This is a genomic window from Flavobacterium sp. AK-345 (assembly GCF_058310175.1).
In genome coordinates, this window is sequence record NZ_JBZEER010000012.1 from 94,140 (window position 1) to 151,810 (window position 57,671).

General features: G+C 34.2%; 54 protein-coding genes (1 of these 54 only partly in view). 25 read left to right on the forward strand and 29 right to left on the reverse strand.

Annotated elements, in window-relative coordinates:
• Nucleotides 1-176: 176 nt before the first annotated feature.
• From tnpA to AC4FQ3_RS19055, 10 genes are all read right to left on the reverse strand, one after another.
• Nucleotides 177-611 carry an IS200/IS605 family transposase gene (gene tnpA, locus AC4FQ3_RS19010; RefSeq protein ID WP_491182888.1) on the reverse strand — a complete coding sequence of 145 codons (435 nt, stop codon included), beginning with the start codon at nucleotides 609-611 and terminating at the stop codon, nucleotides 177-179.
• Between the two features lie 24 nt (nucleotides 612-635).
• Nucleotides 636-1,994 (reverse strand): oxygen-dependent tRNA uridine(34) hydroxylase TrhO, encoded by a 1,359-nt coding sequence (trhO, locus tag AC4FQ3_RS19015; protein ID WP_491182889.1) that lies wholly within the window; start codon nucleotides 1,992-1,994, stop codon nucleotides 636-638.
• 244 nt (nucleotides 1,995-2,238) lie between these two features.
• A complete protein-coding gene (locus AC4FQ3_RS19020) occupies nucleotides 2,239-2,649 on the reverse strand; it encodes a BrxA/BrxB family bacilliredoxin (protein WP_029271207.1) in 411 nt (136 codons plus the stop codon).
• A gap of 165 nt (nucleotides 2,650-2,814) precedes the next feature.
• Nucleotides 2,815-3,240 carry an ArsR/SmtB family transcription factor gene (locus AC4FQ3_RS19025; protein WP_052483568.1) on the reverse strand — a complete coding sequence of 142 codons (426 nt, stop codon included), beginning with the start codon at nucleotides 3,238-3,240 and terminating at the stop codon, nucleotides 2,815-2,817.
• Nucleotides 3,241-3,496: 256 nt separating this feature from the next.
• Entirely contained in the window at nucleotides 3,497-4,657 is a 1,161-nt protein-coding gene (locus tag AC4FQ3_RS19030; protein ID WP_073394377.1) for a lycopene cyclase family protein, read from the reverse strand.
• Nucleotides 4,658-4,770: 113 nt separating this feature from the next.
• On the reverse strand, nucleotides 4,771-5,607 hold the full coding sequence (locus tag AC4FQ3_RS19035; RefSeq protein ID WP_491182890.1) for a hypothetical protein: 837 nt from the start codon (nucleotides 5,605-5,607) through the stop codon (nucleotides 4,771-4,773).
• A gap of 152 nt (nucleotides 5,608-5,759) precedes the next feature.
• On the reverse strand, nucleotides 5,760-6,224 hold the full coding sequence (locus AC4FQ3_RS19040) for a thioredoxin family protein (protein WP_491182891.1): 465 nt from the start codon (nucleotides 6,222-6,224) through the stop codon (nucleotides 5,760-5,762).
• A 173-nt stretch (nucleotides 6,225-6,397) separates the two neighbouring features.
• Nucleotides 6,398-8,656 carry a TonB-dependent receptor gene (locus tag AC4FQ3_RS19045; RefSeq protein ID WP_491182892.1) on the reverse strand — a complete coding sequence of 753 codons (2,259 nt, stop codon included), beginning with the start codon at nucleotides 8,654-8,656 and terminating at the stop codon, nucleotides 6,398-6,400.
• Between the two features lie 257 nt (nucleotides 8,657-8,913).
• Nucleotides 8,914-9,825 (reverse strand): NAD(P)/FAD-dependent oxidoreductase, encoded by a 912-nt coding sequence (locus AC4FQ3_RS19050; RefSeq protein WP_491182893.1) that lies wholly within the window; start codon nucleotides 9,823-9,825, stop codon nucleotides 8,914-8,916.
• 11 nt (nucleotides 9,826-9,836) lie between these two features.
• Nucleotides 9,837-10,190, reverse strand: a complete 354-nt coding sequence (locus tag AC4FQ3_RS19055; RefSeq protein ID WP_491182894.1) for a MerC domain-containing protein — start codon at nucleotides 10,188-10,190, stop codon at nucleotides 9,837-9,839.
• A 95-nt stretch (nucleotides 10,191-10,285) separates the two neighbouring features.
• Here AC4FQ3_RS19055 and AC4FQ3_RS19060 point away from each other — a divergent pair, with 95 nt between their 5' ends.
• The 3 genes from AC4FQ3_RS19060 to AC4FQ3_RS19070 all read left to right on the forward strand — a co-directional run bounded on the left by AC4FQ3_RS19060 (nucleotide 10,286) and on the right by AC4FQ3_RS19070 (nucleotide 13,368).
• Complete coding sequence (locus tag AC4FQ3_RS19060; protein ID WP_491182895.1) at nucleotides 10,286-10,678, forward strand: Fur family transcriptional regulator; 393 nt, start codon at nucleotides 10,286-10,288, stop codon at nucleotides 10,676-10,678.
• 75 nt (nucleotides 10,679-10,753) lie between these two features.
• Nucleotides 10,754-12,625, forward strand: coding sequence for an Nramp family divalent metal transporter (locus AC4FQ3_RS19065; RefSeq protein ID WP_463459365.1), 1,872 nt, complete (start codon nucleotides 10,754-10,756; stop codon nucleotides 12,623-12,625).
• Nucleotides 12,626-12,714: 89 nt separating this feature from the next.
• Entirely contained in the window at nucleotides 12,715-13,368 is a 654-nt protein-coding gene (locus AC4FQ3_RS19070) for a metal-dependent transcriptional regulator (protein ID WP_302094042.1), read from the forward strand.
• Here AC4FQ3_RS19070 and AC4FQ3_RS19075 read toward each other — a convergent pair.
• The 8 genes from AC4FQ3_RS19075 to AC4FQ3_RS19110 form a co-directional block, all read right to left on the reverse strand.
• Entirely contained in the window at nucleotides 13,365-13,844 is a 480-nt protein-coding gene (locus AC4FQ3_RS19075) for a hypothetical protein (RefSeq protein WP_131494897.1), read from the reverse strand. The genes AC4FQ3_RS19070 and AC4FQ3_RS19075 overlap by 4 nt on opposite strands.
• Before the next feature lie 104 nt (nucleotides 13,845-13,948).
• On the reverse strand, nucleotides 13,949-14,434 hold the full coding sequence (locus AC4FQ3_RS19080; RefSeq protein WP_491182896.1) for a DinB family protein: 486 nt from the start codon (nucleotides 14,432-14,434) through the stop codon (nucleotides 13,949-13,951).
• Between the two features lie 11 nt (nucleotides 14,435-14,445).
• Nucleotides 14,446-14,844, reverse strand: a complete 399-nt coding sequence (locus tag AC4FQ3_RS19085; protein ID WP_042563594.1) for a hypothetical protein — start codon at nucleotides 14,842-14,844, stop codon at nucleotides 14,446-14,448.
• A 172-nt stretch (nucleotides 14,845-15,016) separates the two neighbouring features.
• Nucleotides 15,017-15,799: an enoyl-CoA hydratase/isomerase family protein gene (locus AC4FQ3_RS19090; protein ID WP_073394386.1), complete on the reverse strand. Its 783-nt coding sequence runs from the start codon at nucleotides 15,797-15,799 to the stop codon at nucleotides 15,017-15,019.
• Nucleotides 15,800-15,809: 10 nt separating this feature from the next.
• Nucleotides 15,810-17,225 (reverse strand): ATP-binding protein, encoded by a 1,416-nt coding sequence (locus AC4FQ3_RS19095; RefSeq protein ID WP_082036914.1) that lies wholly within the window; start codon nucleotides 17,223-17,225, stop codon nucleotides 15,810-15,812.
• 169 nt (nucleotides 17,226-17,394) lie between these two features.
• Entirely contained in the window at nucleotides 17,395-17,943 is a 549-nt protein-coding gene (locus AC4FQ3_RS19100) for a CopD family protein (RefSeq protein WP_042563596.1), read from the reverse strand.
• Between the two features lie 100 nt (nucleotides 17,944-18,043).
• Entirely contained in the window at nucleotides 18,044-19,057 is a 1,014-nt protein-coding gene (hemH, locus tag AC4FQ3_RS19105) for a ferrochelatase (RefSeq protein WP_491182897.1), read from the reverse strand.
• 248 nt (nucleotides 19,058-19,305) lie between these two features.
• Nucleotides 19,306-20,178 (reverse strand): helix-turn-helix domain-containing protein, encoded by an 873-nt coding sequence (locus AC4FQ3_RS19110; RefSeq protein WP_042563598.1) that lies wholly within the window; start codon nucleotides 20,176-20,178, stop codon nucleotides 19,306-19,308.
• Between the two features lie 227 nt (nucleotides 20,179-20,405).
• Between AC4FQ3_RS19110 and hemA the strand changes: the two genes are divergently transcribed.
• The 11 genes from hemA to AC4FQ3_RS19165 all read left to right on the forward strand — a co-directional run bounded on the left by hemA (nucleotide 20,406) and on the right by AC4FQ3_RS19165 (nucleotide 29,647).
• Nucleotides 20,406-21,656, forward strand: a complete 1,251-nt coding sequence (gene hemA, locus AC4FQ3_RS19115) for a glutamyl-tRNA reductase (RefSeq protein WP_302094049.1) — start codon at nucleotides 20,406-20,408, stop codon at nucleotides 21,654-21,656.
• Between the two features lie 107 nt (nucleotides 21,657-21,763).
• Nucleotides 21,764-22,687: a hydroxymethylbilane synthase gene (gene hemC, locus AC4FQ3_RS19120; protein ID WP_491182898.1), complete on the forward strand. Its 924-nt coding sequence runs from the start codon at nucleotides 21,764-21,766 to the stop codon at nucleotides 22,685-22,687.
• Entirely contained in the window at nucleotides 22,688-23,353 is a 666-nt protein-coding gene (locus AC4FQ3_RS19125) for a uroporphyrinogen-III synthase (protein WP_491182899.1), read from the forward strand.
• Between the two features lie 104 nt (nucleotides 23,354-23,457).
• Nucleotides 23,458-24,483 carry a uroporphyrinogen decarboxylase gene (gene hemE, locus AC4FQ3_RS19130; RefSeq protein ID WP_491182900.1) on the forward strand — a complete coding sequence of 342 codons (1,026 nt, stop codon included), beginning with the start codon at nucleotides 23,458-23,460 and terminating at the stop codon, nucleotides 24,481-24,483.
• A gap of 131 nt (nucleotides 24,484-24,614) precedes the next feature.
• Nucleotides 24,615-25,166: a transposase gene (locus tag AC4FQ3_RS19135; RefSeq protein WP_491182901.1), complete on the forward strand. Its 552-nt coding sequence runs from the start codon at nucleotides 24,615-24,617 to the stop codon at nucleotides 25,164-25,166.
• A 140-nt stretch (nucleotides 25,167-25,306) separates the two neighbouring features.
• On the forward strand, nucleotides 25,307-25,684 hold the full coding sequence (locus AC4FQ3_RS19140; protein WP_491182902.1) for a hypothetical protein: 378 nt from the start codon (nucleotides 25,307-25,309) through the stop codon (nucleotides 25,682-25,684).
• Between the two features lies 1 nt (nucleotide 25,685).
• Nucleotides 25,686-26,237, forward strand: a complete 552-nt coding sequence (locus tag AC4FQ3_RS19145) for a GNAT family N-acetyltransferase (RefSeq protein WP_491182903.1) — start codon at nucleotides 25,686-25,688, stop codon at nucleotides 26,235-26,237.
• On the forward strand, nucleotides 26,227-27,144 hold the full coding sequence (gene hemF, locus AC4FQ3_RS19150; protein ID WP_491182904.1) for an oxygen-dependent coproporphyrinogen oxidase: 918 nt from the start codon (nucleotides 26,227-26,229) through the stop codon (nucleotides 27,142-27,144). The genes AC4FQ3_RS19145 and hemF overlap by 11 nt, the downstream gene beginning before the upstream one ends.
• Nucleotides 27,145-27,272: 128 nt before the next feature.
• Entirely contained in the window at nucleotides 27,273-28,160 is an 888-nt protein-coding gene (locus AC4FQ3_RS19155) for a fructose bisphosphate aldolase (RefSeq protein WP_491182924.1), read from the forward strand.
• Nucleotides 28,161-28,247: 87 nt separating this feature from the next.
• Entirely contained in the window at nucleotides 28,248-29,240 is a 993-nt protein-coding gene (gene hemB, locus AC4FQ3_RS19160; RefSeq protein WP_491182905.1) for a porphobilinogen synthase, read from the forward strand.
• 2 nt (nucleotides 29,241-29,242) lie between these two features.
• Nucleotides 29,243-29,647 carry a c-type cytochrome gene (locus tag AC4FQ3_RS19165; RefSeq protein ID WP_491182906.1) on the forward strand — a complete coding sequence of 135 codons (405 nt, stop codon included), beginning with the start codon at nucleotides 29,243-29,245 and terminating at the stop codon, nucleotides 29,645-29,647.
• Between the two features lie 60 nt (nucleotides 29,648-29,707).
• Here AC4FQ3_RS19165 and AC4FQ3_RS19170 read toward each other — a convergent pair whose 3' ends face one another.
• The gene (locus AC4FQ3_RS19170; protein ID WP_491182907.1) at nucleotides 29,708-31,768 is read right to left on the reverse strand and encodes a M13 family metallopeptidase; all 2,061 of its coding nucleotides are present in this window, start codon (nucleotides 31,766-31,768) and stop codon (nucleotides 29,708-29,710) included.
• A gap of 199 nt (nucleotides 31,769-31,967) precedes the next feature.
• On the opposite strand from AC4FQ3_RS19170, the gene AC4FQ3_RS19175 reads away from it, so the two are divergent.
• From AC4FQ3_RS19175 to AC4FQ3_RS19195, 5 genes are all read left to right on the forward strand, one after another.
• On the forward strand, nucleotides 31,968-32,894 hold the full coding sequence (locus AC4FQ3_RS19175; protein WP_491182908.1) for a DMT family transporter: 927 nt from the start codon (nucleotides 31,968-31,970) through the stop codon (nucleotides 32,892-32,894).
• Nucleotides 32,895-33,032: 138 nt separating this feature from the next.
• Nucleotides 33,033-33,698 (forward strand): SCO family protein, encoded by a 666-nt coding sequence (locus AC4FQ3_RS19180; RefSeq protein WP_491182909.1) that lies wholly within the window; start codon nucleotides 33,033-33,035, stop codon nucleotides 33,696-33,698.
• 103 nt (nucleotides 33,699-33,801) lie between these two features.
• Entirely contained in the window at nucleotides 33,802-34,041 is a 240-nt protein-coding gene (locus tag AC4FQ3_RS19185) for a FeoA family protein (protein WP_017495803.1), read from the forward strand.
• Nucleotides 34,041-36,140, forward strand: coding sequence for a ferrous iron transport protein B (feoB, locus tag AC4FQ3_RS19190; protein WP_491182910.1), 2,100 nt, complete (start codon nucleotides 34,041-34,043; stop codon nucleotides 36,138-36,140). The genes AC4FQ3_RS19185 and feoB overlap by 1 nt, the downstream gene beginning before the upstream one ends.
• A 6-nt stretch (nucleotides 36,141-36,146) precedes the next feature.
• Complete coding sequence (locus AC4FQ3_RS19195; RefSeq protein WP_073394401.1) at nucleotides 36,147-36,269, forward strand: FeoB-associated Cys-rich membrane protein; 123 nt, start codon at nucleotides 36,147-36,149, stop codon at nucleotides 36,267-36,269.
• Between the two features lie 324 nt (nucleotides 36,270-36,593).
• Here the strand turns inward: AC4FQ3_RS19195 and AC4FQ3_RS19200 are convergent, their stop codons facing one another.
• From AC4FQ3_RS19200 to AC4FQ3_RS19210, 3 genes are all read right to left on the reverse strand, one after another.
• Nucleotides 36,594-37,247, reverse strand: coding sequence for an HD domain-containing protein (locus tag AC4FQ3_RS19200; RefSeq protein WP_491182911.1), 654 nt, complete (start codon nucleotides 37,245-37,247; stop codon nucleotides 36,594-36,596).
• A gap of 195 nt (nucleotides 37,248-37,442) precedes the next feature.
• Nucleotides 37,443-38,435 carry an acyl-ACP desaturase gene (locus tag AC4FQ3_RS19205; protein WP_073394403.1) on the reverse strand — a complete coding sequence of 331 codons (993 nt, stop codon included), beginning with the start codon at nucleotides 38,433-38,435 and terminating at the stop codon, nucleotides 37,443-37,445.
• 49 nt (nucleotides 38,436-38,484) lie between these two features.
• The gene (locus AC4FQ3_RS19210; protein ID WP_491182912.1) at nucleotides 38,485-39,225 is read right to left on the reverse strand and encodes a lysophospholipid acyltransferase family protein; all 741 of its coding nucleotides are present in this window, start codon (nucleotides 39,223-39,225) and stop codon (nucleotides 38,485-38,487) included.
• A 154-nt stretch (nucleotides 39,226-39,379) separates the two neighbouring features.
• On the opposite strand from AC4FQ3_RS19210, the gene AC4FQ3_RS19215 reads away from it, so the two are divergent.
• From AC4FQ3_RS19215 to AC4FQ3_RS19240, 6 genes are all read left to right on the forward strand, one after another.
• Nucleotides 39,380-39,649 (forward strand): hypothetical protein, encoded by a 270-nt coding sequence (locus tag AC4FQ3_RS19215; RefSeq protein ID WP_491182913.1) that lies wholly within the window; start codon nucleotides 39,380-39,382, stop codon nucleotides 39,647-39,649.
• A complete protein-coding gene (locus AC4FQ3_RS19220; protein WP_491182914.1) occupies nucleotides 39,637-40,389 on the forward strand; it encodes an ATPase in 753 nt (250 codons plus the stop codon). Before AC4FQ3_RS19215 ends, AC4FQ3_RS19220 begins: the two co-directional genes overlap by 13 nt.
• 52 nt (nucleotides 40,390-40,441) lie before the next feature.
• Nucleotides 40,442-40,846, forward strand: a complete 405-nt coding sequence (gene rnpA, locus AC4FQ3_RS19225) for a ribonuclease P protein component (RefSeq protein WP_491182915.1) — start codon at nucleotides 40,442-40,444, stop codon at nucleotides 40,844-40,846.
• 80 nt (nucleotides 40,847-40,926) lie between these two features.
• Nucleotides 40,927-41,724: a DUF4349 domain-containing protein gene (locus AC4FQ3_RS19230; protein WP_491182916.1), complete on the forward strand. Its 798-nt coding sequence runs from the start codon at nucleotides 40,927-40,929 to the stop codon at nucleotides 41,722-41,724.
• Between the two features lie 3 nt (nucleotides 41,725-41,727).
• Nucleotides 41,728-43,365: a S41 family peptidase gene (locus tag AC4FQ3_RS19235; protein WP_042563619.1), complete on the forward strand. Its 1,638-nt coding sequence runs from the start codon at nucleotides 41,728-41,730 to the stop codon at nucleotides 43,363-43,365.
• A gap of 3 nt (nucleotides 43,366-43,368) precedes the next feature.
• On the forward strand, nucleotides 43,369-44,172 hold the full coding sequence (locus AC4FQ3_RS19240; protein WP_491182917.1) for an OmpA family protein: 804 nt from the start codon (nucleotides 43,369-43,371) through the stop codon (nucleotides 44,170-44,172).
• A 159-nt stretch (nucleotides 44,173-44,331) separates the two neighbouring features.
• Here the strand turns inward: AC4FQ3_RS19240 and AC4FQ3_RS19245 are convergent, their stop codons facing one another.
• From AC4FQ3_RS19245 to AC4FQ3_RS19275, 7 genes are all read right to left on the reverse strand, one after another.
• A complete protein-coding gene (locus AC4FQ3_RS19245) occupies nucleotides 44,332-44,778 on the reverse strand; it encodes a GNAT family N-acetyltransferase (protein ID WP_491182918.1) in 447 nt (148 codons plus the stop codon).
• 119 nt (nucleotides 44,779-44,897) lie between these two features.
• Nucleotides 44,898-45,539, reverse strand: a complete 642-nt coding sequence (locus tag AC4FQ3_RS19250) for a DUF1579 domain-containing protein (protein ID WP_491182919.1) — start codon at nucleotides 45,537-45,539, stop codon at nucleotides 44,898-44,900.
• Nucleotides 45,540-45,590: 51 nt separating this feature from the next.
• Nucleotides 45,591-46,559, reverse strand: coding sequence for a DUF4837 family protein (locus AC4FQ3_RS19255; RefSeq protein ID WP_491182920.1), 969 nt, complete (start codon nucleotides 46,557-46,559; stop codon nucleotides 45,591-45,593).
• Between the two features lie 49 nt (nucleotides 46,560-46,608).
• Nucleotides 46,609-48,444 (reverse strand): LysM peptidoglycan-binding domain-containing protein, encoded by a 1,836-nt coding sequence (locus AC4FQ3_RS19260; protein ID WP_491182921.1) that lies wholly within the window; start codon nucleotides 48,442-48,444, stop codon nucleotides 46,609-46,611.
• Nucleotides 48,445-48,555: 111 nt separating this feature from the next.
• On the reverse strand, nucleotides 48,556-49,743 hold the full coding sequence (locus AC4FQ3_RS19265; protein ID WP_491182922.1) for a phosphoglycerate kinase: 1,188 nt from the start codon (nucleotides 49,741-49,743) through the stop codon (nucleotides 48,556-48,558).
• A gap of 268 nt (nucleotides 49,744-50,011) precedes the next feature.
• Nucleotides 50,012-50,986: a PorP/SprF family type IX secretion system membrane protein gene (locus AC4FQ3_RS19270; protein WP_042563640.1), complete on the reverse strand. Its 975-nt coding sequence runs from the start codon at nucleotides 50,984-50,986 to the stop codon at nucleotides 50,012-50,014.
• Between the two features lie 43 nt (nucleotides 50,987-51,029).
• On the reverse strand, nucleotides 51,030-57,671 hold the 3' portion of the coding sequence (locus AC4FQ3_RS19275) for a T9SS type B sorting domain-containing protein (RefSeq protein ID WP_491182923.1). 4,815 nt of this gene lie beyond the right edge of the window; the window shows 6,642 of its 11,457 coding nt (coding positions 4,816-11,457); its start codon lies off the right edge, out of view — the gene reads right to left on this strand; its stop codon occupies nucleotides 51,030-51,032.

The window sequence follows — 57,671 nt, forward strand, 5'->3', positions numbered from 1 at the left end:
CCCGTGGTTTCAACCATTGGAAACGTATCGATGTCAATCAACCTTTCGGGATGTAATATCGTTTTAGATATACATTACTTCCCTGCGGTTGAAACCGCAGGCTATGTTTTGCCTTTTGTGTGTGGTATTTTAATATATTCCATTGTTTTAATCACGGGAGACGGATTGTTAAACATTCATTTATTCCCCAATCCATGTAATTTTACAAATTCATCAAATTCATCTTGTCCATTTTTCTTTAGATGATGTTTCTTTTGATTTTTTATGTAATGATAAACAGCGTCTAACTGAGATTCACTGACTGAAAAAGCCGCATAGCCAGTTTGCCAGGCAAATTTTTCAAGGATAAGTTCTTCTCTATTTATAAAATGAGAAGAACTTCCTTTTATTTGCTTTACAATGTCTGAGATTGTTTTTTGTGGATTTTGTAAAAATAAAACATGCACATGGTCTGGCATTCCATTTATGATTCTAACAGGGCAACCTAGATGAATTAACTCTTCATGAATGAAATCGTACAATTTTTTGTCAATTGAATAATCAATTAATTCCTGACGATGTTTAGTTGCCCAAATTGCATGAATCCATAATTTGGTAAAAGACTGTGACATAAATAAATTAGCATAAAATTTTTGCTAATTTACAATTTTATACAATTTATCTGACAAACGAATACGAAATGGTATCTCAAAAGTAACTTTATCTCCAATTTTAGCAGTCGTAGTTTCTGCTCCGTCAACGACCATTTTTTCTAAAACCAATTCCTGATTACCTGTAGTGGGTCCGGAAATTAAGATTTTATCGCCAATGTTTAGTTCCTGATTTTCGATAGTAAATTGTGCAACTTGCGCTTTTACATAATAATGTTCGGCTTTTCCAAGAAGTACTTTTTTTACTTTTATTTTTTGACGAATATCTGCTGGCTTTTCGGATGAAGCCAAGGCAGTATTTGGTAACTCGCCTGAATGTTTGAATTTTAGGTTTTCAGATTTTCCTTTTCTAAACACTTTGTTTCCAACCTGTTTTCCGGTTCTTAAACGAACCTGATCTACCAAAGGCATATGAATAATTTCCAGACATTCTGTAGAACAGCAGTTTTCCATTGCCGTTTTACATTCATCACATTGAATGAACAACAAATGGCATCCGTCATTTTCGCAATTGGTGTGATTATCACAAGGTTTTCCACATTGATGGCATTGGGAGATAATATCATCGGTGATTCTTTCGCCAAGACGATTGTCGAATACAAAGTTTTTCCCGATGAATTTGCTTTCTAAACCTTCGGCTTCAATTTGTTTGGCGTAATTGATAATTCCACCTTCTAATTGATAGACATTTTTAAAACCCTGATGTTTAAAATATGCACTTGCTTTTTCACAGCGAATTCCGCCTGTACAATACATTACAAGGTTTTTATCTTCTTTATGATTTTGAAGCTGTTCATTGATTATTGGTAAACTCTCTCTAAAAGTTTCAACATCGGGAGTAATCGCACCTTTAAAATGGCCCACTTCACTTTCATAGTGATTTCTAAAATCTACTACAATTGTGTTTGGATCATCAAGGATATCGTTGAATTCTTTGGCTTTCAGGTGAACGCCAATATCTGTAACATCAAAAGTTTCGTCGTTTAAACCGTCAGCAACGATTTTATCGCGAACTTTAATCGTAAGTTTTAAAAAGGAATGATCATCATGTTCTACGGCTTCATTCAATCGTATGCCTTTCATGAAATCATAAACTTCAAGAGTTGCTCTAAAAGCTTCCAAATTTTCTTCAGGAATACTCATTTGAGCATTTATTCCTTCATTGGCAACATAAATTCGGCCTAAAGCATCGAGCTTATTCCAGGCTAAAAATAAATCGTCGCGAAATTTTTTGGGATCTTGAATTTTGGCATACGCATAGAAAGACAACGTTAGTCGTTGTTTACCGGCATCATCGATCATGATGGCTCTTTCTTCTGCGCTCAAAGTGTTATACAGTTGCATGCTATAAACAGTTTTAAGTTTAGAAATTATTTTTTGAGGTGCAAAAGTAGGGAAAAAGGTTTGAAGAAACAAAGGTTCTTAGTTACTAAGTTGCTAAGGTTCTAAGGTTTTGAGCGAACTTAGTAAAAACAAAAAAGCACTAAATTAATAGTGCTTTTTTTAAATCTTTGTACCTGTGTACCTTTGCCTCTTTGAACCTAAAATCTTAGAACCTTAGCAACTCAGTACCTCAGCATCTTAAAAATTAGCAATACTCGTTAAACGCATCTTGTAAATTCTCAGCGATTAATTCTGCCGGGCGACCTTCGATGTGGTGACGCTCTAACATGTGAACTAATTCTCCGTTTTTGAACAAAGCCATTGATGGCGAAGATGGAGGAAAAGGAAACATATGTTGTCTTGCAGCATCAACAGCTTCTTTATCTACACCTGCAAATACAGTAATTAAGTGATCTGGTTTTTTAGCTCCTTCTAAACTCATTTTTGCTCCCGGACGTGCATTTCTTGCAGCACAACCGCAAACAGAGTTTACAACAACTAAAGTGGTACCTTCAGCTTTGATAGCATTATCTACAGCGTCAGCACTATGTAAATCTTGAAAACCTGCAGCAGTAAGTTCAGCTTGCATTGGTTTTACCATTTCTTCTGGATACATATTTTTATCTTTTAAATTTTACTTTTGATCTTGCAAAGTTACAAAGATTACTCGCAACTAGTAAATTTGAAGTATAAAGTTTTGTTATAGTTCGATATGAGATTTAAATCAAACAAAATGATATAAATACATGCAGTGTTTTTTCAATAATTCTACTAGTAAAATCTAAATTGCCTCTTTTATCTTTTTATGGGTAAATTGATAATTGTGTTCTTTCAAATGGCTGTTTCTGCTTATTCTGTGTCGTGTAGTTAAAACGGTTGCTTTATTTTGTTCTGCAATTTCAATAGTTGAAAGGTAACTGGTCAAATATTTTTTAAGTATTTCTATATTGTCAACGTCGATAGAATAGATTGTTTTCTTCCCTTCATTTTTTATACTTACCAGATTTGCTTTTTTTAATTCCAGTAAATGCTTGGAAATTGTTGATTGTGCTAATGGAATCAGTTCAACAATTTCACCACAAGTTCTATTGTTTCTTTTCCACAAAAGGGTCATAATTTGAATTCGCGTTGGATGTCCAAGTGCTTTGCAAATTTTTCCTATTGCCTTTGTTTCTATATCAAAATTTAAGTGTTTTGTAATTCCCATAAATTTGCCAATTAAATTCATTATCGTAAATGAGCGATTAAGCTAGATTTACATTGTTTTCATCGGCAAAATTAGATGTTAAATGAGTCTTTAGTCGCCTGTAGAAGTTCTTAAAATAAAAGAATAGGGCATTTTTACAGAGGCAAAGAAGTTGCACGCAGATTTGGAAGATTTAAGCAGATGCCCACAGATTCATTTAAAGTTATTCCATAAAAAATCAAAACAAATCTGCTTAAATCTGCGTGAAACAAAAATTCTAAGCAAATATTACCCGAAACAAAGCCTTAATAAATGGAATCTTAGGACATTTTAAAATAACCTTAAAATCTTCTGCTAAGTTTGTTTCTTCATCAAGAAATTTAAAAATCAAAGCAGGATTTCCTTTTCTGAATAAAGAAGAAAAAATAGCACTTCCCAATTCGTTATGACGATACAAAATATCCAAAAGCAATAAATCATAAAACCAAAAGCGGTTTTTTTTATGAAAGGAAGACATTTTGAGATTTTTATCTTGAAGAAATGCTACTAATTGGGTTGATTTTTTATCAGAGTTTTTAAAAGTATAACCCGTACTTGCTTTTGTCCAGCCTCCGGCCGTTCCAATATTCAGAACGCGTTTGGTGTTTTTCTCCCAAAAAGGATAACATGTCATTGGAATACTTCCCTGCTCCTTTTCTGAAATTTCATATTGTTGAGCCCCAAGTTTTTGTAGATAAAGCCGAATTTCTTTTTCATATTCTTCTTTTGAAAGCAGATTCTCTGAAAACAAAGTATATTCAACCAAAGCTTCTGTTTTAGAAGTTGGCAAAACGTACATAAAGCGTGTATTGCCTTTTTGCTCTACCGAAAAATCCATGAAAGTCGCTTGTTTTGGATTGAAGATTTCAGCTTCAGTTTTCACAAACCAACCCACAAAATGCTGTTGCAAAACCGGATATTTACTTTGAGTTAAAGCAAAAGCTTTAGTGTAAATGCTATTGAAGAGATAATTACAAGTGTATCTATTTTCTTCTGTTCCAATAAAAACGTGCGTTTCAAGTTCGTTGATATCGGTTACTTTCTCTTGCGAAAAAACAATATTGGATTGTTTCGAAAGTTTGTCAAAAACAAAATTATAAAAATCTAAACCTCGAATTTGATTGTATTGATAAGGCTTCAACGCCAAATCACGTTTAAAATTCTCATTGGCAAATAACGCCAAATCCCATTTTTTTGAGATGACAGAATTCCATACAGATTCTTCTTTTTCCCAAAAACACCAGGTCCTGTCATTGGTTTTCTTTTGATTTTCATCTAAAAGTAAAATAGACTTATCTGCAAAATTTCCGGACAAAACCATTTTATAAACGGTCATCAAAGCTGCTAAACCTGTTCCGGTAAAAATGTAATCGAAGTGTTTGATTTGAGAAGAATCCATTTTCAAAAATAAGGATTTTTATTCTTTCAATTTTTTTGAAAAACCAAAAATCCTTTGGATTAAGATAATACTTATGCTCCAAAGGATTTTGAATTTCGAATCACGTTATCGAATTATTTACTTGCTTTCAAATTATTAATATCTTCTTGCTGTTTTTTAAGTAGTTTTTGCTGCTCAATTAGTTGCTCTTTTTGTTCACCTAAAGCTTTATTCTGATCAATCAGATATAATGTTAACTCTTCCACCTTTTTCAACAAAGCCTTATTCATTTCACCTAATTCCAAACCATTAATCTCAACTTCTTTTGCAGTTGGAATCTCTGGAAGATGTTTATTTGCTTTTATATATTTTTCTAAATTTTCTAATGAAGTAATTTTATAATCTTCCTCAAAAACATAATCAGGCCAATTAACTGCTTCTACTTTTACTTCTTTCGAACGGATATTACCGTTTACTGAAAGTTTTTCCTGAGGAACAGAAGTACCTATCCCAACATTCCCACCATTAAAATAACTATTACCAACACTACTTATTACATTTTTAAACACACCATTATATTGCATTGCAAATTGTGATTCTGACCAATAATTAACATCAGAAGGGTAAGTGTAACCATACATCTTTATACCTCCATTACTATCATTAGTAGACATATTAACTGTTAATTTTGCATTTGGATTTCTGCCAATACCTACATTTCCATCGTCTGTTAAAATTAATTTAGCACCATACTGAGAAACATCTTTACTATAGTTCCAAAATTGAAGCGAATTACCGTACTGTCCTGTCATATTATATATAACCCAACGATAAGAAGAATCGTAAGACGTTTTCAAAGGATTCTCTAAAATTATTGATCCACCTTCATTTGTTTCTGAGCTAAAAATATTTGTTTGCGCAAATCCAACTGATGCACCAAACATAAGGAACATAAAAAAAGAATATCTCATGTTTTAGTCATTTTTATTTGTAAGTTTATTTTGTTTGTAAAGAAACAAAAAAATACTTTTCTCAGACACTAAAAAAGTCTTATTTAAAAAGAATCAATATTTTTATCGAAGTGTTTTATTTGAGAAGAATCCATTTTCAAAAATAAGGATTTTTATTCTTTCAATTTTTCTAAAAGCAGTTTAAAACTGGTAGAATTAAGATAATTATTGTATTGCAGAATGATTGCGTTTTTCTCATTCAAAACACATAAAACCGGATATACAATTTGTCCGTTGATGGTTCCTAATTGCAAAGCAAGTTCATGAACACCAACATTATTTCCTGTTGGCTGATATTTAAAAAGCTGGTTATTAAACGTAACTTCCTTTTTTTCTTCAGCATTAAAATCAATAAAGTAAAAATCTGAATTCAGTTTATCAATAATTTCCTGATTTTTGAAAGTCGTATTTTTCATTCTTTGGCAAAACTGGCACCAATCGGTATGAATAAAAACGACAATTTTTCTCTTTTGAAGTTGTTGTAAACTATCAATCGCTTCAAAAGTTCTGCTTTGCAATTGGCAGAATCCATTTGAAGTTATTCCAAGAAAGAAAATAATTAATGCTAGCTTTTTCATTTTGTTTTGCTTTTTGCCACTCCCGATTGCTATCGGGATTCGCAGATTAAAAGGATTTTGAAAGAAGGTTTGCCACGAATTTCACCAATTTTCACTAATTAAATTCGGGATAATTCGTGTAATTCGTGGCGAAAAAAAATCTTTTTAATCTGTAAAATCTGTGGCATATCATTTTACCTCAAAGTATATCGCAATCCAAAAAAACCACGGATTGTCTGGTTTTGACCATAAACATAAGTTGTGTCAAAAGTTAAACCGTACGGATTATCGGGTGTAACCAGAACTTTCCCTGCCGAATCATATTGCACGTTTTTATCAAAAGGATCATTGGTTCTTGAAATCAAAAACGGATTATTTTGTTTTGGAGTAAAATTCAACAGATTCTTGATTCCGCCGTAAATCTCAAAATTCTTCCAGCCGGAATATGTAAACTGAATATTCTGAATACTATACCACGGAGAGTCTGGACTTCTCGGATCATATTCACTCAATAATGGCAACTTCATCGGACTGTAAACATTCCCGGTATAATCCAACAATAAATTTAAGGATTCTATTTTATATGAAATGCTCCAGGTTCCGGTAAAATTTTCCGTTAAAAAAGGTCTTTCAGAAATTCCGTTTTCAACATTTTTATTATCCAAAACCGTTGCACCTAAAATCAGTTTTAATCCCATTGGAAAATTCACATCAACATTTGTGCTTATTCCCTGGCTTATGGCATAACCGTTGATGTTGTCGTAAATGATTTTGTTGGGGTCAGTTTCATAATCTGATATGATTTTATTACTAAATCGGGTATAGAAAGCTGTTGTTTCAATTCCGAGAAAAGTTCCGTTGGTAAAGTTTATCTTTTGAATATAATTCAAATTTGCATTGATGGATTGTTCCGGTTTCAAATCACTTTTTATCACAACATCTCTCGAACCCGTAAGTGCTGCATGATCTTCTGTAAATAAATTCACAACCCGAAATCCTGTTCCGGCATTGAATCTAAAAATGGTGTTGTCGCTTTTTTTCCATCGGTAAGCAAATCTCGGTGTAAAAATCGAACCGTGAATGGAGTTATAGTCGTAACGCATTCCCAGCAAAACCTGACTCTTTGGCGAAAGCGTAATTTCATCCTGAACGAAGATTCCAGGCAGCCATGTACTTTCTGCTTCCTTTGTTGCTGTAGTATTATCGTCATAATACGAATATCGATTGGCGATTCCGGCAAGTAAATCATTTCGACCTATTTTTTTATCCCAGGTCAACTGCAAAAATCCAATTTTCTGATTGGCTATATAAGATGTTGTTCCATAACGACTGTCCTGATAATGGACATTTCCGGAAAACGAAAGCATCAGTTTTTCTTCAAAAGGCAATTGATAACTTCCTATTAATTCTCCTCTTTTGGTATAAATGCTTTCACCGTAAACTTCATCCCCGCCTCTATACTTTTTCTCCCAACGAACATCTCCGCCCCAACGATCTTCATACATTCCGCGTGCAGCGATCGTAAAAAGACGATTGTTATTTCTTCGAAAATTCCATTTATTAAAAACCGAAATTCGTTCAGAAAGCGTTACATCGGTAAAATTATCTTTGTCTTTATCGATCACCTGATCGTAATTGAAATAATTGACGCCTATAAGAGAAGTTGCTTTTCCAACGTTAAACTTCGTTCCCAAATCAAGATTGCTTTCAAAATAAGTAGTGGTAAAATAATCCGCAGAAAACACCGGAGCAGTTGTTGGGTTTTTAGTAATAATATTAATCAAACCGCCAACAGCTTCGCTTCCGTACAATGACGAAGCGGGACCTTTTACAATTTCAATTCGTTCCACCAAAGAATTCGGAATTCCGGATAAACCATAAACCGTCGAAAGACTGCTTACAATAGGCATTCCATCAATCAAAACCAATGTATACGGACCTTCCAATCCGTTAATATGAATGTCGCCCGTATTACAAACACCACAATTAAGCTGTGGTCGAACGCCATTAATATTTTGAAGCGCTTCATAAATACTAGCTGTTGGATTTTTCTTGAAGAAAACCGGTGAATAAACCTCAACCGGAACGGCACTTTCTAATCGTTTCACCGCTTTTAAGGTTCCTGAAACTACAACTTCATTAAGTTGATTTTGATTATCTGTTAATTCAAAATTAAATGTATTTATAGAATCTTTTGTGACTTCAATTTTCTTTTTTAAAGTTTGAAAACCTAAATAAGAAATCTGAATGTTATGATTTCCTATAGCAACATCTTCTAACGAATAATATCCCAAACTATCCGTAACTGTTTTTTGGTTGGTTCCCTGTAAATATACACTTGCGGCTTGTATTTTTCTTCCTTCGCCAGATACAAAACCAGATACAGAAGTGGTTTCCTGAGCAAACGAGAATTGTAAAGTAAACAAAATCAATACTAATATTGAGTTTTTCATTATTATAAAATTAAATTTAGACAAAACTAAAAATTAAATTTGACAAATGACAACTCTAGAGCTAAAAACTTTCAAGTGATTTTAATTCAATGCATTGTGTGTGATTTTTGCCACAGATTAAAATGATTAACATTGATTTTTATTAAACATTGAATGTTTTTCACCATTAAGAGATTAAGAAAATTAAGCTTAGCTTCTTAATGAAACTTAATATCTTAATGGTTCAATTAAAAAAATCAATGTTAATATGTTTTAAGTTAAGCGAATGATTCTTCAATAAGTTCTTTATTGATAGAAGCGCCGGCGAAAGATCCAGAAGAAACCGCCATTGCAACTGATCGTGCCTGAATCACACAATCGCCACTTGCATATATGCCAGGAATATTGGTTTTCTGCATCATATCAACCTTTATTAAACCTTGTTCTGTTAATTCGCATCCTAAAGTTTCCGGTAAAGAACAATGCTGTTCAAAAGGTGGTCTGTGATAAATGGCTTTTACCTCAATTTTTGTTTGATTTTTGAAGACAACATTTTGAATATTCCCATTTTCATGTTCCAATGAATCAACTTCGTCTTCAATAATTTCAATTTGATGTTTCTTAAGAATCTTAGTTTGCCCGGCGGTTAAAGTTGATTTTCCGTTGGTTAATAATCTTAATTCTTTTGTCCAGTTTGAAATTAACTTCGCATATTCAAATCCCATTTCGCCATTGGCAATAATTGCGGTTTTCTCCTTTTTTACTTCATAACCGTGGCAATACGGACAATGCAGAACAGAAATTCCCCAGCAATCTGCAAAACCTTTTATTTCCGGAAGCAAATCTTTAACTCCGGTTGCAAATAATATTTTTTTTGAAGTGAATGTTTTTTCGTCTTCCGTTTTAATTTCAAAACCATTTTCGGTTTTAATTGCATCTACGGCAAGTCCGCTATAAAATTGAACTGTATCGTAAAAGTCTACTTGTATTTTGGCTTTCGCCGAAATAACAGCAGGCTTTTCACCGTCGTGCGTAATAAAATTATGGGAATGCGGCGTTTGTCTGTTGCAAGGCAAACCGCTGTCTATAACCAAGACTTGTCGCAGAGAACGACCTAAACTCATAGCTGCCGAAAGCCCACTATAACTTCCACCAACAATAATTATTTCAAAATCTTTTTGCTGTATCATACTTTCTTAATTTAATGATTGCTAATTTTATGTGATCTATAATTTAAAAGATGCCCCAGGATCATTCCGATACCTCCAATAAATATCAGGTCGAGATGAATGTCCAGAATTATTTCACTTAAAACACTAATCCAGATTAATACCATTGAAATAATAAGAATAGCCGCCACCAACAGATTAGATTTTTTGATAATTTTGAAAACTGCAATCGAACTAATTACAGCAAAAAACAAATCAATAAAAGGATTGTGACTTAACCCCAAAGGCAAAATTGTAAGGAGTGGAAAAACCAGGCAATGAACCAAACAAACAGTCGCGCTGGAAATTCCTAAAATATCGTAAAAGGATGATGATGTTTTCTTCATTTCTTGTATATTTGCTTAATGCAATTTTGTTGCAAATATACACATTAAAATCAATTGCAACAATGTTGCGTTAAATATTTATTAATTCATATCACATGAAAACAACACGTAACACCGCAGCAAAGACAGCCGTTTTAGAGGTTTTTAACAAATCTAAAACTGCACTGTCTCATACCGAAATTCAAAAACAACTGAACGATATTTGTGATCGGGTTACGATTTACAGAATTTTGGATCGCTTAATCAATGATGATATTATTCATAAAGTTTCTAATCTTGATGGTACGGTTAAATACGCAAAATGCAACCATTCTCATCAGCGTGTACACATACATAATCATGCACATTTTAGCTGCGAAAACTGTCATGAGATTACTTGCCTTGAAAATGTTAAGCCGAGTTATATTATGCCGCATAATTATAAAGTGAAAGAGATAAATTTCACCTTATCAGGATTATGCCCAAATTGTTTAAATTCTAACATTTAAGATTTAGACTTGCCTAAAAATATTGTTGTGCGAATATAATTTATCCCTATATTTGTTTAAACAACATTTTTTACAATGACCAAATCTTTAGAAGAAGTTCACCAATCAGTTGCTACAGAACATAAAAAAACAGGATTCAGAAAAATATTAGCGTTTTTAGGCCCCGCCTATTTAGTAAGTGTGGGTTATATGGATCCCGGAAACTGGGCAACGGATATCGCTGGCGGAAGTCAGTTTGGATATTCTTTACTTTGGGTTTTGCTAATGAGTAACCTAATGGCTTTACTTTTGCAAAGTTTGAGTGCCAGACTGGGAATCGTAACACAACGTGATTTGGCACAGGCTTCGAGAGAAACCTATTCTAAATTCATCAATTATATTTTATACTTTCTTGCCGAAATTGCCATAGCCGCCTGTGACTTAGCAGAAGTTTTAGGAATGGCAATTGGAATCAATTTATTATTTGGCATTCCGCTTATTGAAGGTGTACTGATTACCGTTTTAGATACTTTCATTTTATTATTCTTAATCAATAAAGGAATCCGAAAAATGGAAGCGTTTATTATCGCTTTAGTGGCCATTATTGGATTCTCTTTTATTTTTGAAATGATTTTTGCAGAACCGGAACTTGATAAGGTAATTATCGGATTGATCCCTTCGATTCCTAGTTCAGCTGCTTTATATATCGCTATCGGAATTATTGGTGCGACGGTTATGCCGCATAACTTATACCTGCACTCTTCATTGGTGCAAACCAGAAAATTCGACCGAACTCCGGCCGGAATCAAACAGGCTTTGAAATACAATTTTATCGATTCTACGATTGCTTTAAATCTGGCCTTTTTCGTAAATGCAGCTATTTTAATTTTGGCAGCAGCCACATTTTATAAAAACGGAATGTTTGAAGTGGCCGAAATTCAGGATGCGCACGAATTTCTCGAACCGTTATTGGGAACAAAATGGGCTCCCATTTTATTTGCCGTTGCCTTAATTGCCGCAGGACAAAGTTCGACCATAACCGGAACTTTAGCCGGACAAATCGTAATGGAAGGTTATTTAAATTTAAGAATTCAGCCTTGGGTACGCCGAATCATAACGCGTTTAATTGCCATTGTTCCTGCCGTAATCGTGATTTTAATTTATGGCGAAAGCGTAACCGGAAAACTTTTAATTCTAAGTCAGGTTATTTTGAGTTTACAATTAGGGTTTGCGATTATTCCGCTGATACATTTTGTGAGCGATAAAACCAAAATGAAAGGGTTTCATATTTCCAAAATAACCCAAATTGCAGCCTGGATTATTGCTTTGATTATCGTAACGCTAAACGCTAAGTTAGTTTATGATGAGATTTCTTCATGGCTTGAAAGTTCAAATCATCCCATATTTCTATGGTTTACGGTTGTTCCGCTTGCTTTTGGATTTTTGACTTTGTTGCTTTACATCGTATTCAAACCATTTATTGCCCGAATAAAATCGAATATCGAAAATCATTCACCTCATCATTTAAAACTGGAATATACGCCAAGAACCGTTTACAGCAAGAAAAACATCGCCATTTCAGTCGATTTCTCGAAAGCCGATGAAGCTGCACTAAACAATGCGTTTGAACTGGGCGGAATCGAAGCGCAATACACCTTAATTCACATTGTTGAAACTGTTGGTGCATTAATGTACGGAGGTCATGTCGACGATCACGAAACGACAGTTGATGAAAAGTTATTATTAGAATATAAAGATATGCTTTCGCAGAAAGGTTTCAGAATCGAAACTGAACTTGGCTTTGGAAAACCGAACACCGTGATCCCGAAGATTATCAATCAGGGAAATTTCGATATTCTGGTAATGGGAACCCACGGCCACACTGGCTTAAAAGATATTTTATTTGGCACAACGGTAGACAAATTGAGACATAAAATTTCTATACCTTTGTTGATTGTTAAAAAATAGGGACAAAGTACTAAAGTTGCAAAGGGACAAAGGTTTGAAAACTCTGAACCTTTGTCCCTTTGCAGCTTTGAACCTCAAAAATAAAAGAAATGACTTTTTCAGAAGAAAACTACCTTAAAGCGATATACCATCTTACTGCTTCATTAGAAACAGAAGTAAGCACAAATGCAATTGCTGAAATGATGGAGACGAAAGCTTCATCGGTTACGGATATGCTTAAAAAACTGTCTGAGAAAGATTTAGTGAATTATAAAAAATATCAGGGCGTTTCTTTAACGGAGAACGGAAAGTTAGCCGCCAAAATGATTGTTAGAAAACATCGTTTATGGGAAGTGTTTTTAGTCGAAAAACTCAACTTTTCCTGGGATGAGGTTCATGATATTGCTGAACAATTGGAACACATCAAATCTGAGCAATTGATTAACCGTCTGGATGACTTTTTAGGTAATCCAACGGAAGATCCGCATGGCGACCCTATTCCGGACGCAAATGGCAGAATTGTTAAGATTGAAAAACAACTGCTTTCTGAATTAACCGAAAATCAGGTTGGTGTTTGCGTAGGCGTGAAAGATACTTCATCTGAATTCCTGAAATATCTGGACAAACAAGAAATTGCATTAGGTTCTAAAATTGAATTCTTGTCCAAAGAATCTTTCGATTTATCGGTCAAAATAAAAGTTGACAGCAGAGAATTATCAATTTCGAATAAGATTGCTTCGAATTTGTTTGTGAAGCTGGTTTAGGCTTTTTCAGTTACAAGAAAATCCAGATTAACGAATTTGCTTTCTAAATTTTGCATCAAATTATCTACTTTGTTCAAACTTAATACATTGATTGCAATTCGTTTTTTAGCGTTCGAATTTGTTTCAATATAAAGCATAAAATTACTTATTCCAAAACCCTTTATCTCACTAAAAATCAATTTACGGGTTTCAAATATATCCTTTGAAATTATAGCATCATTAGTGAAAATAACTTTTTTTCTAAAAGCATTTATTATTAAAAGAACCGCAAAAATGATCATGATAAAACTCAATACAGGAGTCAAATAAAACAAATAACCTGTCGATAAACTTTTGCCATATACTTGAAATGCCAATGAATCTGAAGGTAATGAAAGGAAAGGAACCATTAACAAACTCACAAATATGAGTATTAGTAAAATGGAAAAAACTACAATAAAAACTTTCAGCCTGTGTGACATTGTATAAACATTCATCTGAAAATAATTTAGCTATTAATTTTTCGGCAAAAATAGGAAGTTGTTTTACAATAAAAGAGCAATAAAATTTTAATTCTCCTAAAATAAGACATATTTGTTCATCAGTATTTTTTATCGGTTTGAGAAACCCATTTCCCTGCAACATCTTCATTTTGCCTCAACAACAAATTTAACTGACCTACATGATGCTGAGCATGTCTCATGTTGTATAGGATCATTTCAATTCTATTGTAGTTTTTCTTTTTGGTTATGAATCTTTCTTTTGAAGTTTTTTCATTTAGTCCATCAATTAAAAAGAAGACTTTTTTACGGGAATACTCCAGATATTCTAACAATTCTTGTTTTAAATAAACTCTTTCAGGTAAAATTCCCTTGGGATCTAATTCAGATAAAGAAAACGGTTTGGGCGGAGAAAATGTATCAGGTTCTGTAGACGAATAATAATCAATCCAAAAAAGGGTATGATAAGCAGAATAGCAAAAATCTTTTTTATCCCAAAAACTTTCCGGACAAACCAAAATTGAACTTTCGAGCATATCTATTACGGCACCAAATTGTTTCCATAACATTGTTTTCAGTTCGTCCATAAATTTTAAGTTTAAACAATCCCTTTTTCGATCATTTCAAGCATTACCGGAGACGCATTTTTAAATGTTGGTTCTTGTTCGATGATACTTCCGGCGTTCTTTTTGTTAACTTTAAAAGTCACATCATTATCAGTTGTAAACAAAAGAGCTGTCAAAAACGGATTTTTGATGTAAGTTCCTAAAACCAATAAAGCTTCATCTAGGGTATGAATGCTTTCAATTTCTTCTGTTTTGTAACGAGTTGTCAATGAAATTGAATAGGTATTATCTTCATTAAGAACTAATCTAAAATAGATGTTCTTAATTTCAGTATCGCCCATTGTTTTGGCTAAAGTTAATTTTGCAAAAGTGCCGCTTTGAATGCTTTCTTTTACACGCTCACAAAAAAGAGCAAATATAGGTTCGTACATTTTTTTAAGTTGCTAAGGTTCTGAGATGCTAAGTTTCTAAGTTTTTTCTTAGTGAATCTTTGTGTGTTATTTTACCGCTAAGTTCACTAGGATTTACGCAAGGTTCGCAAAGCTTTGCATAAAATTCTTTGGGAAACTTCGTGAAATCTTTGTGTATCTCTGTGGTATAACTCTATTTCCCGGTAAATTCTGCTTTACGTTTTTCTAAAAATGCAGTTGTTCCTTCTTTAAAATCCTGAGTTCCGAAACATTTTCCAAATGATTTGATTTCGGTATCAAAACCATTTTTACCGTCTGTATAATTAGCATTTATTGCTTTTATTGCTCTACTGATAGCAAACGGAGCATTTTTAATGATTTTTTGGGCAATTACGTTTGTAAAAGTCAAAAGTTCAGCCTGAGGAACTACGTGATTTACCAGACCATATTCTTTGGCTTCTTCTGCAGAAATCATTGCTGCCGTCATAATCATTTCCATTGCACGGCCTTTTCCCACTAACTGAGGCAAACGCTGCGTTCCTCCGTAACCCGGAATTAATCCTAAAGTTACCTCTGGTAATCCCATTTTTGCATTATCTGAAGCAACTCTAAAATGACAAGCCATTGCCAACTCTAATCCGCCGCCAAGTGCAAAACCATTTACGGCTGCAATTACAGGTTTCTTTAAACCTTCTATAAAATCAAATAAGGTTTCTTGTCCTTCAGCCGCAAGTTGTGCGCCTTCGACAATAGTATAATTTGCAAATTCTGAAATATCAGCTCCGGCCACAAATGCCTTTTCTCCACTTCCTGTAATTATGATAACACGAACATCATCGTTTTTAGCCAATAATTTTACCGCTTTACTCAAATCACTAATTGTTGCTTTGTTTAAGGCATTCAACTTTGTAGGTCGATTAATGGTTACCGTTGCAATTCTTTCTTCAATAGAAATTAAAAGATTTTCGTAGTTCATGACAGTGGTTTTATGAGTTTGTGATAGGCAAGGAAACTCTAAAAGTGGTTCCTTTTCCGTAAGTTGATTCAAAGGTAATTGTTCCTTTGTAATTTTCTATGATGTTTTTGATAATTCCGAGTCCAAGTCCCATTCCGCTTGTTTTGGTGGTAAACTTTGGTTCGAAGATTCTACTGATATCTTGTTTCTGAATCCCAATTCCGTTATCTCTTACTGCGATTTCGACATTGTTGTTTCTTCGTTTTACGGTAACCAAAATTGATTTGTGAAACTGACTTTCCGGAATGGCCTGCGTTGCATTTTTAACCAAGTTGGTAATAACGCGAATCAGTTGTGTACGGTCCATTTTGGAGATAATTTCTTCTTCTTCACTTTCAAAAACAATATAATCTTCGTTGAAAATATCCAGTGAAAGTTCCACAACCTCAACCACATTCAAAGTTTCATTTTGCTGTGCCGGCATCGAAGCAAAATTTGAAAATGCCGAAGCCACTGCCGTCATTGTATCAATTTGCTGAATTAAGGTTTCAGAATAATCGTTTAGTTTCTGTTTTACATCTGGTGCCGTTGGATCAAACTTGCGTTGAAAACTCTGCACCGTTAAACGCATTGGCGTAAGCGGATTTTTAATTTCGTGTGCTACCTGTTTTGCCATTTCGCGCCAGGCTTCTTCACGTTCACTTTGAGCCAGTTTTATAGCACTGGTTTCCAATTTGTCGACCATTCCGTTATATGCCTTAATCAGGAAATTAACTTCTTTACTATTGGCTTCTAAAACAATTTTCTCGTTTTTCTGATCCAGATTGGTTTCTTCCAATCTATCCGAAATGGTTTTTAATGATTTTGTGATATAAGTTGACAGGAAATACGCCAAAGCAAAAGCCACAATCAACATAAAGGAATACACCTGACTTAAACGAATCAGGAAAGTATTTAACTCATTATCGTAATAACCATCGTCTTCTAAATATGGTAGGTTTAAAATGCCGAGTGGTTTAAATTTTTCGTCTTTAATTAAACTATATGATGATCTGTTTTTGACTCCGTCGATGGTTTTAATGTCAACAAAACGTTTTTCGATAGAAGACCGAACCAGTTTCAATATATAGTCCGGAACCGGAGGCGCTACTTTATCAACCGCAAAAGATTCTTTTGAGGATTTCAGCAGTTTTCCGTCAAGACTGTAAATATTGATTTCGATTTTGTGAATTTGGGCCAGTTCATGAATTTTATCTTTAAAAATCAAATCTAAATTAGCCGTTTTTAAAGGATAGGTTGTGGTTGCCAGAACGTAATTGATATGTTCTTTTACCGCATTTTCTTTTCGTTCTAAACGTTCCTGATGATATTCTTTAGCTTCATTTTTAAATTGAATAATCGAAATGGAAGCCAATAAAAAAGATGCCACAACAATCAATACAATCATCGACAGGAAAATCCTTGTTCGTAATGAAAGCATTGACATTTTTAGGTTGTTCAACATGTTTTGTTTCTTTTGTTTCAGGTTTGCTTCGCCAATTCGGCTCTGCCTCGTGTCAAGTTTCATGTTCCGTTGCGGGTGGCAACTTGAAACCTGAAACTTGAAACTAAAAAAACTATTTTTTCTCTCTTATTCTTTTATAAAAACGGAATCCCAGCATAATAATTATTGAGAATAAAAAGATTCCGATTACACCAAATATCCAGTTGATGGCACTTTTTAAAACTACTAAAAAAACCACGGCAAAAAGGATAATTGTTGCTCCTTCATTCCATAAACGCATAAAATTGTTAGTATATTTTACCTCATCGTTTTGAAGCTGTTTGAATATTTGATGACATTTTCCGTGATATAAATATAAAAGAAAAACGAAACATAATTTTACATGCATCCACGGCATTTTCATCCATACATGACCTGCATCTGTAAAGAACAGCATCCAAAAAGCAAAAATACTTGCCAAAACTGCCGATGGCCAAGTAATAATATACCACAAACGATAGGTCATTATTTTGTACTGTGCTTGTAAAATTTCCTTTTCAGGAGATGGCTTTTCGTTGGCTTCAATTTGGTACACGAATAAACGTACAATATAAAACAAACCCGCGAACCAGGTTATTACAAATATAAGATGCAGTGATTTTAGATAATTATAATATTCCATGCTTTTTGTTTCAGGTTTCAAGTTTCAAGTTTTTTTAAAGTTGATTATGCTCAACAATCTTTACTCTTTACTCTTTACTCTTTACTCTATTCTCTATTTTCTATTTAGCCCAATCATTAATCCAGTTACTCACAGTCTGGCACCATTCATCATCATCATTCAAACACGGAATTGCCAAGAATTCTTTTCCTCCGTTTGCTTCAAAATCTTCTTTGGCACGCATGGCGATTTCTTCCAGGGTTTCTAAACAATCAGAAACGAAAGCCGGGGTTACTACCGCTAAATTTTTGATTCCTTTTCCCGGCATTTTATCAATTTCAACATCAGTATAAGGTTCTAACCATTTGTCTCCTGCTAAACGAGATTGAAAAGTAAGACTGTATTTATCAGCAGGAAGTCCTAATAATTTCACGACTTGTCTTGTTGTTTCATAACATTGGTGACGGTAACAGAAATCGTGTGCCGGCGAAGGCGTGTTACAACAAGAACCATCAATTTTACAATGTGATTTCGTTACATCGGTTTTACGAATATGACGCTCCGGAATTCCATGATAAGAGAATAATAAATGATCATAATCAAAACCAACTAAATGTTTCTGAATTGAATCAGCAAGGTTTTTAATATAATCCGGTTTGTTGTAAAACGCAGGAACATCCGTAAAAGTCATTTGTGGAAATTTCTTTTTACGAATTTCCTCAGCTTTAACCAAAATAGTCAAGGTCGAAGCCATTGCATATTGCGGATATAACGGAAAAAGCATTACTTCTGTAACTCCTTTATCATGCAATTCCTGAAGTCCTTTTTCGATCGTCATGCTTCCGTAGCGCATTGCCAAAGCAACAGGAACATTTACTAAAGGCTGTACTTTCTTTTGCATTCTTTCAGACAGCACTACTAACGGAGAACCTTCTTCCCACCAGATTTTAGCGTATGCATGTGCTGATTCTTCCGGTCTTTTTCTTAGGATAATACCACGAACTAAAAAAGCTCTCAACAAATACGGAACATCGATCACGTATTTATCCATTAAAAATTCGTCTAAGTACGGTTTTACATCTTTTGTAGTTGGACTTTCTGGAGATCCCAAGTTTACTAATAATACGCCTTTCATTTATTCTTTGCTTTAGGCTTTAAGCTCTAGGCTTTAAGCGTTTAATTTGTTTTTAAAAATTCCGTCAAAAGTAGAAATTGCTACTTTTTAGAAATATGATAATTATTACTTTTTATTTATTGTTCAATATCGAAAATTGATTTCTGGATATTGGCACACTGATTTAACGGGTTTAACAGGTTTTCGCAGATTTAAAATTCGTGCTAATTTGTGAATCCCGATAGCTATCGAGAGTGGCGGACAAAAACCTAAACATTCGTATTAATCGACATCAAATACTTTTTTGGAGTTGTCGCAAACTTTTTCTTGAATGCTGCTATAAAGTGACTTCCTGTGCTGTAACCGATTTTCAATCCCACTTCGTTTACGTTATATGATCCGCTGTCCAACAATTTTCTGGCGAAATCCATTTTATAGTCAAAAAGGAAACCATAAACTGTATCTCCGTAAATTTGTTTGAAACCCATTTTAAGTTTTTTCAAATTCAAACCAATTTCGTCTGCGAGTTCTTGCAATCCGGGAGGCTCAGCCATATTGGCGATGATAATTTCTTTTGCTTTTCGAATCTTCAAAACGTTGTCTTCATCAATTAAAAACGGACATTGTTCTGCGTTTGGATCTTCGGTTCTGTTAAAATACAAACTCAATAATTCGTATCCTTTTCCTTTGTAATAAAGGTTTTTTATCGATGGATGAAGGTTGTAATGAAACAGCTGGCTTAGCACAATAGCCATAGAAGGACTAATATTACCTTCGTTATAATATTTTTTGTCCTTATTATCAGGACTTAAAAAAGTAATATAATCTGCTTCTGCAGAAAACAACGCGTGAAATTTCTTGATCGATACAATTACAGAAATGACCCATGAATTTGGAGCCAACTCTAAATTCAGCGGTAATTCTTTTTGTGGATTGTATAAAAGCAGCGATTTTTCTTCCTTTAAATCTAAAGCGTAAGTGCCTTGATTAAACAAGAATTTAGCATTGCCTTTTATCCCGAAGTGAAACTGTATCAGACCACTACCAACTTCGTGCTGTCCAAAAAATGGTTCTGAACTATCGTTTTGAAAACGAATAAGCGTAAAGTCGTCTTCAATTTTTATAATTTCCTGAGAACTCATAGCGATATTTTTTTAAAACTAAAATCATAATAAATTGGAAATGTTATTTAGAATCACTCTAAACAAATCATTTCTAACAACTTGATTTTGCTACAAAAATACTTCTTTTTGCATAAAAACAGACGTTTAGAAACAAAAAAACATGCAGCGATACAAAAAGTACTTTTAGCGTTACTTTTATAAACACTATAATGATAATTTTGTTGCACTTTTATGAAAGTAGATTTATGGAAAACAATAACGCACCGAAACACCTATATTTTTATTCAGTTGGTCTGAGTTATAAAAAAGCTGATGCTGAGGTTAGAGGTCAATTTAGTTTGGATGCAGTTGCAAAAACGCGTTTGCTGGAACAAGCTAAAATAGAAGGAATAGAAAGTTTAATTGTCACTTCGACTTGCAACAGAACCGAAATCTACGGTTTTGCTGAACACCCTTTTCAATTAATAAAACTTATTTGCGATAATAGTAACGGATCTGTGGATGCTTTCCAAAAAGTGGGATTCGTTTATAAGAATCAGGAAGCTATAAACCATTTGTTTCGCGTAGGAACTGGTTTAGACAGTCAGATTCTTGGCGATTTTGAAATTATATCTCAAATCAAAACCAGTTTTACACATTCTAAATCAATGGGTTTAGCCAATACTTTTATGGAAAGATTGGTTAACGCCGTGATTCAGGCTAGCAAAAAAATCAAGAACGAAACAGAAATTAGTTCTGGAGCGACTTCGGTTTCTTTTGCATCGGTTCAATACATTATCAAAAATGTAGAGGATATCGGTAATAAAAACATTTTACTTTTCGGAACAGGAAAAATTGGAAGAAATACTTGTGAGAATCTGGTAAAACATACCAAAAACGAACACATTACTTTAATCAACAGAACGAAAGACAAAGCTGAGAAATTGGCCGGAAAACTAAATTTGATTGTTAAAGATTATTCGGAACTGCATTTAGAACTTCAAAAAGCCGATGTTGTGGTTGTCGCAACTGGCGCACAAAACCCAACGGTTGATAAAGCGATTTTAAATCTTAAAAAACCTTTATTGATTCTGGATTTATCGATTCCGAAAAACGTTCATGAAAATGTAGAGGAATTAGAAGGTGTAACTTTGATTCATATGGATTATTTGTCTCAATTGACAGATGAAACTTTGGAAAACAGAAAACTACATATTCCTGCTGCCGAAGCAATTATTGAAGAAATTAAAGAGGAATTTGTAACCTGGACAAAAGGACGAAAATTTGCTCCTACTATAAATGCTTTAAAAGAAAAACTGAATGCTATTAAAGTTTCAGAATTAGATTTTCAAAGCAGAAAAATTGCAGATTTTAATGAAGCCCAGGCTGAAATTATCAGCAACAGAATTATTCAAAAAATCACTACACATTTTGCCAATCACTTAAAAGACGACGACACCATGGTCGATGAAAGCATCGAATGGATCGAAAAAGTCTTTAAAATAAAAGCATCTTAAAAACATAATTTTCCACCATATAAGTTATATAAGTTCATTTAACTATAGTTATTTACGCATTGCTTAAATTTACTTATATAACTTATATGGTGGAGAAAAAGTAAAACATGGCTGAAAAAACAATCAGAATAGGAACACGCGATAGCGAATTGGCACTTTGGCAAGCACATACTGTCGAGAAAAAATTAAACGATTTAGGTTATAAAACCTCAATTGTTGCGGTTAAATCTCAAGGTGATATTATTCTGGATAAACCTTTGTACGAACTTGGGATTACCGGAATTTTTACTAAAACTCTTGACATTGCTATGATTAACGGCGATTGTGACATTGCAGTTCATTCGATGAAAGATGTTCCAACGGCTTTACCAAAAGGAATTGTTCAGGCTGCGGTTTTAGAAAGAGCCAATGTCGTGGATATTTTAGTTCATAAAGGAAATCCTAATTTTGCAAATCCAAGTACCATTGCTACCGGAAGTTTGCGTCGTCAGGCACAATGGTTCAATAAATACCCAAATCATACTGTGGTTGATTTACGCGGAAATGTAAATACGCGTATGCAAAAACTACAAGACAATAATTGGGACGGAGCTGTTTTTGCCGCTGCAGGTTTGGAGCGCATCAACCTGAAACCAGAAAATTATATCAATTTAGATTGGATGATTCCCGCGCCGGCACAAGGAGCAATGCTGGTTGTGGCAATGGAAAATGACAATTATACACTCGACGCACTTTCACAATTAAATGATATTGAAACTGAAATCTGTACTTATATTGAACGTCAGTTTTTAAGAACGCTGGAAGGCGGTTGTACCGCGCCAATTGGGGCTTTGGTTCGATATAATGAAGATGAGGACACTTTGCATTTTCAAGGCATTTTACTTTCTGTTGATGGAAAGCAAAAATTGGAAATCGAAAAAACCGTTGATATTTCAGAATGGAAAAAATTAGGTTTTCATTCGGCACAGGAAATTCTAAACAATGGCGGAGCCGAATTGATGGCATCTATTAAAGAATCTTTAAAAAAATAAATGGCAAAATCAATTCAAATATTATCTACAAAAAAGCTATCGGGCGAACAAAAACAAGCATTGATAAAAGCCAATCTTGAAGTTATTGATACTGATTTCATTCAGACTCAAAATAAATCTTTCGAGTTAAAAGACCTCAACGATAATTTGATTTTTACAAGTCAAAATGCGGTTCATAGTGTTTTATCTGATCCAAAATCAGAACAGCTCAAAAGTAAAAACGTTTTTTGTGTTGGTTTAAAAACAAAAATCCTTTTATCTGAAAGTGGCTTTAATGTTGTCGCTTACACAGGGTATGCTTCAGATTTAGCCGAAATCATCACTTTGATTTATGGACGTGAAAGCTATACTTTTTTCAGCGGAAATCTTCGCAGAGAAACATTGCCTCAGGCTTTAAAAGAAGCCGATGTAAAATTCAACGAGATTAAGGTTTATGATACTTCATTAACGCCTCAGAAAATAAAAACAGCCGTTGATGCGATCTTATTTTTTAGTCCTTCCGGCGTTGAAAGTTATTTGAAAGATAACACGATCAAGAAAGAAAAGTGCTTTTGCATTGGAGAAACCACTGCTGAAGCTTTAGCAAAAATTACAAAGAACATCATTATTGCTGATCAGCCAACGGTTGAGGATGTGATTGAAGATGTAATTGAAGAATATAAATAACATATACGCTTCCTGCAAGGTTTTCAAAACCTTGTAGGTATATAAAATAATCAACAACAATACCTACAAGGTTTTGAAAACCTTGCAGGATAAATAAATAAAAGATGTTAAAAAACGACCTATTTTTAAAAGCACTTAAAGGAGAAACTGTTCAACGTCCGCCAGTATGGATGATGCGTCAAGCTGGAAGGTATTTACCTGAATTCATCGCTTTGCGAGATAAATACGATTTCTTTACCCGTTGTCAAACTCCTGAATTAGCAGCTGAAATCACAGTTCAGCCAATTCGCAGAATCGCTCCGGATGCAGCGATTTTATTCTCAGATATTTTGGTTGTTCCGCAAGCAATGGGAATTGAGGTATTGATGAAAGAAAATTTCGGTCCGTTTTTGCCAAATCCAATTCGTTCGCTTGCTGATGTTCATAGAGTTTACGTTCCGGATATTCAGGAAAGTTTAGGTTATGTAATGGATGCTATTAAATTGACCAAAGAAATGCTGAACGACGAAGTGCCATTAATTGGTTTCGCAGGTTCGCCTTGGACAATTTTCTGCTATGCTGTTGAAGGAAAAGGTTCTAAAAGTTTTGATACTGCAAAAGGTTTCTGTTTTTCAAACCCGGCTGCAGCACATACATTATTACAAAAAATTACAGATACAACTATTTTATATTTAAAAGAAAAAGTAAAAGCAGGAGTTGATGCCGTTCAGATTTTTGATTCTTGGGGAGGAATGCTTTCTCCGGTTGATTATCAGGAATTTTCATGGAAATACATCAACCAAATTGTTGAAACTTTGGCTGATCACGCTCCGGTTATCGTTTTCGGAAAAGGGTGTTGGTTTGCTCTTGGCGAAATGGGTAAAAGTAGAGCTTCGGCACTTGGAGTAGACTGGACATGTTCGGCTAGAAATGCTCGTTATTTATCTGGTGGAAACATTACTTTACAAGGGAACTTTGATCCGTCAAGATTACTTTCTCCGATTCCAACTATCAAAAAAATGGTTCACGAAATGATCGATGAATTCGGAAAAGATAAATATGTTGTAAATTTAGGTCACGGAATTTTACCAAATATTCCTGTAGATCACGCAAAAGCGTTTATTGACGCGGTTAAGGAATACGGAAATTAATATTCAGTCTTTCGATAATGTTTTGCTTTCCTGCAAGGTTTCCAAAACCTTGTAGGTATAATGAACATAGCGTAAATAAATTGCAAACGGTTTTGGAAACCTTGCAGGAAGTAAAAAGAATACTAACAAATATGAAGTTGGAGGTTTTAGAGAAGGATTGTTATTATCATATTTATAATCGTGGGATTAATGGAATCAATATTTTTGAAAGTGATGACAATAAGCTTTATTTCTTAAAGCAGATTTCAAAGTATCTGTCTGATAAGATTTCAGTTTTTGCTTATTGTCTGATGAATAATCATTTTCATTTAGTTATTCGCTTAAACTATGAAGAGAAAGAAGTTACACAAGCCTTTTCAAACTTGTTTAACTCTTATGCAAAAGCTTTCAATAAACAGACAAACAGAACAGGAAGTTTATTCGAAAAGCATTTTAAAAGAATAAAATTAAACGACGAAAATTATTTAAGACATTTGATAATTTATGTTCATTTGAATCCTAAACATCATTTTGATCTTGATTTTAAGGATTTCAGATTTTCATCTTATCGCGCTTTTTTATCTGATAAAGAGACAAAAATAGAACGTGAAGAGGTTTTAAATTTATTTAGTGATATTGAAAATTTCATTTTTTGTCATAACCAAAAGAATGATTTTTTAAACGAAACTTATACTTTTGAATGATTCATTTCTCGTCCTGCAAGGTTTTCAAAACCTTGTAGGTCTAAGTTAGAGATAATCAAAATCTTTTTTTAGTAGATAACGCAAATAATAAATACCTACAAGGTTTTGGAAACCTTGCAGGAAACTCAAACTGAATAAATATGCTCAACAAAGGTTTAAGAGACGAAGAAGCGATTAGAATTGACAATGTCCTGAAAACATTGCGCTCGCTTGACTTTGTACCTCAGCCATTGACCGATGATGCAAAATCAGATATCGAAAATCAATTAAAAGAATTCGGTTTAAACATTCAAACTTTAATTGATTATCAAAATGAAGAATTAATAACATTATTAACTCGCTGTAATTTAGATTTCAATCAATTAGAACTATTTGCTGATTTTTTGATGGACTTTTCTAAAGTTGAAAACTACAATTTTGAAGATAAGGCTTTGGCTATTTATCAATATATTCAGCAGGAAAGCAAGGTTTTTTCTTTTGGGATAAATGCTAAAATCGCTTCGGCTAAAAACAAATAAAATGAGTTTTACAGATTGGAAAATAGAAACGATTAACAACATTCTTCCGGAAGAGTTTTATAACCTTATCGAAAAGAATAAAAATCACATCGCTAAAACATTTCCGGTTACTTTAGAGCACACTGCGGATTTAGAAAAAACCAAACAATTTATTGCTTTAAACCAGGATAAAGAAAACCACAAAGAAGGTTATTTTTTTTATCCAAGGGATATAAATACCAATGTTTTGATTGGCTATTTATGCATAAAAAGCATAGATAACCAAAAATCAAAATGCGAATTGGGTTATTTTGTTGATGAAGATTATCAGGGAAAAGGAATTATCTCTAAATTGGTTTCAGAAACATTAGCTTTTTGTTTCAATATTCTAAAAATGAATAAGGTTTTTATCTGCACTTCAAAAATCAATACTGCAAGTCAGCAAATTGCCTTGAAACATCATTTTAAACAAGAAGGAATATTACGAGAAGAATTTAAAAGCAGCGACGGAACATTAGAAGATGTCGTTTATTTTGGATTGTTAAAATCAGAATACAATACACATGAAAGATAAATTTTACGCATACATACAAAAGTTACAAGACCAAATCTGTGCCGGATTAGAAGCTGTTGACGGAACTGCAAAATTTCGTGAAGATCTTTGGAAACGCCCGGAAGGTGGTGGCGGAAGAACACGTGTAATTGAAAACGGTCCCGAAGGCTCGGGAGTTTTCGAAAAAGGCGGTGTAAACATTTCAGCCGTTCATGGAAAATTGCCTGAAGCGATGCAGAAAATTTTTGGCGTTGGCGAAGCAGATTTTTTTGCCTGCGGATTAAGTTTGGTTATTCATCCTAAAAATCCCATGGTTCCTACCGTGCACGCCAATTGGCGATATTTTGAAATGTATGATGAACATGGAAAAGTAATCGAACAATGGTTTGGCGGCGGACAGGATTTAACGCCTTATTATTTGTTTGAAGAAGATGCAACTCACTTTCATCAAACGTGTAAAACAGCTTGTGACAAACACAATCCAGAGTTTTATCCGAAGTATAAAAAACAATGCGATGCTTATTTTTGGAATGCTCACAGAAATGAAGCCCGCGGAATTGGCGGTTTGTTTTTTGATTATTGCAAAGCAAATGAATCAATGACAATGGAAAACTGGTTCAATTTTGTATCTGAAGTTGGGAATAGTTTCTTAGAGGCTTATGTTCCTATTGTGGAGAAAAGAAAAGCATTAGCCTATAATCCAGAAAACAGAAACTGGCAGGAAATACGTCGTGGACGTTATGTAGAGTTCAATTTGGTTCATGACAAAGGCACTTTATTCGGTTTAAGAACCAACGGAAGAATTGAAAGTATTTTGATGAGTTTGCCTCCGCATGTACAATGGGTTTACGATCATCATGCTGAAGCGGGAAGTGAAGAAGAAAAACTGGTAAATGTATTGGAAAATCCACGTGAGTGGATTTCATAATTTAACTAATATCCATTAACACAGAAACATATATTTAAATTGTAATTTAGAGATTCTCTTTCAAACAAATTTTGAGGCAAGGGAAACTAGCATCAAATTAATCTAAAATTTAAAATATTATGGCAAAAATAAACCAGACACAGTTAGAACGTATGCATTCCGGTAAAGGATTTATTGCTGCATTAGATCAAAGTGGAGGAAGCACGCCAAAAGCATTATCGCAATATGGCGTTGAAGAAAGCAGTTATACAAATGACGAAGAAATGTACACACTTGTACATGAAATGAGAACCCGCATTATTAAAAGTCCTGCTTTTGATAGCGAATATATCCTGGGTGCCATTTTATTTGAAAACACAATGAACCGTAAAATTGACGGACAATGGACCGCCGATTATTTATGGGACAAGAAAAACATAGTTCCGTTCTTAAAAGTAGACAAAGGACTTGCTGATCTTGCAAATGGTGTACAGTTGATGAAACCTATTGCAAATTTAGATGAATTATTAACTCGTGCTGTAGAAAGAAATGTTTTTGGCACTAAGATGCGTTCTCTTATAAAAGAAGCAAATGCCGTTGGAATTCGTGAAGTAGTCGAACAGCAATTTGCAGTTGGTAAACAAATCTTCAAAAAAGGACTTGTACCAATCATTGAACCTGAAGTTGATATTTATAGCGCTGATAAAGAAAAATCAGAAGAAATTCTAAAGGAAGAAATCAAAAAACAACTTGATTTATTAGATAAAGATGTAAAAGTAATGTTGAAATTGTCTATTCCAACTGTAGATGACTTTTACAGTGAACTAATGTCTGACCCACATGTTGTGCGTGTTGTGGCTTTGTCTGGCGGGTATGCTCAGGAAGAAGCCAATCAAAAACTGGCGCAAAACCACGGATTGATTGCAAGTTTTTCCCGCGCATTGTCTGAAGGGCTTTCTGCTGGTCAGTCTGATCATGATTTCAACAATATGCTTGGTAAAACAATTAAAGAAATTTACGCTGCTTCTATTACATAAAAAGTTACAATATAAAATAGGCTTGTAGATTTAGAAGTAGTATATCAATCTAAAATCTACAGTCTAAAATCTAAAATTTAAAATATTATGTTCCCATTACAAAGAAACCGCCGTTTAAGAACCAATGAATCAATTCGTTCATTAGTTCGCGAAACTAGTTTAAGTCCGCAGGATTTTATGCTTCCGATGTTTGTTGCAGAAGGAAAAGATGTAAAAGTTGCTATTCCGTCAATGCCTGGCATTTATCGTCACTCGTTGGATAATACGATTAAAGAAGTAAAGGAAGCTTGGGATTTAGGCATTAAAGCGGTTAATATTTACGTAAAAGTAAGCGACAATCTTAAAGATAATAAAGGGGTTGAAGCGTGGAATAAAGATGGTTTAATGCAACAAACCATTCGTGCTATAAAAGATGCTGTTCCGGAGATGATTGTTATGCCGGATGTGGCTCTTGATCCCTATTCAATTTATGGTCATGACGGAATTATAGAAAACGGCCAATTGATAAACGATGCCACTGTTGATGCATTAACCCGAATGAGTTTAAGCCACGCTGAAGCCGGAGCAGATTTTGTAGCGCCAAGCGATATGATGGATGGACGCGTTTTGGCGATTAGAAAAGCATTGGAAGAAAACGGGCATCACAATGTGGGAATCATGAGTTACAGTGCAAAATATGCTTCGGCATTTTATGGTCCTTTTCGTGATGCCCTGGATTCTGCTCCGGTAGATTCTCAAAATATTCCTAAGGATAAAAAAACATACCAAATGGATTATGCCAATCGAATTGAAGGAATTCGTGAAGCTTTATTGGATGTTGAAGAAGGTGCAGATATTGTAATGGTAAAACCCGGAATCGCTTATTTGGATATTGTTCGAGAGGTAAAAAATGCCGTTCATGTGCCGGTTGCAGTTTACCAGGTATCTGGTGAGTACGCTATGGTAAAGGCAGCAGCAGAAAGAGGATGGCTTGATCATGATAAAATTATGCTAGAGCAACTTTATTGCATTAAGCGTGCGGGAGCAAGTATTATATCAACTTATTTTGCAAAAGAAGCTGCAGTAATTTTAAATAAATAATAATGAAGAAAAAAGTATTATTCTTATCTGCTGTATTAGCTTTAGCATCCTGTAAAAAAGAAGTAGCCGAAAATACCGATCAAAATTCAACCGAATCTTATTCTGAAGGAGAATCGGCGAAAGCCAAAACACCTGAAGCTTTAGGAAAAGAAATTTTTGAAGGAAAAGGAAATTGTACTGCCTGCCATCAGGTTGATCAAAAAATAATTGGTCCGAGCATTCAGGAAATTGCCAAAATGTACAAGGATAAAAATGCAGATATTATTACATTCCTGAAAGGAAATGCAGAACCAATTGTGGATCCTAGTCAATTTGATGTAATGAAAACTAATTTTCCGGTTACAAAAGCAATGTCTGACGAAGAACTCAAAGCTATTGAAACTTATATTTACAGTAATCTTAAGTAAATCAAATTTATAAATACAAGAAGGGCGCTAATTATAGCGCCCTTTCTTTATAATATCATCTTACCAGATTTTAACTCGTTTTTCTGGTTCAACATACATTTTATCTCCTTTTTTGATTCCGAATGCCTGATAAAAAACATCCACATTCTGAATAGGAACAATTGCTCTGTACATTCCAGGCGAATGCGGATCTGTTTTTACCTGATTCTTAATAGCTTCGTCTCTTGATTTTGTTCTCCAAACCGTAGCCCATGAAATAAAGAAACGCTGTTCCGGAGTAAATCCGTCAATTAAACCCGGATTTCCATTTTCTTTCAGGTATAATTGCAAACCATCATAAGCAGCATTCACTCCACCCAAATCACCAATATTTTCGCCTAGAGTAAATTTACCATCAACGTGAATTCCCGGTAACGGTTCCAAGGCACTGTATTGATTAGCAAGAGCAGTTCCTAATTCTGTAAACTGTTTTAAATCGTCAGCCGTCCACCAGTCAACAAGATTTCCATCTGCGTTATAACGTGCGCCCGAATCATCAAAACCATGTGAGATTTCATGCCCGATAACAGCACCAATTCCACCATAATTTACTGCCTCATCAGCCTGGTAATTATAGAAAGGCGGTTGCAAAATAGCTGCAGGAAACACAATCTCGTTGTATGATGGATTGTAATAAGCATTTACGGTTTGTGGAGACATTCCCCACTCCGTTTTATCAACCGGTTTTCCTAATTTGGCAACACTTTCCTGATAACTCCATTTTAATGCATTTTTTATATTTTCAAAATAGGTTCCTCCTTCACTAACATTTTTTATTTCTAATGCTGAATAGTCTTTCCATTTATCAGGATAACCAATCTTAATCGTGATTTTATTTAATTTTTGAATTGCTTTTTCTTTGGTTTCCTTAGACATCCATGGCAATGCGTTGATACGATTTTGATAAGCCAAAATCACATTCTGAATCATTTTTTGTGCTTTCTCTTTTGCTTCAGCCGGAAATAATTTCTCAACATACAATTTTCCTAAAGCTTCACCGGTAGTCTGATTGATTACTTGTAACGCCAGTTCTTCTCTCGGACGTTGCTTTAATGCTCCTGTTAATGTTTTTCCGTAGAAATCAAAATTTGCATTTTCAATTTCTGTCGTTAAAGTTGATGTAGATTTATTTAATGCACACCATTTTAGATATTCTTTCCAGTCTGCTACTTTTTTGTCTGTGAAAGTTTTTTCCAAAGCTGCCATATAACGTGGCTGCTGCACATTTACTGTATCGAGTTTTGCCATTCCAATTCCGGCAAAATATTTATCCCATTGAATCGAAGGTGTAGTTTTCTTTAAATCAGCAATAGCAGTTGGGTTGTATTGTTTTCTGCGGTCTCTGCGCTCCACACGATCCAGTCTTGGGGCAGACATTTCAGTTTCAAGAGCCAAAATTTGTTTTGCACTTTCTTTTGCCTTTGCAGGAGATTCTCCAATAAACTGCATCATTCGGGCAATATGAAGTTCATATTTTTCACGTTTTTCTTTAGAGTCTTTATCATCAGAATTGTAATAATCCTTATCTGATAATCCCAAACGTCCCGGACTAATATTTACAGCATAAACATTACTGTTTTTTGCATTTGCTCCAATGTAAATACTAAAGAAACCAATTCCTCCCTGAGGTTCCATTTCAATTAAGAAATTTTGCAGATCCGCAACGTTTTTAATAGCATCTATTTTCTTTAAATAAGGCTGAAGCGGCGTAACTCCTCTTTTATTTCTGCCAACTGTATCAAGAATCGTATTGTATAAAGCAACCGCTTTTCCCTGATCTGTATTTGATTTGTATTTAGGGTTTTTGGAAGCTTCTTTTAAAATCGCCAATGAATTATCATCTGTTCGTTGACGCAATTCATTAAAACTTCCCCAGGAAGTTCGATCACTCGGAATTTCGGTTTTATCTAACCAGGTTCCGTTTACGTAACGAAAAAAGTCTTCTCCCGGACTAATTTTAGTATTCATGTATGAAACATTAATTCCAGGTTCTGTGGTATTTGTCTTTTGAGCCTTAACAACTGTTAATGATAACATTGCCGAAAAAGCACAAAATAATGGTTTGCTAAGTTGCTTATTCATTTTTGTGTATGTTTTTAGTCTATCTACAAACATATTGCTATTATTTCAAACTTTATGTTAAAATTAGGCGATAATCTATCGTAAGTTTTTTAATGCAAATAATTCATCTGTTTGAACGAATAAATTCATGAATAAATCTTTTCAATTTGAGGTTTAATTGAAATTGTTTTTGGAATATTTGCCTGAAGAATTAATCAAAATGAAAGCAAAAATTCAAAATGCATTTTCGGGAAAAATTGAAGCCATCGGACTTCCGATTCTGGCGGTATGCTGGGTGAGTTTCTTTTGGGGAACAACTTGGCTTGCCTCAAAAGAAGGTGTTAAACATATGCCGGGTTTGCAGCTTGCTACTATTCGTCAGTTTTTAGGCGGGATTTTATACATCGTTTATTTTATCCTGAAAAAAGAACCATGGCCAAAAGGCAAACAATGGCGCACAATTCTGGTTTTGGCAATTTTGAATTTTGCTTTAAGCAATGGATTAAGTACCTGGGGTGTAAAATATATAAGCAGTGGATTAGGCGCCATTATAAGCGCAATATTCCCAATTTGGATTATCGTGATTAACTTTTTTCATGGTGAAAGAATTGCAAAATTGGCCATAACGGGAATTTTAATTTGCTTTGGAGGAATTTGTATTATTTTTATCGATCATCTGGGAGACTTCTTTAAGGCAGATTTTCAATTCGGGATTATCTTAACTATTGCTTCTACAATAACATGGGCTTTTGGGATTTTACATACTAAGAAAAAAGCGGCAAGTTTTAATCCGTATTTTAGTTTGGGGTTGCAAATGTTTATTTCGAGTATTATACTTTTGGTTATTACAGAAGCTTCGGGAACTAATATTCCTTTGAGTGAAATTCCATCAGAATCGTGGTTTGCAATTGGCTATTTGGTTGTTATTGGTTCGGTTTTAACTTTTATTGCTTTTATATATTCGCTGCAGCATCTTCCAACAGAAATTAGCAGTATTTATGTTTACATCAATCCAATTGTGGCGATGGTTTTAGGCGCTATTATTTTCGGCGAAAGCCTAACTTCTGCCATTGCAGTAGGGGTTGTTGTTACTTTAATCGGACTGTATCTAGTTAATAAATCTATCAGAAAAACTAAAGTAAAATGAATCGCCACGAATTCACGAATTAAATTTATAATCTAAAATAACATTCGCGAATTCGTGACCAACTATACAGCTGTTAAAAAGAGTTATAATTACAGTTTTTAAAAAGTGCTTTTTGTATTTTTGCGGCAAATTATTTTTATGAAATCGTTTCTTTATAAATACCGCAAATTCTTTATTGTTTTAATTCTTTTTTCGGTTGTCACTATATCCTTATTTTATTCGGCTTTAAAGCCACAAAAAACTTTACCAATTTACAATCCGGCCGATGTAAATCCGGAATTGGTTGATAGCACTGTACAGTACAAAAGCAAATACCATACAATTGCTGATTTTTCTTTTGTGAATCAAAACGGCGATACAATTACTCAGAAAAATTACGAGGGAAAAATTTATGTTGCTGATTTCTTCTTTACAACCTGCGGATCTATTTGTCCAAAAATGACAACGAATCTTGAAGAAGTTCAAAAAGCGGTTTTAAATAATCCGAAAGTGATGTTATTGTCGCATACCGTTTTCCCGGAAGTTGACAGTATTCCGGTTTTAAAAGAATATGCTATTAAACATCATGTTGTAGACAGTAAGTGGAATTTGGTTACCGGCGATAAAAAAGATATTTATACAATGGCCCGAAAATCGTATCTGGCTGTAAAATTGGGCAGACCAGATCAGCTTTATGATATGGTGCATACAGAGAATTTTGTTTTGGTAGATCAAAAACGTCGTGTTCGCGGATTTTATGACGGAACAAACAAAGAAGAAATGAAACGTCTTTTGGAAGACATTGATTTCTTGTGTAAAGAGTAAAATCCCTTATTTTTAGAAAGATTTAGCATATTCAAAAGTGTTAAATGCCTTGCAATAAAGAATTATTGTCTACTTTTGTAATCTAAATTCAATCTAAATAAGCTTGCAAAATACAATACATACTCTGAAAAAAGGCGAGAAAGCCATTATCAAAGATTTTGATATCGATCTTATTCCTCTAAAATTATTAGAAATGGGTTGTTTGCCGGGCAACTTAGTCGAATTACTTCAAATTGCTCCTTTTGGAGATCCTTTATATCTTGACATTAATGGCTCGCATGTTGCGATTCGTGTTGAAACTGCTCGTGAAATTGAAGTTGAACTTATCAAAACCAATTTATAATGAGCATTCAAAATATTAATGTTGCCCTTATCGGAAATCCTAACACGGGAAAAACTTCTGTTTTCAATCAGCTTACCGGTTTAAATCAACAAGTTGGAAATTATCCCGGAATTACGGTTGAGAAAAAAATTGGTTTCTGCAAATTACCTCACAACATAAAAGCCAATATTCTGGATTTGCCCGGAACGTATAGTTTGAATGCCAGCTCAATGGATGAAAGTGTTGTAATTGAACTTTTGCTAAACAAAAATGATAAATTATATCCGGATGTAGCGGTTGTGGTGACAGATGTTGAAAATCTGAAACGAAACTTACTGATTTACACCCAAATTAAAGACCTTGAGATTCCGACGATTTTAGTCATTAATATGTCTGATCGTATGGAAAGAAAAGGAATTACTTTAGATATTCCGTATCTGGAAGAAAAACTAAAAACTAAAATTGCTCTTGTAAGTTCGCGCAAAGGTTTAGGAATTGACAATTTAAAAGAATTAATTGTTTCCTATAAAACCATTCCGCACGAAGCTTGTTTAAATGCATCGGTTATTGATCCTGAGTATTTTCAAAAATTACAGCATGCTTTTCCCAATCAGCTTATTTACAAATTATGGCTGGTTATTACACAGGATGTGAATTTTTCGAATTTAGACAGAAATGAAATTCGAAGCACTTTTACCAAATCAAATTCAGAATTAAAACGTTTACAGCAAAAAGAAACCATCAAAAGATATCAGTTTATTAATGATGTTTTAAAAGAAGGTTTAAAAGTCGATGCTTCGATGGCAAAAGACTTTAGAGCAAAACTGGATCGTGTACTAACCCATAAATTTTGGGGTTATTTTATTTTCCTTGCTATTTTATTTATCATATTCCAATCCATTTTTAGCTGGTCAACGATTCCTATGGATTTTATCGACAGCACTTTTGCTTCATTAAGCAGTTGGGTTGCTGCAGAATTACCAAGCGGGATTTTAACCGATTTACTTTCGCAGGGAATAATTCCGGGAATTGGCGGTGTTATTATTTTCATTCCGCAAATTGCGTTTTTGTTTCTGTTTATTTCAATTTTGGAAGAAAGCGGATATATGAGCCGCGTGGTTTTCCTGATGGATAAGATCATGCGTAAATTTGGACTATCGGGAAAAAGTGTTGTTCCGTTAATTTCTGGAACGGCATGTGCGATTCCGGCAATTATGGCTACCAGAAATATTGAAAACTGGAAAGAACGCCTTATTACGATCTTGGTAACGCCATTCACGACTTGTTCTGCCAGATTACCAGTTTACGCGATTATTATTTCACTTGTAATTCCTAATGAACGTGTTTTGGGAATTTTGAATATGCAGGGATTATCGTTGATGTTATTGTACTTACTTGGATTTGGAACAGCAATTCTATCGGCTTATATTTTAAATAAAGTTTTAAAATTAGATAGTAAAACATATTTCGTTGTTGAAATGCCTAGTTATAAATTACCTCTTTTCAAGAACGTTGGAATTAATGTTGTCGAAAAAACCAAAGCTTTTATTGTTGGTGCGGGTAAAATCATTCTTGCGATATCTGTTATTTTATGGTTTTTGGCTTCATACGGTCCCGGAAAAGATTTTAACGAGGCTGAAACTATCGTAAAAGAAAGATTTGTAAATAAGCCTTTAAATGAAGTTGAATTCGAAAATGAAGTTGCTTCTCAAAAATTAGAGAATTCTTATATCGGAATTATGGGTAAAGCAATCGAACCGGCAATTTCTCCTTTGGGTTACGATTGGAAAATCGGAATTGCAATTATCAGTTCGTTTGCGGCTCGTGAAGTATTTGTGGGAACATTAGCTACGATTTATAGTGTTGGAGACAGTGATAATGAAACCACTATAAAAAGCAAAATGCAAAAAGAAGTCAATCCTCAAACAGGAGAAAAGATTTTCAATTTTGCTTCCGGAATTTCATTATTGCTATTTTACGCTTTTGCTATGCAATGTGCCAGTACGCTTGCGGTGACAAAAAAAGAAACCAATTCATGGAAATGGCCTGCAATGCAGCTTGTTTTAATGAGTGGTCTGGCTTACTTTGTTGCGCTTTTGGCGTATCAACTTTTAAAATAAACTGCCATGATACAGGAAATTATCGCTTTTGTAATATTATTTATTGCCGTTGCTTTCTTAGTTAAAAAGTTCTTTTGGAAATCTAAAAAGAAAAAAGACTGTGGTGACGGAAATTGTGGCTGCTCTTAGAAAAAGGTTCTAAGCTGCTAAGACACTAAGTTTCTAAGCTTTCCTCTTATGGCTAAAATTGCAAAAAAAACTTGCCTTTTTTTGATACAATAAAGTCCTTAACTCACTTTTTATCAACTCAATATCTTTTAATTTTGACAGATTAATTCAAATTTTAAAGAAATGACAGATTTTGATAAAAGTGAGATTATTAGAGACAATAGAGTTACACGCTTATTGTGGTTTACAATAGGTTTTATTTGCGCAGTTGCGGTTTCGTATTTTATTATGAAACATCAATAACAACAAAAACTAAAACTCAATACTGGGATTGAATACTAAAAATTACTTCACTCCTTCCCACTCCGCATAAAATTGTGCCAGGAAAGATTCCATAAAACGATGTCTTTCTGTGGCAATTTGTTTTCCGGTTTCGGTATTCATTTTACTGGATAACAACAAAAGCTTTTCGTAGAAATGATTTATAGTTGGAGCATTATTCTTTTTGTACTCTTCTTTGGTCATATTGGTTACCGGCGCAATTTCGGGGTCATATAAAGTCCTGTTCTTAAATCCTCCGTAATTGAAAGCCCTGGCAACTCCAATTGCACCAATTGCATCCAAACGATCTGCATCCTGAACAATGTCTAATTCTATCGAAGAGAATTTCTTTTCGAAATTTCCGCCTTTATACGAGATATTTTCAATGATGTTTACCACATGCTGGATAATCTCTTCACATACATTTTCAGATTCTAAAAATAAACGTGCTGTTCTTGGCCCAATGGTTTCATCTCCGTTATGAAATTTACTATCTGCAATATCGTGAAGCAAAGCTCCTAATTGCACTACCACTAAATCACACTTGGTATCTTTTGCAATTAAAAGTGCATTTTTGTAGACGCGTTCGATATGAAACCAGTCGTGTCCTCCTTCGGCATCATTTAGTTTTTCTTTTACAAATGCAATTGTTTTGTTTATTAGATCTGGGTTATTCATAGTTGTTTTTGTATTGTGGATGGCACGCGGATGACGCGGATTTAAGCGGATTGTCGCTGATTTTATTTTATTGTTTTATTTAAATAAAAAAATGTTGATTGTCAAAGCTCTAAAACTTCAACAATCAACAATATATTTTAAATGTCAATTGCAATATCAAAAATCAATTACAATTTGAAATCTAAATTCTAAAATCTACAATCTCGCCGGTTCTACCCATTTAAAGATGTGTGATTCCTGTGGAATTACTAATCTTTCTGAGATTCTTGCCATACGAGCCGGTAATTTCATTAAGTAATCACGTGCTTTTTCGGCTTCATCTGTTAAACCGGTCATTTTATCAATTTCCCACTTATCCATTAATTTCTGCATGATATCTACATAATCGCTTGCAGTATACACCCCAATACGTTGTGCAGAATCAGAGAATTGTTCAAAAGCTGAACTTATTTTTTGACCTGATTCTCTTAAAAAGTGCGCCGGCATAACGATTTTTTGTTTCATCATATATTGAAACGCCAACATCATTTCGCTAGGATCTACTGCAAAAATACGGGTAACGAATTCGCTATACGCATGATGATGACGCATTTCGTCACCTGCAATCATTTTACACATTTTAGACAATTTATTATCACCAAATTTCTTCGCCATTTGAGCTACTCTATTGTGTGATACATAAGTTGCTAATTCCTGGAAACTAGTGTATACAAAGTTTTTGTATGGGTCAGATCCAGTTCCAATATCAAAACCGTCGTTGATTAAATGCTGCGTTGTCATTTCGATTTCACGCATATTTACACGACCGGACAAATACAAGTATTTATTTAATAAATCACCGTGGCGGTTTTCTTCTCCGGTCCATTGTCTAATCCATTTAGACCAACCGTTCCCACCGTTTTCTATCTGATTTATTCCCTCTACATCCATCAACCACGATTCGTATGTTGGCAAAGCTTCTTCGGTAATGGTATCACCCACAAGCGTAACCCAGAAATCATATGGCAATTCTTTGGCAATTTCACGTAATTCTCTAACCTCCTCAAAGAAATTATCTCCTTCAGAATTAGGCAGAAAATCTGACGGCTGCCAAATTTTTTCTACTGGAATTAAATACTGTTCAACGAAGCTATCCACGTTTTTTTCCAAAAACTGCATAACTTCTAATCTAATGTTTTTTATAGACATTACTAATTTAAGATTGGGATTTAAGTTTTAGTTTACTAAAAACGAAAATCTATTTATACTCATTTACTCCTTCTACTACTGCTTTTTCGGTCAAAGCCATTAACTCTGTAAAATCATAATCTTTTACAGCCAATGCTTTATGAACGGTAAAGGTAAGATGATTTCCTAAACCTACCGGAAAAAGACCATATTTTACCATTTTCCATGAATTATTAATACTCACCGGAACAATATATGCTGATGGTGCATATTTACATAATATTTTTAAACCATTTTGGGCAAATTCTTTAGGCTTTCCGGTTTTACTTCGGGTACCTTCGGGAAATATTACTGCAGATCTTTTGTGTTTTTCAATATATTCAGACAAGCCTTTGATTACAGGAATCGCTTGTTTAGGGTCTTTACGGTCAATTAGCACAGATCCTCCGTGGCGTAAATTGTATGATACGCTCGGAATTCCTTTACCTAACTCCTTCTTACTTACAAATTTACAATGAAAACGTCTAAAATACCAAATCATTGTAATAATATCATACATACTTTGATGATTTGAAACAAAAATCAAAGGTACTCCGGTTGGAATTGTTTCCCTATTTTCAATTTTATAAGTTGTTCCTACCAAATTGGTGCATCTTAAAAGCCAGAAATTTAAGTAATCAACGCTTTTTTTGTGCGCCTGATACCCAAAAACATTTAAGCAGAACCATTGTATTGGATGAAAGACCAATAAAACCGAACTGAATAACAAATAGTAAATTACGGATATGGGATACGAAATTATTTTTTGCATGCTCTCAAAATTAATGCCCAAAAGTAATAAATAAATTTTTAGCGGTATAAAAATTGAAAACAATAAACAACTCTAAGAAAATCAAATGCTGTAAAACATTAGCATAAAAAGAAAATAATGTAAATTTGACAGATAATTACTTATCCTTCTTGTTATGAAAAGTAAAATTGCCCGATATATTCTAAAACATCATAAAGAGCAAAAAGATTTTAATGAAACAGAAATTTTAATTAAATCTGCTTCAAAGGGGTCAAATTTTGCCATTAGGGAATCAAAAGCATTAGGATTATCTATAAAATATATCTCTGGAAGAAAAATTATTGAAAAACTTCCGAATGGAGAAATCAAAGTTATTAGAGAAATTCAAGACAAACCTTTAATTCAAAAAGGATTAAAAAAAGGAATGGTTCTATGCAGAAAATAAAAAAAAGACTTCGCGTATTTGCCGGTCCTAACGGATCGGGAAAAAGCACTCTTTTTGAAGAGTTTTCAAGAAACTACAATGCCGGTCATTTTATTAACGCAGACTATCTTGAAAAAATCCTTGCAACAAAAGGATTAATAGACTTAGATTCTTTTAATATAAGAGCTACAAATGAAGAATTAAATCACTTTTACTCAAAAGATAGTTCAATTAGTCTTATTCAGAAATCCGAAGAAAAAGGTTTTAAAATAAATTTAGAGATAAAGGAGAACTTTATTGTTTCACATTCTAAAAACTCAAACAGTTACGAAGGATCTTTAATTTCTTCTTTCTTAAGAGATAAACTTATTGAAAACAATCAAAGTTTTTGTTTTGAAACAGTAATGAGTCATTCTTCTAAACTCAACGATATTAAAAACGCAAAAACTTTGGGCTATGCCACATATCTTTACTTTGTGTGCATTGACGATCCGGAAGTAAATATTTCACGAGTTGAAAACAGAGTTAAAAAAGGAGGCCACGACGTTGATAAAGAAACAATTAAAAACAGATATTCCAGAACTCTGACCAATTTATTCCCTGCAATTGAAATCTCTGACAAAACCTATTTATTCGATAATTCAGGAGAAAAACTCACATTAATTGCAGAAATCTACAATGCTAAGTCGCTAAAACTTTATGTCGATGAGGTTGATTTTCCAAATTGGTTTAAAGAAAATGTATTAAATCATTTTGTTTAGTACTGACTATTGTACCTTTGCACAAAAAAATTGCACTTCTTTTCTGAATTAAATGAACTTTACTTACCCAAAAAACGAACGTTTAAAAAGCAAAACAACTATTGGATTACTATTTTCTGAAGGAAAATCGGTTTCTAAATATCCGTTGCGTTTGGTTTACCGTCAAGCGGAAGCTGGTTCTGAAGAAAAAATTAAAATTGGAGTTTCGGTTTCTAAAAAATATTTAAAAAAAGCCGTGGATCGCAATTACTTCAAACGTGTTTTGAGAGAAACCTACCGACTGAACAAACATTTGCTTTGGGATAATCTGGAACAACCTTATTCTTTCATGTTTTTCTATCAGACAAAAGATCGTTTATCTTACGAAGAAATCAATACCAAAACAATTCAGTTGTTTGAGAAATTTCTCTTACAGATCAAAAAAACTCCTGATTCTGAAACTAAAACTGAAATCTAGATCTCAAATAGCAACTTTATTTATCAATTTCGACTAAAAATTATAAAAAAATTGTAGTTTTAGCTCTTAATTGAAAATTTATGAGATATATTTTCTGCTTATTATTTTTTGTTACTCTCGCCAGCTGTAGTCCCGAAACTAAGAATGAAGTTGCTTCTGATCACATTTCTGCCATTACAGTTTCTGGTCCACTAGAACCAAAACCCGTAGGCGAACTTGTTATTCCTCAAAAAATAATCAAACAAGGTTATCTTAAATTTGAAACTAGCGATTTAGAGGAGACTTATAATCAGATTCAAAACGCGATTAAGGAAAATAAAGGAAATATTCAAAGTGATTCTCAGCAAAAGAATTACAACAACATAAGCAGAAATATTATAGTCCGTGTTCCAAGTCAAAATTTCGATGCATTTTTACAAGCTATATCAAAAGGAGTTTCTTATTTTGATGAAAAAAATATCTCTTCTGAAAATGTCACAGCACAATACATTGACTTAAATTCAAGACTAAACACCAAACGAAAACTTGAAGCACGTTACTTAGAAATTTTAAAAAAAGCCAATAAAATAAGTGAGATCTTAGAAATTGAGCAAAAAATTTCGACCATTCGTGAAGAAATTGAAGCCAAAGAAGGACAGTTAAAATATTTGGAAAGCCGTGTTTCAGAAAGCACAATCTCAATTGATTTTTACAAAACAATAGCCCAAAAAGAAAGCATAAAAGTTTCATACGGGTCAAAAATCTGGAGTGCCATTAAAAGTGGATTTTTCAGTTTGTCAGAATTTTTGATTTCAATAATTAGTATTTGGCCATTTATTATCCTATTCGTTGTTCTGGTTTATTTTATCAGAAAACGATTTAAAAGAAAAAAAGCATAAATCATGTATCCTTATCTTAAAAAGAAGTTCGTTATACCAGCCGTTGCCGCAGGATTTTTATTTATTGGAACTAGTTTCAAAGACGATTTTTTTGAAATAGCCAAACAAATAGAAATTTTTACCACTTTATTTAAAGCCGTAAACACTAATTATGTAGACGAGACTAATCCGGGTGATTTAATGGACAAAGCCATTAAAAGCATGTTGGGAAGTTTAGATCCGTACACGGTTTATTTTAATGAACAGGATGTGGTCAATTTCAAAATCAACAATACGGGAGAATATACCGGAATTGGTGCTATGATCGCCAGAAAGAAAGATCGTTTGATTGTTCGCGAACCTTATAAAAATTATCCCGCAGACAAAGCAGGATTAAAAGCCGGTGATGAAATTATTCAGATTGGTGATGTTTTAATTGCTGATTTTAAAGATGATGCTTCGCAATTATTGAAAGGAACCAAAAACACAAAGATTACGATAAAATACCTTCGTCAGGGAAAAACATTTACAACAGAGTTGGTTTTGGATGAAGTTGATATTAAGTCTGTTCCGTTTTACGGAAAAATAGATGATAAAACAGGTTATATCGTTTTGGCACATTTTAGCAGAAAAGCTGCTGTCGAAGTAAAAGACGCTCTTGAAAAGCTAAAAGCTGACGGAGCAAAACAAATAGTATTAGATTTAAGAGGAAATCCGGGTGGTTTACTAAACGAGGCTATTGATATCTGTAATTTATTTGTTCCGAAGAATGAAGTAATCGTAACGACGAAATCAAGAATTGAAAAGCATAACAATACGTATAAAACTCAAAATCAACCAATAGACACCGAAATTCCTTTGGCAATTTTGGTAAACGGCAGAAGCGCATCGGCATCAGAAATTGTTTCGGGTGCTTTACAGGATTTAGATCGCGCCGTAGTTTTAGGAAGCCGTAGTTTTGGTAAAGGTTTAGTGCAGCGTTCTGTAGATTTAACGTACGGAACACAGCTTAAAGTAACTATATCGCGTTATTATACACCATCGGGCAGATGTATTCAGGCTTTGGATTATGCGCATAAGGATAAAAATGGCGTTGCCTTAAAAACGGATGCGAAAAACTTCAATGCTTTTAAAACCCGAAAAGGAAGAACTGTTTATGATGGCGGCGGTGTTTTGCCTGATATCGAATTGGATGAGGCAAAAATGAGCCCTATTACAACTGCTTTATTGAAGAATGACGGAATCTTTGATTACGCTACCAGTTATTACTATAAAAATCCAAATTTGGGCGATAAAATCCCTGTTCTTACTGATGCGGATTACGCCAGCTTTAAGCAATATCTAAAAACAAACAAGATTACTTTTGATACTGAAACAGAAGTTGCTTTGAAAAATACTTTGGCTGCAGCCAAAAACGAAAAAATAGACGAAACGATCGCACCGGAATATCAGCAGTTATTAAACGCCTTAGAGAAAAGTGAAACTACCTTATTGGATAAAAACCAGAAAGAAATTAAAAACCTAATTCAGGAAGAGCTTATTAAGAGATACCAATATCAGGAAGGTTTATATCAATTTTACATTAAAAACAATTCAGAAATTAAGAAAGCGGTGAGCGTTTTAAATAATCAAACTGAGTATAAAACCATTTTAAAAATGTAAAAAATGAAAATTTGTAAAGTCTTATTTATATTCTTTACGCTCAATTTATCGGCACAGCAAAAACCAATCGAAACCATATTCTTTGATTTTGATAAATTTGATCTTACTGAACAACAAACAGGCGTTGTTTCGAATTTTATAAAAAAAATAGATACTTCAAAAGTGGAATCTATACAAATCTATGGTTATTGTGATGATCGTGGAGATGATGACTATAACTTTAGATTGTCTAAAAATCGGGTTAATACAATTCAAAACCTACTCGTATTGAAGGGTTTTAATCAAAGCAAAATAGTTATTCTTGAAGGCAAAGGCCGGGTAATTTTAAAACCGGATACTGTAGACAACCTAAATGAAACACGTTCTAAAAATCGACGGGTTGATTTAATCGTTGTAAATAAAAACAGTTTCGGAAAAGAAGTTTATAGTTCTTTTAAAAACAAACTAAAAGTTGGCGATAAAATTTATCTCGACAACATTCTTTTTGATATTGGAAGTTCAAAACTTACACACAATTCTAAAAAAGAATTAGATAAAATAGCAACTATTTTACAGCACCAGAAAAATATTCAGTTTGAAATACGAGGTCATGTTTGCTGTACTCCGGAAATTTATAGTGACGGAATTGACAAGGAAACCAAAGAAAGAAGACTTTCCTGGAATCGTGCCAAAACCGTTTTTAAATATCTTATGTCAAAAAAAGTATCTTCAAGCAGAATGACTTTTCAAGGTTGTGGCAATAAATACCCTTTGGGAAAAGGTGACAATTATGATCGCAGGGTTGAATTTTGTATTACGCAAATCTAATTTTATTTTTTCAGGCAAACCCAAAAAGCTACATTCTGGCTTAAAGTTAAGCTTTAAACGAAATTAGTAATCGTTTGTTTATTAATATCTTATTTTTTAAAAAAGACCAATTTTTTGTTTTGAAACAATATTGCATTAGTGAAAAAAATAAAAACTTTATTAACCCCGAATCATTTCTATATGCGGAATATCATCTTCAAGATAAATTTCACTTGTTTGTACAAATCCGTGGCTTTCGTAAAATTTCTTTAAGTATAATTGCGCACCAATTGTAATTGCATCTTTGTCAAAATTAGATTTAATTCCTGCTATTGCTTCACGCATTAAATCATGCCCCCATTTTTTATCCCTGTAATTGGCATCAACTACTACTCTTCCAATCGATGCATTATCAAAACTAATTCCGGCATCAAACAAACGCGCATAGGCAACAATTTTGCTATCGTATTCTCCAATAAGGTGCAAAGCTTTTTTGTCTTTACCATCTATGTCCAAATAAACACAGTTTTGCTCAACTACAAAGATCTCACTTCGCACTTTAAGCAAATCATATAACTCATCAACACTTAATGCCTCAAAAGGCTTTATTTTCCATTTTAATTCCATTATTATTTTTCATTTATTCAAACAACTAAATTACTTGAAAAATCTTTATTACTATTATTTTAAAAAAAGAAATCCCGATTACAAGTTGTAATCGGGATTTTCAGATTATTTATATCTGTTTATTTCTTCTTCATTATAATTTCCATGCTTTTATATTCTTCGCCGTTTTTTACATCAAACATTTCCATTTTACGGGTTGATGCATCAACAATTGTATATATTTCCCGATAAGGTGTTTTTTTTCCATTTACCGGATTTACCATATCGCCTTTAAATTCCATACTTTTTGTTTTCTCATCAAACTTACCCACAGCAACCATCATTCCGGTTCCCATATTATCGATAAAAGTGGTAGTGTATTCTTTGCTGGCATTATTATAGGCCAATGTGCTTTTGCCCTGAAACGGCTGTCCCATCATTGTGCCGCTATAATTTGCTTCCTGATATCGACCGCCAAGAATCATTTTAATATTTGCTGTTGAACTTGCTTTCTCTGGTTTACCATTTGGTTCTGACCAAAAAGTCATATCACAATTCCATGTTCCGGTTTCATCAGCCATTAATTTATGTGCATTACCTGGTGTTGCATATTCTGCCCAGGCTTTCATTTGTGCAGCAGAATCTAAAGGCTGCTCAATAGCTTGTTCCTTGGTTTTGATAGTATCTGTAACCTTTTCATTTTCAGACTCTGTTTTTATTTCCTTTTTACAAGAAGTAAAACATGCTGTTAATATCAATAATGTTAGATAGAGATTTTTCATAAATAATTGATTTATTGGTTATTAAATCAAATGTACGAAAAATATAACAAATTATCTTTTATCTATTTTGACTGATTTTATAATGGCTTCGAGTTCCAGCATTAGGTCTCTTTCCTGATTAGAAGGCGAATAACAAAATCCTTCAATAACCAAGATTCTCCTTGAAGCTTCGTCAATAATAGCGTAGTTTATAAAAGGACCTGTCATGAAATCATTCTTTAACTCCCAGGTTCCTTTGGTTTCATACGTTTTTTTACTGTCTAATATTGTTGTCGAAAAGTATGGTGCATAAGCTTCACCGGTAATCATTGGCGTGTCTGGCTCCCGTCCTTTTATATATCGTCCTACTGAATCTCTCATACGCACAATATTGCCCACAATATCTGAACCTTTGGTAAGTCTTCGAATTGGAATCTGATAGATCAGCAAACTTGTATTCCCGCTGATGATTTCTTTTTTCAGCCACATAAAATTCTTTTTATGCAACATATATTCGTAACCGGAGGGGATTTGTAAATTGATGTGAAACTTGTTTTTTATTACCGCCGGATTCAACAATGATTTGCTGTTGTCCTGTTGGATTTTTTGAATTTCGGCATCGCGAATCATCTTGATAATTTGTGCCGAATTTAATTCGATGCTACAAATAATATCTTCAACAGATTTGCCGTAAATACGGAATGTATTGTGTGGTAATGTTTCGCTGTGTTTAATTTCGAATTTATCTGTTGCAGCTTTTTTTACTACAATGATACTTCGGCTATCGGTAACAAATCCTTCTAATAATTTAGCCGGATATTGATTGATGGTAAACAGCGGTTCTTCCTGGGTAAGACCCCAAACCGGAGAAGCAAATTTATTTCGAATGGTATCGCCTACTTCACCGTACCACAACTGATCGTCGATGATAACTGATATTGTGTTTGTTTTGCCGGAAACAGGCTGAGGCTGTTTCTCATTTTTAAAACAGGAAACAAACAAACACGAAAGTAGAAGGCATAAAAAATGGGTTTTATTCATTTTCTTAGTTTAATGAAATAAAACCCAAATTTAGTTAAGATTTTTTTTATTATCCGTTTATTTTAAGTTTCATTCCGGGTTTAATATCTCCATCTTTAATATTATTCCATTTTTTAATATCTGAAATTGTTACTCCAGGATATTTTTTTGAAATACTATACAATGAATCTCCTTTTTTAACGTAATAATCTTCTGTTATATTTTTAGCCGAAGCTGTTTTTTTTCTGAATGAATCTATTGAGCTTGAAGCTACAGCAGTATTTGTAGCAGGTGTTTCATTTTCGATAACTATTTCTTTGCCAACGATTAATGATTTTCCTAATCCAATATTATTAGAAGTCAGGTTGTTCAATTCTTTTAAATCTGCAATTGATGTATTGAATTTTTTAGCAATACTTCCTAAATTATCTCCGGCAACAACTACGTATTCAAGGTTTTTACCGCCTTTATCGTTATTGTCTGCAGACGCAAGTGCTTCTTCAGATTTTTTATCAACTTCAGGAATTACTTTTAACTCTTTTGGATTTTTTACAATCGAATCGTTGTTTGATTTGATTTTTAAAGTTTTACCTAGAGCCAGTGCATTACCTTTAAGATTGTTCCATTTTTTTAACTCTAAAATCGAAACATCATACTTATCTGCAATCGAACCAAGGTTGTCCCCTTTTCTAACTTTATAGTATTGTGTTTCTGTTGTGGCAACGGCATTATCCAGTTTAGCTTTTCCTTTTGGAGTAACTTTTAAAGCTAATTGTTTTGGAAGTCCCTTATGTTGAGACTGATAAGCTACGTAATCATAAATCTTATCTTCGTTGTTTACAAAAGTTGCAATTTTATCTTTCGGTAAACGTAAAAAGTGTTGTTCGTTTTGATAAAATGGGACAACGTTTAATTTATATGAAGGATTTAAAAGTTGTATTTGTGATTGTGGCATGTCTAACAAATCGGCAATTTGTTTGAATGACATTTGATTTTTAATTTGAACGGTATCAGTTTCAAAGTTTTTAACTACAGCTCTTTCCGGGTTGATTCCGTGTTCTTTATGAAATTCAAAAAGATACATTGTTGCTAAGAAAGCTGGAACATAACCTTGAGTTTCTTTTGGTAAATGGTTACGGATATCCCAGTATTTTGTTTTTCCGCCAGAGCGACGAATGGCTTTTGTTACATTTCCTGGTCCTGAGTTGTAAGATGCAAGAACTAACTCCCAATCACCAAAAATTTTGAACATTTTAGTCATATATTCTGAACATGCAGCAGTTGATTTTAAAGGATCGCTGCGTTCATCTATATACGAATCGATTTTAAGATCGTATTGTTTTCCGGTTCCGTACATAAACTGCCAGATTCCGGTGGCGCCCATTTTAGAAACTGCTTTAGGGTTTAAAGCAGATTCTACAACGGCTAAATATTTAATTTCTAAAGGAACGTTTTGTTTTGCAAAAGCATCTTCAAAAATTGGAAAATAATATTCTGATAAAGCCATTAATCGTGAAAATGATTTTTTACGATTTTTAAGAAATGACTTTATGATGTTTTCTAATCCCTGATTATATTCGATCTCAAAAGGCGATTTCTCATTCATCACCTGAAGTCGCTGTTTAAGCAATTCAGTTGGTAATTCTTCATCAACAGAAATATCTGTATTGATGGTTTGAATGTCTTTCGTTAAATCATCATAGATATCTAAACTCACTAATTCGTTCATCCAAAGACTGTCTACACGAGTACACATTAGATCTTTTTTGAAAGAGTTTTTAACTGAATCTAAATAAGAGACTTTAACATCTGGCTTAATTTCTAAATCTGCTTTTGCAACATCTTGTGCAAAAGAAGCTACAGAAAAGAAGACAGAAACCGCTAATGAAATTTTCCTTATAATCATATAACATTTATTTAAAATTCTATAATTCAAACAATTACAGAATGATTACTTTTTGCAAAACTAAATAGTTTATCCATAAAAACTATCTAAAAAAATGTTAATTGTGAAATTTTAGTCTAAAATCGCAGCGATTCCAGGTAAGATTTTTCCTTCTAACATTTCAAGCATTGCCCCGCCACCAGTGGAAACGTAGCTCATTTTATCTTCAAAACCAAACTGTTTTACTGCAGCAACAGAATCTCCTCCTCCAACTAGTGAAAAAGCTCCTTTTTCTGTAGATTCTGCAATAAATTCACCTAAAGCGATAGTTCCTTTTGCGAAAGATTCCATTTCAAAAACGCCTAATGGACCATTCCATAAAATTGTTTTTGACTCTAAAATTACTTTTTTGAAATTCTCTAATGATTTAGGACCTGCGTCAAGACCTTGCCAACCGTCTGGAATTGCTGTTACATCTACAATTTGTGTATTTGCTGTGTTTGAGAAATCATCTGCAGCTATAACATCAACCGGAATATGAATCTGAACTCCTTTTTCTTTGGCTAATCTTAAAATTTCAAGTGCCAAATCTTGTTTGTCATCTTCACAAATAGAATCACCAATTTTTCCGCCTTGTGCTTTAACGAATGTAAAAGTCATTCCTCCGCCAATAATCATGTGATCTACTTTATCAAGGATATTTTCGATTACGGTGATTTTTGAAGAAACTTTAGATCCGCCAAGAACTGCTGTAACTGGTTTTTCGCTATTTTTAAGTACTTTGTTTAAGCTTTCGATTTCTTTTGCCAATAATGTTCCGAAGCATTTTTCTGTTGGAAAAAATTGTGCAATAATTGTAGTTGAGGCGTGCGCTCTGTGTGCTGTTCCAAATGCATCGTTTACGTAGATGTCTCCAAGTGAAGCTAATTCTTTTGCAAAAGCAACATCTCCAGCTTCTTCTTCTGCATGAAAACGTAAATTTTCAAGTAATAAAACTTCTCCAGGTTTTAAGTTTTTAGTTGCAGTTTGTGCTGGTTCTCCAATAGAATCAGTTGCAAATTTAACTTCAACTCCTAAAATTTCTGAAGCTGTTTTTAAAATATGTTTTAATGAGTATTTTTCTTCTACACCTTTTGGTCTTCCTAAATGTGACATTAAAATTACGCTTCCACCTTGCTTTAAGATTGCATCAATGGTTGGTTTTGCAGCTTCGATACGTGTTGTATCTGTTACATTAAAGTTTTCATCCAAAGGAACATTGAAGTCTACACGGATTATTGCTTTTTTATTTTTAAAGTTGAAATCGTTTAAAGTTTTCATTTGATAATTTTTTAATTTTTTGAAAGAATAACAAATATAGAACTTTTAGTGTAGTATTAAATTCGAAAAATATAAAAATAACCTACCAATAACAACGAAAACGTTGTAAATTAAGAAAACAAACAAATTTATTTTAAAAAATATAAAATTGTTTAGCAGAATATTTAACAATTAAAAGTTACTGTAAACCAAATAATGGCCTTTCATTTTATAGTAAAACGAAAAAATATAGGATTTAGTCTACAGTAAATCTTAAATGTAAAATTTATTAGTCGTGTACCGGACTTTGTGTACAAGGACAGTTACTGATTGATCCGAAGAAATCGAATCCGATAGTGATCGAATGCGTTCCTGTGTTATAATTACCAAGATCGTTGAACATTACCTGATACGAATATCCGAAGTAAAATTTAGATTTCATGAAACCTAACATTGGTCCAACTGATAGTGGTTTTGGAAACTGGTCGTTTAAGAAACGGTATGAAACTCCAATCCAATAGTAATCTTCGTAACGGTTGTAACGTCTGTACTTGAAGTTAAAATCAGTAGTTGAACGTTTATCGCTGGCAAAATATTGGTAGTACACAGATGGTTCGTATTCGATACGGCTATTTTCTCCATCTTTAAAAATCATACCTGTATATACCTGATAGTTTGATAGTAAACTTGGTTCTAAACCTCGGTATCTGTCGGTGTTTTTTTGCAAAACGTTATTTGCATTAAAACTTAAGTAAAAATTCTTATTACGATATAAAGCACTAATGTCAAAGTTGTTATTTGATGTATAACGATTATCTGTAACGGACGGGTCTAAAATTGGATGTTCAATTGTGTTATTGAATTCATCTATATCAATTTTAAACGTATTGAAGTTATACGAAATACCAAAAGACAGGTACTGTTTTGAATAATAATCTAAAATCAAGTGGTGCGCAAATGAAACTTTTGCACCGGTTTGACGTGTATAACCATTTTTATCATTATACAATGAGATACCAACTCCTGAACGATCTAAAACTCTAAAATCAGCATACAAAGATTGGTTTTGAGGCGCATCTTTTATTCCAACCCATTGTGTAAGTCCGTTAAGACGAATTCTAAGGTTATCACCAATACCTGCATAAGCAGGAGAAAGCACAAAAGGGTTATCAGCTAAATACTGAGTAAATACCGGTAGGTTTAGCTCTTGGCTGTAACTTGTTGTTACAGCCATGAGTACTAAGGATAAAAATAATTTTTTCATTGTAATAATTTTTTTAGATAACATAATTTGGGGCTCTAATTTGTTATCTGTATAAAGTGAAATGTCCAACAAACTCTCTATTGTCTTTCTCGTCATTTAGTTTAAGAACATACCAGTAATCACCAGAAGGTAATTCCTCTCCGTTATATCTACCATCCCATTTTTGACCGTAGTGGTATTTCGCAATTACACGACCGTATCTGTCGAAGATTGAGAACTCAAGGTTGTTGTAAATATTAGTACAACCTGGACCCCAATTGTCATAAACACCATCTCCGTTTGGAGTAAAGTAATTGTCAAGACAAACATCTACATAAATAGCAGGAACGATAAGCTCAAACGTACAACCGTTTTGATCTCTAACTATTACTTTATAATCTCCAGATTTGTAGATTTTGTATTTGTTAGATGATGTAAATGGCTCTCCATTGAAACTGTATTCGTAAGCCGGAGCTCCACCCGAAGCGGTAACAGAAATAATATTCATCTCTTGCTGACCTGTAGCTTTAACAGCACCTAAGGCAGTGTAAGACTTAATAGTAAAGTTAGCCGTTGGCACTTCACAACCATTTGTATGTCTTGCAACTACATAGTGTGTACCCGGAGCAACATTTGTAAAGATGTTACTTGGCTGGTACGTTGCACTTCCGTCAAGAGAGTAGTCAACATCAGCAGGGTTTGTTATGCTTTCATCAACTGTAATTACTACCATGTTTGCTTGCGTATTGTTAACACAGTCGTAAGTTACTTCTGCAGTTGGATTAAGAACTACCGGTAGCGGCATGTTTTCAACAAACTCATTGATACAACCTCCAGCGTCTTTAACATAAACTGTATGAACACCACCTGAAAGATTAGTAAAGTCAAATATTGTCTGACCTACTGCTCCTTGTGTGAATGGCCCGTTTTTAACATCAAGACTTACACTATATGGTCCTGTTCCGCCTTTAACTTCTATGCTAAATGCTCCATCTTTATCGTCTTTACAAACTTCAGGAATCATTGAGTTTGCAACTTCTGTTACAATAAGAGGGTTAGGTTGTGTAATTTCTATATCTTCTTTCCAGTAACAACCATTCTCATCTTGTACAATTATTGTATATAAACCAGCTGCTAATTTATCAAATGTGCTAATGAAATCAAACTGATTTAAATCAGGTGAAATAGCATATTTAATAGTTCCTGTTCCTCCAGTTGTCGTAACAACAATTTTACCATTGTTTTCACCGAAGCAAGTAACATTAGTTGGAACAAATGTTGGTTGTAGAGCAGCTGCTGGCTGAGTAATTTCAGCATTAACAGATGTTTGTTTACAATCTCCACTATCAACTCTTACTCGATAATTTCCTATAATTAGGTTTTCGAATCTTCCGTTATCTTGTGGACCTTGAACAAGAACACCAGCACTAGTTTCTAAAGTATAACTATAGTTACCTAAGCCACCTTTTGCTTCAGCAACAATAACTCCAGTTGCTTCACCAACACATTTTACTACTGCGTTTGTGATATCTAATTCTACTGTTAATGGAACTAAAGGATCTATTTTAATTTCATTAGAAATTGTTGCCACACAACCATTAACGTCTCTTACATAGTATTGGTACGTTCCTACTGGTACTGAGAAAGTAAATGGAGTAGTAAATGCACTATAGTTAGTACCATCGCTACTATAGCTATACGGACCTGAACCACCTGTCGCACTTAATGTAAGTGTTGACAATGTATTACATGTTTGTGATGAAGCCAATACTAAACTTGGTATAACTTCTGTAGGCTCTGTGATATCAATTTCAGTTGATGTTGCAGAACAATTGAATCCGTCTGAAACTGTTATGCTGTATTTTCCAGCTCCTAATCCAGTGAAAACCGGATCAGATTGCGGACCAGAAACAATAACCGGTGTTGCTGACAGGATGTTTAAAGTATACATATAGTTACTTCCTTGTCCGCCAGTTGGAGGGTTAACCGTTATTGTCGCAGACTTATCACCAAAACATGATAATGTTGTAACACTTGGAACCGCACTCACAATAATTAGATCCGGAACTTTTAACGTTACTGTAGTTTGAGCAGGACAACCTTTGCCATCTTTGGCATTAATTGTATATACTCCTGCACCTAATCCAGTAAAGTTACCATCGGTGTTAGAAGCTATTACAACTCCGCCTAACACTAATTCATATGTATAATTATTATCCCAACCACCTGTTGCAAATGCAGAGATTTCTCCATCATTACCAGGAATACAAGTGATATCTGACTTAGTTGTAGCCACTGTCAATTGTACAGAAGGTTGTGCAATACTAAACACTGTTGATACTGTACATTCCGGACTTGCTTTTAACTTAGCAGTAACACTATATGTACCTGCAATTAAATTTGAAACCAGTACTGGACCTGCATCAGTTGTTGTACCTGAAATCGCGTTTGTACCATCTGTAATAGTATAATCGAAAGGTCCGGCTTCATTTGATGGATTAAGTTGATTATCAACGAATGTTAATTCAACGCTTCCATTACTGTCACCAAAACAAACTTCTTTTACAATTGGATTTGCTTTAATCTCAAATGTATTAGGCTCTGCAACATAGTGCGCTTTTTGTATGCTACATCCCGTTGCAGGGTTTGTAACTGTTATAATATAGCTTCCTACCGTTAAACCTGTGAAGTTACCGTTAGTTTTCGTTTGGTTGTAAGCATTATCCGTACCAGTTACATTGTAATTTAACAGAACCGGTGTTCCTCCTGTAGAAGTAACTGAAACTGTTATTTCTTCACTTGAAATACAAGTAATAGCTACATTTGAAACATTAACTACATCTAAACTAATAAATGGATTAACTCTCACTGTTCCTACGCTTGCACCTGAACATCCTGCATCATCTGTAACTTTTACAGAATAGTTACCACCTAAGTAATCTGTTTCTGTAAATACTGACTGAGGACCATTTTGAACTGACACTCCATCTCTGAAGAATTCATAATTATTATAGGTTTTAGATCCACCTGTTACAGTACCTACTGAAACTGTAGCATAGTTAGAAGTATTTGTACCAGTTGCACAACCATATTGAACAAGTACCGGAGCACCTACTGCAATTGGATCGAATTGGTTAATTCTAACATCTTCTGAAGCTTTACAACCTCTACCTGAAGTAACCGTTACAGTATAATCTCCCGCTTCAAGGTTTTCAAAGATAGGACTCTCCTGAGTACCTACTGTTGGCAGACTAACAGGAATTCCTAAAGCAGTAGTTCCCGTTAATTTATACACATAGATTGGGTTATCATTTACACCTGTTTCGTCAATACTAGCTGTAATAGAACCATTATTTCCGCCATTACAAGTTACATCAGTTTTCGCTAATGCAAGTCCTTCAATCTTTGTAGCTGGAGCGACAAATACATTCTCTATAACAACACAATTAGTAACAACATCTCTCACTCTAACCACGTGGTTTCCTGGAGTAACAGTATTGAATTCTGCAGGAGTAGTTGTAACAATAAATCCACCATCTAGAGTATAATTGTAATTTCCTGAACCACCTGTAGCAGTTGCCGTGATAATACCAATATTAGTATTTACACAGTCTGGCAATGCAGTAATAATAGCTTCTAATTGTAATGCTGGTGCAATTGTTACGGCAGCGGTCACAGTTACTTCACATTGATTAGCATCTCTTACTGTAACATCATAATTTCCAGGAGCATTTACTGTAAATGTATTGCTTGATTGGAAACCATTTCCGATACTATATTCATAAGGCGATACACCATTACCTACAGTTACTGTAAACGTATACTCACCTGTCGCAGATGGACATTGACTTGCCACATTTGTAGTAATAGTATTTGGCAACGGATCTAGTACAATTGTAATTGGAATAGATATCGTACAATTTTTAGAATCGATTACGTAAGCTACCCAGTTAAAGCCTTTTGCAGGATCTAGCACAGCATTATTGCTGTTAGAATAATCTGCAGCTGTAACTGTATCTGTATCTAAAATGAATGCATATTTATAATCTGGAGTTCCTCCGGCTGCTACAACAGTAACCTCGGCACCAGTTTTACAATTAGCACGCGTGTTTTTAGTTGCAGTTAATGATAATGCCACTGGTTGACCCACAGTCACTGAAGCAGAAGCTGTACAACCTGTAATATCATCTCTAACCTGAACTGTATATGTTCCTACAGGTAAGTTAGTTAAGGTAACCACTTTACCAACCTGAGTTAAAGTACCCGTTGTTGGACCAGCTGTTAACGTTGCTGTATAAGTACCTGCGAAATTATCTACATCAAATTTCACTGAACCATTTGCCTCTCCGTTACAAACTACATCGTTTATTAACTGACCTGCAGTTGTAATATTGATTAAGGCATCAACAGTATATGTAGCTTCATCTGTACAGCCATTTGCATCTGTAACTTTGAAAATATAAGTTCCAGCTGATAATGAAGTAAAGATTCCGTTTGCAGCACCTGATACATTTGTAATAGCACTTGCTGGAGAAGTGATCGCATAAGTTAGGGTACCAACACCATGACTAACTGTTACAGTAACTGTACTTGTTGTATTTGCCGCTGGTGTACACCAGATTGGTGTTCCGCTTACATTATCAATTGTTGGCGGATCAAGTGGCTGAACAGTTGCGTTTACCGGAACTGCTATTACACAGTTATTAGCATCTTTAACTGATACGGTAACAGGACCTGATACACTTGTTGTGTATGTATTTGAATTACCATAACCACCACCATTAAAACTATATTGATATGGTGCTGTTCCTGTTGTTGTATCAACAGTTACAGTAACTATTGCTGCTTGTGTCGAATTTCCAGTTCCACAACTTAATGGAGTGGTTACTGTAGCCGTTGCAGCTAAAGCAGTTGGCTGTGAAATCGTAACTGGCAATGTGATTGTAATACACTCTTTAGCGTCTTTAACAACGATATTGTGTGCACCAGCCGATAAACCTGTAAAAATATTTGATGCCTGGAATATTCCTCCATCTAATTGATATTGATATGGCGCTAATCCATTTGCGGCAGTAACGATAATACTACCATCTGAACCTCCTGTACAACTAACATCATTTTTAGTAGCTGTTGCTGTTGGAGTTGTTCTTGCTGTAACTTCTACTGAAACTGAAGCTGCCTGACATCCCTGACTATCTGTAACTCTGAAAGTATAAGTTCCAGGAACATTAGTAGTGTAAGGCTGTACCGTTACAGCAGTGTATACACCATTATTATAACTAACTTCAAATGTGTTATAAGTTAACGTTCCCTGAGTAGCTAATAATGTTATGCTTGCATCACCCGCACAAGTATAATCTTGTGTCAGTGTTGCTTTTAATAATAATTGTTGGTTTAGTGTGTAAGGTTTTGAAGTCACACAACCGTTACCATCTCTAATAGAGAAGGTATAAGTTCCTGGTGCATTCAATACAAAATCAGGGCTAGATTGGTAGTTGTTACCAATACTGTACATTGGTGTACCAACATAAGTTCCAGTAATTGTAACTGCAACCGGACCTCCCATATAACAATATGGAGCGGTTGGGTTATCAATAACAGGCGGTGCATCTGTACCAATTGTAAAACTGTAAACAGCCGGACAATTGTTAACATCTAACACATACGCATCCCAAGCTGTAGTTGCAGGGTTTAAAACAACACTTGCAAGAGTGTCATAATCAGCTGCAGTTGGAGTAACTCCGCTTGCAACAAAAGCATATCTGTATCCAGGTGTTCCGCCAGTAGCTAAAACTGTTACTCTTGCACCAAAGTTGCAATTAGCATTTACATTGCTTACCATATTAAGAACAACCGGTGTTGGCTGTGTAACAGCAATAGATGCTGTTGCTTTACAACCTGTTATTGCATCTGTAATTTCAACTGTATAAGTTCCCGGTGCAAGACCTGTTACGTTTACAGTATTTCCTGTTTGAGTTAATGTACCCGTTCCTGCTGTTAAAACTGCAGTATAAGTTCCTGCATAGTTTGCTGCAGTGAATTTAACTGCTCCATTAGCAGATCCGTTACATGTAACATTGCTTACTAGTTCACCTGCAATTGTAATGTTCGTTACAGGTTTTACTATATAAGATTCCTGATCCTTACAACCATTAGCATCTGTAACTTCAAATAAGTAAGTACCATCAGCTAATCCTGTAAATACTCCACTTGTAGCTCCTGTAACATTTGTCGTTGCACTTGCCGGTGAAAGTATCACATAATTTAATGTTCCAACACCATTAGTAGTGGTTATAGTAACCGTACTTGTTGTGTTAGCAGCCGGAGCACAATAAATTGGCGTTCCAGTGATAGTTGTAATCGTTGGTGGATCAAGTGGCTGAACAGTTGCGTTTACCGGAACTGCTATTACACAGTTATTAGCATCTTTAACTGATACGGTAACAGGACCTGATACACTTGTTGTGTATGTATTTGAATTACCATAACCACCACCATTAAAACTATATTGATATGGTGCTGTTCCTGTTGTTGTATCAACAGTTACAGTAACTATTGCTGCTTGTGTCGAATTTCCAGTTCCACAACTTAATGGAGTGGTTACTGTAGCCGTTGCAGCTAAAGCAGTTGGCTGTGAAATCGTAACTGGCAATGTGATTGTAATACACTCTTTAGCGTCTTTAACAACGATATTGTGTGCACCAGC

Coding starts and splice junctions, on each gene's coding strand:
- tnpA (WP_491182888.1), bottom strand. CDS start 611: ATGTCACAGTCTTTTACCAAATTATGGATTCATGCAATTTGGGCAACT.
- trhO (WP_491182889.1), bottom strand. CDS start 1,994: ATGCAACTGTATAACACTTTGAGCGCAGAAGAAAGAGCCATCATGATC.
- AC4FQ3_RS19020 (WP_029271207.1), bottom strand. CDS start 2,649: ATGTATCCAGAAGAAATGGTAAAACCAATGCAAGCTGAACTTACTGCT.
- AC4FQ3_RS19025 (WP_052483568.1), bottom strand. CDS start 3,240: ATGGGAATTACAAAACACTTAAATTTTGATATAGAAACAAAGGCAATA.
- AC4FQ3_RS19030 (WP_073394377.1), bottom strand. CDS start 4,657: ATGGATTCTTCTCAAATCAAACACTTCGATTACATTTTTACCGGAACA.
- AC4FQ3_RS19035 (WP_491182890.1), bottom strand. CDS start 5,607: ATGAGATATTCTTTTTTTATGTTCCTTATGTTTGGTGCATCAGTTGGA.
- AC4FQ3_RS19040 (WP_491182891.1), bottom strand. CDS start 6,224: ATGAAAAAGCTAGCATTAATTATTTTCTTTCTTGGAATAACTTCAAAT.
- AC4FQ3_RS19045 (WP_491182892.1), bottom strand. CDS start 8,656: ATGAAAAACTCAATATTAGTATTGATTTTGTTTACTTTACAATTCTCG.
- AC4FQ3_RS19050 (WP_491182893.1), bottom strand. CDS start 9,825: ATGATACAGCAAAAAGATTTTGAAATAATTATTGTTGGTGGAAGTTAT.
- AC4FQ3_RS19055 (WP_491182894.1), bottom strand. CDS start 10,190: ATGAAGAAAACATCATCATCCTTTTACGATATTTTAGGAATTTCCAGC.
- AC4FQ3_RS19060 (WP_491182895.1), top strand. CDS start 10,286: ATGAAAACAACACGTAACACCGCAGCAAAGACAGCCGTTTTAGAGGTT.
- AC4FQ3_RS19065 (WP_463459365.1), top strand. CDS start 10,754: ATGACCAAATCTTTAGAAGAAGTTCACCAATCAGTTGCTACAGAACAT.
- AC4FQ3_RS19070 (WP_302094042.1), top strand. CDS start 12,715: ATGACTTTTTCAGAAGAAAACTACCTTAAAGCGATATACCATCTTACT.
- AC4FQ3_RS19075 (WP_131494897.1), bottom strand. CDS start 13,844: ATGAATGTTTATACAATGTCACACAGGCTGAAAGTTTTTATTGTAGTT.
- AC4FQ3_RS19080 (WP_491182896.1), bottom strand. CDS start 14,434: ATGGACGAACTGAAAACAATGTTATGGAAACAATTTGGTGCCGTAATA.
- AC4FQ3_RS19085 (WP_042563594.1), bottom strand. CDS start 14,844: ATGTACGAACCTATATTTGCTCTTTTTTGTGAGCGTGTAAAAGAAAGC.
- AC4FQ3_RS19090 (WP_073394386.1), bottom strand. CDS start 15,799: ATGAACTACGAAAATCTTTTAATTTCTATTGAAGAAAGAATTGCAACG.
- AC4FQ3_RS19095 (WP_082036914.1), bottom strand. CDS start 17,225: ATGATTGTATTGATTGTTGTGGCATCTTTTTTATTGGCTTCCATTTCG.
- AC4FQ3_RS19100 (WP_042563596.1), bottom strand. CDS start 17,943: ATGGAATATTATAATTATCTAAAATCACTGCATCTTATATTTGTAATA.
- hemH (WP_491182897.1), bottom strand. CDS start 19,057: ATGAAAGGCGTATTATTAGTAAACTTGGGATCTCCAGAAAGTCCAACT.
- AC4FQ3_RS19110 (WP_042563598.1), bottom strand. CDS start 20,178: ATGAGTTCTCAGGAAATTATAAAAATTGAAGACGACTTTACGCTTATT.
- hemA (WP_302094049.1), top strand. CDS start 20,406: ATGGAAAACAATAACGCACCGAAACACCTATATTTTTATTCAGTTGGT.
- hemC (WP_491182898.1), top strand. CDS start 21,764: ATGGCTGAAAAAACAATCAGAATAGGAACACGCGATAGCGAATTGGCA.
- AC4FQ3_RS19125 (WP_491182899.1), top strand. CDS start 22,688: ATGGCAAAATCAATTCAAATATTATCTACAAAAAAGCTATCGGGCGAA.
- hemE (WP_491182900.1), top strand. CDS start 23,458: ATGTTAAAAAACGACCTATTTTTAAAAGCACTTAAAGGAGAAACTGTT.
- AC4FQ3_RS19135 (WP_491182901.1), top strand. CDS start 24,615: ATGAAGTTGGAGGTTTTAGAGAAGGATTGTTATTATCATATTTATAAT.
- AC4FQ3_RS19140 (WP_491182902.1), top strand. CDS start 25,307: ATGCTCAACAAAGGTTTAAGAGACGAAGAAGCGATTAGAATTGACAAT.
- AC4FQ3_RS19145 (WP_491182903.1), top strand. CDS start 25,686: ATGAGTTTTACAGATTGGAAAATAGAAACGATTAACAACATTCTTCCG.
- hemF (WP_491182904.1), top strand. CDS start 26,227: ATGAAAGATAAATTTTACGCATACATACAAAAGTTACAAGACCAAATC.
- hemB (WP_491182905.1), top strand. CDS start 28,248: ATGTTCCCATTACAAAGAAACCGCCGTTTAAGAACCAATGAATCAATT.
- AC4FQ3_RS19165 (WP_491182906.1), top strand. CDS start 29,243: ATGAAGAAAAAAGTATTATTCTTATCTGCTGTATTAGCTTTAGCATCC.
- AC4FQ3_RS19170 (WP_491182907.1), bottom strand. CDS start 31,768: ATGAATAAGCAACTTAGCAAACCATTATTTTGTGCTTTTTCGGCAATG.
- AC4FQ3_RS19175 (WP_491182908.1), top strand. CDS start 31,968: ATGAAAGCAAAAATTCAAAATGCATTTTCGGGAAAAATTGAAGCCATC.
- AC4FQ3_RS19180 (WP_491182909.1), top strand. CDS start 33,033: ATGAAATCGTTTCTTTATAAATACCGCAAATTCTTTATTGTTTTAATT.
- feoB (WP_491182910.1), top strand. CDS start 34,041: ATGAGCATTCAAAATATTAATGTTGCCCTTATCGGAAATCCTAACACG.
- AC4FQ3_RS19195 (WP_073394401.1), top strand. CDS start 36,147: ATGATACAGGAAATTATCGCTTTTGTAATATTATTTATTGCCGTTGCT.
- AC4FQ3_RS19200 (WP_491182911.1), bottom strand. CDS start 37,247: ATGAATAACCCAGATCTAATAAACAAAACAATTGCATTTGTAAAAGAA.
- AC4FQ3_RS19205 (WP_073394403.1), bottom strand. CDS start 38,435: ATGTCTATAAAAAACATTAGATTAGAAGTTATGCAGTTTTTGGAAAAA.
- AC4FQ3_RS19210 (WP_491182912.1), bottom strand. CDS start 39,225: ATGCAAAAAATAATTTCGTATCCCATATCCGTAATTTACTATTTGTTA.
- AC4FQ3_RS19215 (WP_491182913.1), top strand. CDS start 39,380: ATGAAAAGTAAAATTGCCCGATATATTCTAAAACATCATAAAGAGCAA.
- AC4FQ3_RS19220 (WP_491182914.1), top strand. CDS start 39,637: ATGCAGAAAATAAAAAAAAGACTTCGCGTATTTGCCGGTCCTAACGGA.
- rnpA (WP_491182915.1), top strand. CDS start 40,442: ATGAACTTTACTTACCCAAAAAACGAACGTTTAAAAAGCAAAACAACT.
- AC4FQ3_RS19230 (WP_491182916.1), top strand. CDS start 40,927: ATGAGATATATTTTCTGCTTATTATTTTTTGTTACTCTCGCCAGCTGT.
- AC4FQ3_RS19235 (WP_042563619.1), top strand. CDS start 41,728: ATGTATCCTTATCTTAAAAAGAAGTTCGTTATACCAGCCGTTGCCGCA.
- AC4FQ3_RS19240 (WP_491182917.1), top strand. CDS start 43,369: ATGAAAATTTGTAAAGTCTTATTTATATTCTTTACGCTCAATTTATCG.
- AC4FQ3_RS19245 (WP_491182918.1), bottom strand. CDS start 44,778: ATGGAATTAAAATGGAAAATAAAGCCTTTTGAGGCATTAAGTGTTGAT.
- AC4FQ3_RS19250 (WP_491182919.1), bottom strand. CDS start 45,539: ATGAAAAATCTCTATCTAACATTATTGATATTAACAGCATGTTTTACT.
- AC4FQ3_RS19255 (WP_491182920.1), bottom strand. CDS start 46,559: ATGAATAAAACCCATTTTTTATGCCTTCTACTTTCGTGTTTGTTTGTT.
- AC4FQ3_RS19260 (WP_491182921.1), bottom strand. CDS start 48,444: ATGATTATAAGGAAAATTTCATTAGCGGTTTCTGTCTTCTTTTCTGTA.
- AC4FQ3_RS19265 (WP_491182922.1), bottom strand. CDS start 49,743: ATGAAAACTTTAAACGATTTCAACTTTAAAAATAAAAAAGCAATAATC.
- AC4FQ3_RS19270 (WP_042563640.1), bottom strand. CDS start 50,986: ATGAAAAAATTATTTTTATCCTTAGTACTCATGGCTGTAACAACAAGT.